A 57,671-nucleotide genomic window follows, 5' to 3' on the forward strand; every position below is an offset into this window, starting at 1 on the left:
GCTCAAAGCAGCGGCGCGTTTAAGAGTCCGCCTGACTTTGCTTGTTATGCGATTTTGGTTTGTGATCACGATACAATTGATAACCTAGAATAAGTATCACTAAAAAGCAGATAAATATAACTGCATTATCAAAGTTGTTGCTAATCACCTTCCAAGCTCGCTTAACTTTCAGGTAAGACACCTTTTCTGCTAGCCCCTCAGAATGAGTTAAATATATTGAATCAACGTCTTCGTCAGATAGGTTTTTGGTTGACCAGCCAACAATATAAATACTCTCTGTTGGCTGCAAATCAGGAATTGTAATTATGTCTTTATACTGTTCTTCGATTAGATCATGCCCATCTCTTGAAAGCTGATATGAGTATGTGTATGGCAATTTTAGTTTCAGTCTATTTGCCTCTTTATCTCCATTATTGTGGATCCCAATGCTCCAAGAAGACTGAATCTTTGAGTGTTTCTTTATGTTATTCAGTGACTCTAGTTCTGAGTCTGATAGAAGGTCGTACTTGTTATCTATTATTCTTGGCCAAGTGAAACTGTTGTATCCCACTGCAACTAAAACATCAGCTTTTTTCTTACTCATTGAGTCATAAGCAGCAAGAGCACCAAAAACTACGGATAACACCATAGCCAACTTACCGAATGTTTCCCAAAATTTATTCATAACTTCCTAGTTTTTACTATGTACTAATCGCATAACAATTTAATAGAAGGGTTTCTGCCCGCAAGTCGAACATTTTTCTCCCTTCTTTCCTGATTTCTACTCATACCAAATTAACGTTGATATATCTCTATTTCAACAGGTTTTTCTGAAATCAGTAAAATTATGGCCGACAAAATCCAGACAGACTGTACGCTAGTTGCGTGGATTTTTTACTCAGGCTAAATAACTTTGAATTTAACCAGCACAGGTAATATCAGTGTCAGGTCTTACCCTTTGTCCTGAGAAACAAATTAACGCCTGAACCGGCACAGCTCTTCAACAACAGCTTTAGTCTCGGCAGAAAACAACTCCATCTGCGCATCAGATAACACACCATAATGCTTAAGCGCTGCAATTTTAAAGAGAGCGCTGTTTCGTGACAGACCATCAAACATTTCAGCTATAGCCTCATCTTCTTTTTTGATCAGATTGTAAAGTTCAAGATAACTCTTGTGCTGCTGCCCTGCTCTGTCTGCTGAAAGTTTTTCAATGCGCTGGAAAATTTGTTCACAAGCGACGTTGAGTAATTCGTCTTTTAAATCCCTGATCCTTTTCCAGTCTCGTTCAGGTATGGACGTCATTTGGCGATCTCCTACATGCAATAAGGCAAAAGAAAGGAATCTTTGACCAAAGCCTTATTTTTATCCGTTTTGTTTGTACCAAATTAGCGCTGATGTACCTGTATTTCAATAATTTTTCGGTTGGCTCTGCAATGGTGGCGATAAAAATCGCAGGTGATGGAGATTTAGCACTTAACCCAAACGGGCGACCATAAAGGTCGCACCCTACACAGCAGGGTATCAAATCATCGATGGATTTTAAGCAGGTTGTCGGGGGAAGTAATGCAGAAAATATAGATGCATAAAATCTACAAATAATAAGGGCGGGTATAAAGCCCGCCCTTATGGCAACTGGTTAATCAGGAGGACTGATCCCCCGAATTAATTACCAGCCAGTCAGTTCTTTCAGTGCTTTACCGATATCGGCTAAGCTTTTCACGGTTTTCACGCCTGCGTCTTCCAGTGCAGCGAACTTCTCGTCAGCTGTACCTTTACCACCAGAGATGATGGCGCCTGCGTGGCCCATGCGCTTACCAGCTGGTGCAGTTACACCGGCGATGTAAGACACAACTGGCTTAGTCACGTGTTGCTTGATGTAAGCAGCAGCTTCTTCTTCAGCTGAACCACCGATTTCACCGATCATGACGATGGCTTCAGTTTGTGGATCGTCCTGGAATAATTTCAGGATATCGATGAAGTTAGAACCTGGGATTGGGTCACCACCAATACCTACACAAGTAGACTGGCCGAAACCGTAATCCGTAGTTTGTTTTACTGCTTCATAAGTCAGAGTACCTGAACGTGAAACAATACCTACTTTACCTGGTAAGTGAATGTGGCCTGGCATGATACCAATTTTACATTCGCCTGGAGTGATCACGCCTGGGCAGTTAGGGCCAATTAAGCGTACGCCTAATTCGTCACAACGTACTTTAGCGTCCAGCATATCCAGTGTAGGAATGCCTTCAGTGATACAAACGATCAGCTTGATGCCACCGTTTGCAGCTTCCAGGATAGAATCTTTACAGAAAGCAGCTGGTACGTAAATTACTGATGCTTCTGCACCAGTCGCTTCTACTGCTTCTTTAACTGTATTGAATACTGGTAAACCTAAGTGAGTTTGACCACCTTTACCAGGAGTCACACCACCAACCATTTTAGTGCCGTAAGCAATGGCTTGTTCAGAGTGGAAAGTACCCTGAGCACCAGTGAAGCCCTGACAAATTACTTTGGTATCTTTATTAATTAAAACGCTCATGGATTACCCCTTATGCCTTAGCCGCTGCAGCAGCAACTACTTGCTTGGCAGCACTAGTCAGGTCTGTGTCAGCGATAATATTCAGGCCGCTTTCAGACAGCACTTTAGCACCCAGTTCTGCATTGTTACCTTGCAGACGAACAACAACTGGTACTTTCACGCCGACTTCTTTCACTGCGCCGATCACACCTTCAGCAATCATATCGCAACGAACGATACCGCCGAAAATGTTGATGAATACCGCTTTAACAGCGTCATCAGACAGGATAATTTTGAAGGCTTCAACAACACGTTCTTTAGTCGCACCGCCGCCAACGTCCAGGAAGTTAGCTGGTTGGCCACCGTGTAATTTCACGATGTCCATAGTACCCATAGCTAAACCGGCACCGTTTACCATACAGCCGATGTCGCCACCTAAAGCTACGTAGTTCAGTTCCCATGAAGCAGCATGTGCTTCACGTGGATCTTCCTGTGAAGGATCCTGCATAGCTTTTAAATCAGGGTGACGGTACAGAGCGTTGCCGTCGATCACCAGTTTGGCATCTAAACAGTGCAGATCGCCAGCAGGAGTGATAACCAGGGGGTTCACTTCCAGCAGAGCTAAATCTTTGTCTTTAAACAGTTGAGCCAGACCCATGAAGATTTTCACGAACTGGTTCACTTGCTTGCCTTCCAGGCCTAATTTGAATGCTAATTCACGACCCTGGAATGGCTGAGCGCCTACCAGTGGATCGATTGCAGCTTTCAGAATTTTTTCCGGAGTTTCGTGGGCTACGGTCTCAATTTCCACGCCGCCTTCAGTAGACGCCATAAACACGATACGACGTGAAGAACGGTCTACTACTGCACCTAAATACAGTTCTTTAGCGATGTCAGTACAAGGTTCAACCAGGATACGGCTTACAGGCTGACCTTTTTCGTCTGTCTGATAAGTAACCAGTTGCTTACCAAGCCATTTTTCAGCAAAAGCTCTGATGTCTTCTTTGCTCTTAACCAGTTTAACGCCGCCCGCTTTACCGCGACCACCAGCGTGAACCTGAGCCTTGACAACAAACATGTCGCCGCCGATTTTATCTGCAGCTTCTACCGCTTCTTCAACAGTTGCTGCGGCGATGCCTTTCGATACAGGCAAACCATATTGGGCAAACAGTTGTTTACCCTGATACTCGTGCAAATTCATGGCTATTTTCCGTTCATTTTGACATTGAAGGCCACACCGGAGGTGCAACCTGACCTTTAGATCGGCGCGTATTATAGTGCCAATCAGTCTGATAAAAAATGCTGTTGCTATAAAACAACAGCATTTTTAGTTACTTTTTCCAGATATTAGATATCCAGCAGAATACGGGTTGGATCTTCCAGCAATTCTTTGATAGTCACCAGGAAGCCTACTGACTCTTTACCATCGATGATACGGTGGTCGTATGACAGCGCTAAGTACATCATTGGCAGAATTTCCATCTTGCCGTCAACAACCATGACGCGGTCCTGGATTTTGTGCATACCCAGAATAGCGGATTGTGGCGGGTTGATGATTGGAGTAGACATCAGAGAACCGAACACACCACCGTTAGTGATAGTGAAGTTACCGCCGGTTAAGTCGTCCATAGACAGCTTACCGTCACGGCCTTTTAAGGCTAAGTCTTTGATTGCTTTTTCGATTTCAGCCAGGTTCATTTTGTCACAGTCACGCAGTACTGGGGTAACCAGACCACGAGGTGTAGACACAGCGATGCTGACGTCGAAGTAGTTGTGGTACACGATGTCATCGCCATCAATAGCAGCGTTCACTTCTGGGAAACGTTTCAGCGCTTCTGTTACGGCTTTCACGTAGAAAGACATAAAACCTAAACGGATACCGTGACGCTTTTCAAACACGTCCTGGTACTGCTTACGCAGTTCCATAATGGGTTTCATGTTCACTTCGTTGAAGGTCGTTAACATGGCTGTAGAGTTTTTCGCTTCTAACAGACGGTTCGCGATGGTTTTACGTAAACGTGTCATAGGCACACGTTTTTGTGAACGATCACCTTGTACCGGAGCAGGAGCTGCAACAGCAGCAGCTTTAGCAGGAGCAGCTGGTGCACCGGCTAAGAACTTTTCTACGTCTTCTTTAGTGACACGGCCATTTTTACCAGAACCCTGGATCTTAGCAGCGTCTAAGCCTTTTTCAGCAATGAGGCGACGAACAGATGGAGTTAATACGTCATCTGACTCTGTTGCAGGAGCAGCAGCGGCCGGGGCAGCGTCAGCTTTAGCAGCAGGTGCGGCGGCAGGAGCTGCAGCGCCAGCGTTCATATGACCAATCACTTGTTCAGCCAATACAGTTGCACCTTCAGCGTGAACGATTTCACCCATGACGCCATCGGCCTGAGCCACGACTTCAAGTACAACTTTATCTGTTTCAATGTCAACCAGGACTTGATCACGGCTAACGGCTTCACCTGTTTTTACATGCCAGGTGGCGATTGTTGCGTCTGCAACTGATTCTGGTAGTACCGGGACTTTAATTTCCACTTTGTCACCTTTTTTTAAAAAATTTGGGTTCTGAATCGTTACTTAAACTAAAGTCAGAGCGCCTTGCGGCAGCACTGACTGAATACAAAAACGGCACAACCAAAGTTGTGCCAAATTATTAAGCAATAGTTAAAGCTGCGTTGACTAAAGCCTGCTGCTGTTTGTTGTGCACAGACAAGTAACCTACAGCAGGTGAAGACGAAGCTTCACGGCCAGCGTACGTCAGTTTTCCACCAGCTGGGATTGAAGCCCAGAAATGGTGTTGACTGCAGTACCAGGCGCCCTGGTTTTGAGGCTCTTCCTGACACCAGACAAAATCTTTTACGTGTTGGTAGTCTTTCATGATAGTAGCCATCTCTTCCGCTGGGAAAGGATACAACTGTTCAATACGGACAATAGCAATGTCAGTCAGATTGCGTTTACGGCGTTCTTCCAACAGATCGTAGTACACCTTACCGCTACACATCACCACACGTTTCACATCAGCTGGCTTGATTGGATCAATTTCAGCAATGGCGTTCTGGAATACACCAGAAGCAATTTCTTCTAAGCTAGAAGTTGCTAACGGGTGACGTAATAAAGATTTAGGTGACATCACAATCAGAGGACGACGCATTGGGCGAACCATCTGACGGCGGATCATGGCATACACCTGAGCCGGAGTGGTTGGAACCACAACCTGCATATTGTGATCAGCACAAAGTTGCAGGAAACGCTCTAAACGGGCTGAGGAGTGCTCCGGACCCTGACCTTCGTAGCCATGAGGCAACAATAATGTCAGACCACACAAACGGCCCCACTTCTGCTCACCTGAGCTTAAGAACTGGTCAATCACCACCTGAGCGCCGTTTGCGAAGTCGCCAAACTGGCCTTCCCAAATGACTAAAGCACGAGGTTCAGCTGTGGCATAACCGTATTCAAACGCCAATACCGCTTCTTCAGACAAGGCGGAGTCGAACACCTGGAATGGACCTTGTGAGTCGCTGATATGTTCCAGTGGTGTATAGGTGGTCGCATCGTTCTGATTGTGCAGTACCGCATGGCGGTGGAAGAAAGTACCACGGCCTGAATCCTGACCTACGATACGAATACGATTTCCTGCACCGACGATAGAAGCGTACGCCAGAATTTCAGCGAAACCCCAGTCGATCTTTTTCTCGCCTTTGAGCATTAAAGCGCGGTCTTCGTATACTTTGCCAACCTGACGTTGCAAGGTATGAGTTTCAGGCACAGAAATCGCTTTTTCACCTAAGGTGACCAAATCAGGCACCGTCATGCTGGCATCGTAAGCCGTATTCCAGTCATGGCCAATGTATGGAGTCCAGTCCACTGACACTTCAGTCATAGGACGCCATTCTTCAACCACGCAGTCGCCTTTATCTAAGGCGTCACGGTAACCATCGACCATTTGCTGCACTTGTTCAGCAGTCACCACGCCTTCAGCAATCAGCTTCTGAGCGTATAACTCACGTGGAGTTGGGTGTTTTTTGATTTTCTGGTACATCAGCGGCTGAGTTGCATTTGGCTCATCCGCTTCGTTGTGACCGTTACGACGGTAACAAACTAAGTCAATCACCACATCACGTTTGAAGGTGTTGCGGTAGTCTACAGCCAGCTGAGCAACAAAAATCACAGCTTCCGGATCATCACCGTTGACGTGGAAAATTGGGGCCTGAACCATCTTGGCGATGTCAGTACAGTATGGCGTAGAACGAGTGTCTTCAGGGTTCGATGTAGTGAAACCCACCTGGTTGTTAATAACCAGACGGATAGAACCACCCACTTTGAAAGCACGGGTTTGAGAGATGTTAAAGGTTTCAGCCACCACGCCCTGGCCAGCAAAAGCTGAGTCACCGTGAATGGTGATAGGCAGAGCCAAAGAACCATCTGTGCAACCGCGACGGTCTAAACGGGCACGTACTGAACCTATAACCACTGGGTTAACAATTTCAAGGTGAGAAGGGTTAAAGGCTAACGCCAGGTGAACATTGCCACCTTTGGTTTCGAAGTCAGACGAGAAACCCATATGGTATTTCACATCGCCTGCGCCAACCACTTCATATTTACCGGCGAATTCGTCAAACAACTTGCCCGGGTTTTTACCCAGCACGTTGATCAGCGTATTTAAACGACCACGGTGCGCCATACCGATAATACAGTCTTTTGCGCCCTGCTCGCCTGCACGGTGGATCATGGCTTTGAGCATTGGCACCATGGCGTCACCGCCTTCTAAACCAAAGCGCTTAGCACCTGGGAATTTAGAGGCCAGGTATTTTTCCAGACCATCAGCAGCCACTAAGCCTTGCAACAGTTTGGTTTTTTCTTCTTTTCCGAACGCACGTGAAGCCTGTTGGCTTTCTAAACGTTGTTGGATCCAACGTTTTTCGTCCGTCGAAACAATGTGCATATACTCAGCACCAATAGAACCACAGTAAGTAGCTTCCAGGGCTTTGTACAAATCGCCTAACTTCATACTGGTGTCGCCACCAGCAAAAGAGCCGACATTAAATTCGGTGTCAAAATCTGCCTGAGTCAGGTCGTGATAGGATAATTCTAAATCACGTACACGAGGCTGCTTCCACAGGTTCAGCGGGTCGAGGTTAGCCTGCTGATGACCACGGAAACGGAAGGCATTGATTAATTGCAGAACTTTCACCTGGCGCTGATCTGAACCACCTGCATTCACCGTAATGACTTCACGGTGTTTGTTCTTGGCGAGTTCAGCAAATTGCTGGCGAATGTCACTGTGACGGGATTCGAGTTCTACGCCGTCAATTTTGGGCAGACTGGCAAAAAACTCACGCCATTCATCACTGACGCTGGTCGATTCAGCTAAGTAGGATTCATAGAGCTCATCTACGTAGGCCATGTTGCCACCGCCTAAATGAGAAGACTCTAACCACGCCTTCATTACACCTTCGTGCATTTAGTTTCCCTTATTCGAAGCACCTGGAAAAAATTCGCAAAAAGCGCCCCAGGTTTTGGGCGCGCTTCATTTTATACCAATCAGACCAATTAAGCTCTGACAAAGGGCGCTTAAAGCGCCCGGTTTAACAGCATAGATTTGATCTGACCTATAGCTTTGGTCGGGTTCAAACCTTTTGGACATACGTTGACACAGTTCATGATGCCATGGCAGCGGAACACGCTGAACGCATCATCTAAATCGTTTAAACGTTGTTCAGTGGCAGTATCACGGCTGTCTGCTAAAAAGCGGTAAGCGTGTAATAAACCAGCTGGTCCGATAAATTTATCTGGATTCCACCAGAAAGACGGGCAAGAAGTTGAACAGCAAGCACATAAAATACATTCATACAGGCCGTCTAACTTTTCACGATCTTCAGGTGACTGCAGGTATTCGCCTGCAGGTGGTAACTCGTCATTGATCAGGTAAGGTTTCACCTTTTCATACTGAGTGTAGAACTGAGTCATATCCACAACTAAGTCACGCACTACAGGTAAACCTGGTAATGGACGGATCACCAGTTTGCCGCCTTTACCTTTGCCTAAAGCAGACAATGGAGTAATACAGGCTAAACCGTTTTTACCGTTCATATTCAGACCGTCTGAACCACAGACACCTTCACGGCAGCTGCGACGGAATGATAAGGTTGGGTCTTGTTCTTTTAATTTCAACAGTGCGTCTAACACCATCATGTCACGACCCTCTGGATTATCCAGAGTATAGTCCTGCATACGTGGTGCTTTATCTACGTCAGGGTTGTAACGATAGACAGAGAATTCTAACTTCTTCATTCTGCATCCCTCTTAGTACGTACGTGCTTTAGGCGGGAAAGCTTCACGGAACTTAGGTTCCATATTCACTTTACGCTTAAACATTGATTCAGTATCTGGCGTGTAGACGCTGTGGCATAACCAGTTTTCGTCATCACGATCAGGGAAGTCAAAACGAGCATGGGCGCCACGGCTTTCTGTTCTGTAGTTGGCAGCAACTGCAGTAGAAAACGCGGTTTCCATCAGGTTGTCCAGTTCTAAACATTCAATACGCATGGTATTGAAGTCTGAGCTCTTGTCATCCAGACGTGCATATTTCAGACGTTCACGGATTTCTTTCAGCTCTGCTAAACCTTCAGCCATAGCAGCACCTTCACGGAATACCGAGAAGTTCAGTTGCATACATTGCTGTAAGTCTTTTTTGATCTGAACCGGATCTTCACCCTGACCTGGCTTGCTGTCTTCCCAACGTTGAGTACGGGATAAAGCAGCTTGCAGATCGGAATCAGAGGCAGCACGGTATTCAGACGTTGCAGCCAGTGCTTCACCCAGGTGTAAACCTGTAGCGCGACCGAATACAACTAAGTCTAACAAGGAATTACCACCTAAGCGGTTAGCGCCATGTACAGACACACAAGCAATTTCACCACAAGCGAATAAACCTGGTACTACCACTTCAGAACCGTCGGCTTTCGGGTGTATCACCTGACCATGCACGTTGGTTGGAATACCACCCATCATATAGTGACAAGTTGGGATTACAGGAATTGGCTCTTTCACCGGGTCAACGTGAGCGAATGTCTTCGACAATTCACAAACACCTGGTAAACGGCTTTCTAAAACTTCAGCACCTAAGTGGTCCAGTTTCAGTTTGATGTGTGGACCCCAAGGACCATCACAACCACGGCCTTCACGGATTTCAGTCATCATAGAACGAGCTACAACGTCACGACCCGCTAAGTCTTTGGCGTTTGGCGCATAACGCTCCATGAAACGCTCGCCGTCTTTATTTAATAAGTATCCACCTTCACCACGACAACCTTCGGTCACCAGCGTACCGGCACCTGCAATACCTGTCGGGTGGAATTGCCACATTTCCATATCCTGCAGCGGCACACCGGCACGTAAGGCCATACCTACACCGTCACCAGTGTTGATGTGCGCGTTGGTAGTAGAGGCATAGATACGGCCTGCACCACCAGTAGCTAACACTACGGCACGGGATTTGAAGTAAACAATTTCACCGGTTTCAATTTCAATGGCAGTACAACCTACCACTGCGCCGTCCTGGTTTTTCACCAGATCCAGTGCATACCACTCAGAAAATACCTGAGTTTTGTTTTTTACGTTTTGTTGGTACAGCAGGTGCAATAAAGCATGACCAGTACGGTCTGCAGCAGCTGCGGTACGGGCGGCTTGTTCGCCACCAAAGTTTTTCGACTGGCCGCCAAAAGGACGCTGATAAACACGGCCGTTCTCAAAACGAGAGAAAGGTAAGCCCATGTTTTCCAGTTCAGTAATGGCTTCAGGGCCAGTTTTACACATGTATTCGATAGCGTCCTGGTCACCGATATAATCAGAACCTTTGACGGTATCAAACATGTGCCATTCCCAGTTGTCCGGGTGAGAGTTACCTAACGCAACAGTGATACCACCTTGCGCAGATACAGTGTGAGAACGGGTTGGGAATACTTTGGATAACAAAGCACAAGATAAACCTGATTCAGTAATTTGCAGAGCGGCGCGCATACCCGCACCACCTGCGCCTATTACCACGGCATCAAATTCGCGTACTGGAATATTCACTTAAACACCCCACAGAACAAAGAGACCAACAGCCACATAGCCAAAAGCTAAGGTGTACAACAGGAACTGTAAAACGCCACGCAAAACTGCGTTTGTCACGTAGTCAGTTAATACCTGCCACAAACCAATTTTGGTGTGAACTGCGATACAAGCTAAGGTTAATAAAGTGAAAGCTTTCATCAGCAGACCGGAAAACAGTGCTTTCCAGACGTCATAAGTTACTTCAGGAGTAACCAGAAAAAATCCCAGAATAAACAGAGTGTACAGCGTTAAAATAACTGCTGTGGCACGTAACGAGACATAGTCTTTGACACCGTCACGTCTTAAACTGGCTTGATTCAGAACCATAACCAAACTCCTGCTAAAACAGCTAATACAACCCACAGTACGATAGTGATGACTGCGCTCAGGTTACCGGACTTCAGTTCTTCCCAGTGGCCCATGTCCATAATCAAGTGACGGATGCCACCAATCATGTGATAGAGCAATACTGTGATAGTACCCCAGGCGATAAACTTGGCGATGAAGGATTGTAATACCAGTTTCACTTGCTCAAAGCCTTCCGGAGAAGACAAAGAGACTGCCCAAGCCCAGATCACAAACACCAGTGCGAAAAACATGGCGACGCCAGTTACGCGGTGCAGGATCGACGCTATCGCAGGAGCAGGAAAAGATATTGTTGTAAGGTCGAGATTTACAGGTCTTTGCTTTTTCACAGTTTCTTGCCCATCGACGCTCTTTATAGAGCTTTGTTGTCATTATTTGTTGCTGAATAATCAGTCAACGCCCAATGGATATACAGGCTACAGCTCAGTGTGGTTCAGCCTGTTTTTTTATCTATCAAACGCTGAACAGGTTTAAAACCCGCGACAGTATATAATTCACCACTTCGGATTACAATTTATGTTTGATTTGGTTATCGAATTTCTGCGTACTCTACCCTACAGCATTCAACTTTGATGGCAATACGACCAGAGTCGAATACTTATTATCCAATCGCGCATTAAAATTGACTTTTAGGCAGCACTTGAAGTTAGAATAGGTGCGAAAAGGTTTAACCCAATTAAAACAACAGGAGAAATCCAATGGCAGATAAAAAAGCTGTCGTGCAGATCGAAGGACAGGCACCATTTGAACTTCCTATCTATTCTGGCACTGCAGGCACTGATGTTATTGATGTTCGTGCTTTAGGTCAGCAAGGATACTTCACCTTCGATCCGGGCTTTATGGCCACGGGTTCATGCGAATCAAAAATCACCTATATCGATGGTGACAATGGCGTGTTGTTACACCGGGGTTACCCAATAGAGCAATTAGCAGAACATTCAGATTATCTGGAAACCTGTTACCTGCTGTTGGAAGGCGAATTGCCTACTAAAGCTAAATACGATGAATTTGTGCATACCATCACGCGCCACACTATGGTGCATGAAAAAATTGCCTCATTTTTCCAAGGCTTCCGTGTTGACGCTCACCCTATGGCCATGCTCTGTGGTGTAGTTGGCGCTCTGTCTTCTTTTTATCACTCAGACCTGGATATTAACGACCCTGAGCAGCGTAAACGCAGCGCTCATCGCTTAATTGCCAAGTTACCAACTATCTCTGCCATGGCGTATAAGTACACTGTAGGTCAGCCTTTTGTGTACCCACGCAATGACTTAACTTATGCAGAAAACTTCCTGCATATGATGTTCTCTGTACCAGCTGAAGACTACAAAGTCAGTCCTATTGTTGCCAAAGCAATGGACCGTATTTTTATGCTGCATGCAGACCATGAACAAAACGCTTCAACGTCCACAGTACGTTTAGCCGGTTCTTCAGGCGCAAACCCATACGCTTGTATCGCTGCTGGCGTAGCATCTTTGTGGGGCCCTGCACACGGCGGCGCCAACGAAGCTTGCTTAAAAATGTTGCAGGAAATCGGCTCTGTAGAGCGTATTCCTGAGTTCGTTGCTCGTGCTAAAGACAAAAACGACAGTTTCCGTCTGATGGGCTTTGGTCACCGCGTTTACAAAAACTTTGACCCTCGTGCCAAGGTGATGCGTGAAACTTGCCACGATGTATTAAAAGAGCTGAACATCAAGGATCCTCTGCTGGATGTTGCGATGGAACTGGAGCGTATTGCGCTGTCAGACCCGTACTTCATCGAGAAGAAACTCTATCCAAACGTTGATTTCTACTCAGGCATCATTTTAAAAGCCATTGGTATTCCAACCAGCATGTTTACTGTGATTTTCGCTATGTCACGTACTGTAGGCTGGATCTCTCACTGGGACGAAATGTTGTCCGACAAAGGCCACAAAATTGGTCGTCCGCGTCAGCTGTACACCGGCTACACCAAGCGCGACTACAAAAAAGCCTAACCTGCTGATGGGGCCGGATGTTATGATCCGGCCTCGTTTTTTATAGCTTTAGGTTGCCAATCTTGAATTTCAATCTCCCCGCTTTACGGCAACAATTCCCGTTTTTTACTGCTCATCCGGACTGGATTTATCTGGATAACGCAGCAACTCTGCACAAGCCGCAAGTAGTGCTTGATGCGATGCATCAGTTTTACAGCCAGCAAAACAGCAATGTACACCGTTCTGCCCATGGCTTAAGCCAACAGGCTACAGCGGCATTTGAAGCGGCCAGAAGCACTGTTGCACAGTTTCTAAATGCGCGTTGTTCCCATGAAATTATCTGGACCAGCGGCACCACAGCAGGCTTTAATCAGCTGGTTTATGGCCTGATGGGGCCAGTATTGCAGTCAGGCGATCGGGTATTAATTTCATCTATGGAACATCACGCCAATATTGTGCCCTGGCATATTCATGCTCTGCCTTTTGGGGTGGAACTGGACGTGGTGCCTTTAACGGCAGACTATCGATTTGATCTGGCTGCCTTTACAGAATTATTAAAACTCAAACCCAAAGTGGTTAGTATTAGCCATGTCTCCAATGCTTTGGGCCATATTCAGCCAATAGCGCAGATAGTGCGTCTGGCCAAGGCTGCAGGTGCTATTGTGGTGCTGGACGGTGCTCAGGGCATTGTCTGGGAGAAAGTTGATGTACAAGCCCTGGATGTAGATTTTTATCTGTTTTCAGGCCATAAGCTCTATGGTCCAACAGGCATTGGTGTTTTGTATGGAAAAACAGAGTATTTAGCACTGCTGCGCCCGCTGCTGGGTGGCGGAGAAATGATTAAAACGGTGAGCTTTTTACGGAGCAGCTGGAACGATTTACCCTACAGATTAGAAGCTGGCACGCCCAATATGGCAGGTGCTATTGGCCTCGGCGCTGCTATTTTATGGCTGCGACAGCAGGATTTAGTCGCGATACAGCAGCATAAACAAGGCTTGGTACAACGCTTTTATGAGGGTTGTAAGCAAATTCCGGCTTTAGAGCTGCTATCTGGTCAGACAACTAACGCAGGAATAGTGGCGCTCAACCTGAAAAATGAGCACCCTGCCGACCTCGCAACCTTGTTAGACCAACAAAAAATCGCCGTTCGGGCCGGAACTCACTGTGCTATGCCGCTATTTCAGGCCATAAATAGCAAAGGTTCAGTACGTTTCTCTTTTGCTTGTTATAACAGTTTCGACGAAATTGACCGCACTTTAGCTGCTTTAACTACTGCAGTGGAGTTACTTACTGAATGATCCGACCAGATATCTTTACAGAAACCGCTACTGCGCTAAAAAATATTTACGAGACACAGCTGCCTGAATTACGACAGCTGAAAGACTGGCAAAGTAAATACCGTATTTTAATGACGCTGGGCAAAGCATTACCTGCTTTTGACAGTGAGTGGCACAGAGATGAGTTTTTAGTTCAGGGCTGCGAAAGTAAAGCCTGGCTGCTGCATTACCAAGACCCTGTGACAACCCAGCACTTTTGGGCTTTTGACAGCGATGCTCGTATTGTTAAAGGCTTGATTATTCTACTGTTAGTGCAGCTGAATGGCCTGACATCGGAAGAATTGGCGCATGCAAAACCGGAGTTATTGCTGAACGAATTACAGCTACAACAAAACATCAGCCAGTCACGCAGCAATGGCTTGCTGGCTGTGCTAAATAAAATAAAAGCTGTGATTTAAAGCTATAGTCAGGCTTTATTAGCTTTTTCGGCAAGCTTTTTCAGCACTCTGGAGACAGCCACAAAAGCAAAAGCGCCTGTCACTACAGTCACAGCGCCAAAACCACCGCTGCAGTCTAAACGCATAGGGCCATCCAGTTCTGGTTTGGTCTGACAGACAGTGCCATCGCCTTTTGGATAGACCAATTGCTCAGTCGAATACACAGCATCTATACCAAAACGTCGTTTGGGGTTGCGACTATAGTTGTAGTCGCGGCGCAAGGTATTACGCACTTTGGATAACAAAGGGTCGTACACAGTCTGGCTTAAATCGGCCAGCTGAATTTGGGTAGGATCGACCTGCCCGCCAGCCCCACCTACCGTCACTATGGCAATTTTATTACGTTTGCAGTGCGCTATCAGCGCGACTTTAGCTTTGATCGAATCGATGCAATCCACCACATAGTCAAAATCGGTGCTCATCAACTCGAATAAATTGTCGAGTGTGACAAAGTCTTCCACCTGATGCACAACACAATCCGGATTAATAGCTTTAATCCGCTCTGCCATCACCGCCACTTTGTCTTTGCCTATGCTATCGGATAATGCATGCAACTGGCGATTAGTATTGCTGATGCAAATATCATCCAAATCAATCAGGGTAATTTCGCCTATGCCTGAGCGCGCCAAAGCTTCAGCAGCCCAGCTGCCAACCCCACCAATGCCAACCACACAGACATGCGCCTTTTGAAACGCTTCCAGCGCTTTGGTGCCATACAAACGGCCTATGCCGGCAAAACGTAATAAATAATCGGACACGTAAATTACTCTTTTACTCAACAACTTTAGATGTTGTTGGTTTTTGATAAGATGGCCAATCCAGCACTGCTGGTTCTGCCCAATGCTGATTCAGGTGTTGCAACAAGGATTCTGATAAAAACTCTGTGCCATCAGATGGAGGCAACACCAGCTTAATTTCAGTGCCAGACCAGCTAAAATACAGCGCATAAGCATGCAGATAGAGACGATCTGCTGCAGTGCCCTGATACAACTCGTCACCCAAAATAGCTGCGCTGACACTTTTTAAAGCCACCCGCACCTGATGAGTTTTACCGGTAAAAGGTTTCACCAAAAAAGCTCTGCGCCCTTCCACCTCGTAAAACGCCGAGACAAAATAACTGACAGCAGGGTTAGTTAAGCTACTGGTGAGCTTCCAGGCTGAGCGGCGCGCCTGCACCATATCGCCTTTGACCCAGCCTTGTTTTTTCTTTGGTTTTTGATCCGTCAGCGCTAAATAAAACTTTTGGATTTGTTGCTGTTGGAAAAGTTGCGACAAGTCCGCTGCTGCTTCGCTACTTTTTGCCAGCAGCAATAAACCTGAGGTGCCTTTATCCAGCCGATGAACGGCATACAACTTCAGCCCAAATTGGGCTTCAGCCAAAGCCACTACACCGGGTTCAAACTCAGAATGAAAACTGACACCGGACGGCTTGTCCAGCACCAGAAAATCAGCATGCTCATACACCAGCTTCAAAAGCACTGTCATTTATAAAGCGGCCATTTATAAAGCCGCCGCAACCAAACGGGCTCGTTCTAAATCTTCAGGCGTATCTACACCCACTGCAGGCGTTTCCAGCGCAGTCGCTACATGAATAGCTTCGCCTTGCCACAAGACTCTAAGCTGCTCTAAACATTCAATTTGTTCCAGCGTTGAGGCTGGCCAACTGACATAATCTTTAATAAAACCAGCACGATAAGCATAAATACCTATATGACGACGGTAGATATCAGTCAGCGCGGAACTAAAGGTTTTGTCGCGGTCAAAAGGGATCACAGAGCGGCTGAAATACAATGCATAGCCATTTTTATCGCTTTGTACTTTCACCACATTCGGGTTTTGCACTTCATCCTGATGTTCAATAGGCACAGACAAAGTGGCCATACGAGCTTTGCTTTGACTGGCTAAATTCTCTGCCACCTGCCGGATAATAGCAGGCGGAATAAAAGGCTCGTCGCCTTGCACATTCACGACTACCGTATCATCGGCCAAACCTAATAAAGACACTACTTCTGCCAGACGCTCAGTGCCTGAATTATGTGCTGGGCTGGTCATACAGACTTCGGCACCAAAGGTTTCACACACCTGCTGCACACGAGCATCGTCTGTGGCTATCACCACACGTTCTGCGCCACTTTTAATAGCCTGACGGTACACCCTTTCAATCATACTTTGGCCGGCAATATCCGCCAAAGGTTTACCAGGTAAACGGCTGCTGGCGTACCGGGCCGGAATAACGACCAGAAACTTGCAAGTGATCAGCGCCATTTCTCTGTCTCATCCAGACTTAAAGTGCGGGCTTCAGAAGTTAATAGCACAGGAATATGTTGTTTTACCGGATAAGCCAGACGATCCGCAGTACAAATCAGCTCCTGCTTTTCTTTGTCCAGCTTTAGTTTATTTTTGCACAGTGGACAAGCAATGATGTCCAGTAAGGCGATATTTAAGGCCATTAGTTATCTCTCCATTGGCGCAGCTGTTGCTGCAACCAGAATTTAAATTCGTCCGACAGGTCGGCTTCGACCGGCAGGTAATACCAATTGGGTTTGGCAAAAGCCCGGCATTTGACCGCATCTTTTTCAGTCATCAAAAGTGGCCCTTCAATGCCCGCCAAGCTTTGTTCATCAAAGGCATAATGATCGCGGAAAAACTCTGTGGCTTTAATCTCAATACCAAAGCTTTTTACCGTATCGACAAAACGTTGTGGATTACCTATAGCTGCCACTAAAGTCACTGCCTGCTGTTGCCATGCCGTTTGACCATCTAAAGCAACAGGAGCAACAGGTTTTAACGCCATTTTATACTGTGCAGACTGGAAATCGCCGCTATTTACAATGACCGCATCGACGCTTTGTAAACGTGATACTGGCTCACGTAAAGGCCCAGCTGGCAATAACTGCTGATTACCCAGTCCGCGCTGACCATCAATTAACACTAACTCCAAATCGCGTTTTAATCTGTAGTGCTGTAAACCATCATCGCTAATGACAATATCGCAGTCCGTGGTTTCCAGCAGATACTGTGCCGCTGCCACTCTGTCGGGACACACCACCACAGGGCAGTGACTTTTGCTGGCCAACAGCAAAGGCTCATCGCCCACATCAGCGGCTAAATGCAAAGAGGTAACGCGCACAGGTTCAGTGACCCGGGCACCATAACCACGGCTGACAATTCCAGGGGTAAAACCCTGCTCTGTTAAACACTGACAGAGCCAAAGTGTAAAAGGCGTTTTACCTGTACCACCAACTGAAATATTACCCACAATAATAACGGGTTTATCCACCGCAAAAGATTGAAACCAGCCACGCTGATAACCAACTCGGCGAATAGCAGCCACCCAGCGATACAGCAAACTCAGCGGCCAGAAGATCAAAGTAAAAGGATGCTGTTTATACCAGCCGCGCTCCCACCAGTTCATCAGGCTTCACTGAATTGCATTTTATACAGCTGAGCATAATAGCCATTTTGTGCCAGCAAAGACTGATGAGTGCCCTGCTCTACAATCTGGCCTTGATCCATCACTAAAATCTGATCGGCATTTTCAATAGTGGATAAACGGTGCGCTATAACAATACTAGTACGGCCTTTAAATAACTCTTCTAAAGCCCCCTGTATTTTACGTTCTGACTCCGTATCTAAAGCTGAAGTGGCTTCATCCAGAATAAGTACAGGAGCCTGACGCAACAAAGCACGCGCTATGGCAATACGCTGGCGCTGACCACCGGATAATGTCACACCGTTTTCGCCTATTTCAGTATCCAGCCCTTGCGGCATCTGACTAACAAATTCCATCACATGAGCTTTTTCAGCCACGTTAATTAAATGCTCGCGGCTTAATTCACCACGATAACCATAAGCGATATTATTGGCGATGGTATCGTTAAACAGCACCACTTGCTGCGAGACCACAGCCATTTGTCCGCGCAGTGAGTCCAGCGTGCAGTCTTTAGCATTGATGCCATCGAGCAGAATTTCGCCTTGTTCGATTTCATAAAAGCGCGGCAGTAAGTTGGAAATAGTAGTTTTACCGCTGCCGGAGCGACCCACTAAAGCCACAGTCTGGCCAGGTTCCACTTTGATATTGATTTGTTTTAACACCTGTTTTTCATGACCAGGATAGTTAAAGCTTAAGTTATTTATTTCAATAGCGCCTTTTACCTGCCCAAGCTCAATAGTGCCGGTGTCTTGCTCTGGCTTTTCATCCAACACTAAAAACACATTGGTTGCAGCAGCCATACCACGCTGGAAATCACTGTTCACTGTTGTCAGCTGTTTAAGCGGTTTTAACAGCAACATCATGGCGGCCAGAATTTCACTGAAAGTACCAGGGGTTAAGGTGTCGAGCATGGCCGGGAAGCTGGCCAGATAAATCACAAAAGCCAAAGCAAAAGAAGCGATCAGCTGCACCAGGGATACACTGATGGAACGGGTCGCTTCCATTTTCACATCCAACTGGCGGTTGCGATTATTCACTGCTTTAAATCTGGCGTTTTCCAGTTCGGCAGAACCAAAGGATAAAATCACTTTATGACCATTCAGCATTTGCTCTGAACTGGTGGTGACATCCCCCATGGCATTTTGCATATTGCTGCTGATTTTGCGAAAGCGTTTTGACACTTGAGTCACGATCACGGCGATCACTGGCGCTATCACCAGAAAAATAAGCGACAGCTGCCAGCTGTTATAAAACATCAGGCCCAGACAACCTAAAACAAAAACACCTTCGTGAATAAGCACCATCAGCGCTTTACTGGAGGCTTGTTTAATTTGCTCGGCATCGTAAGTAATTTTGGAAATCAGCTCGCCGGTCGAATGTTTATCATGATAACTGACAGGTAAGGCGATCATCTGACGGAACAATTGCTGGCGTAAATCTTTGACTATATGAGTGCCAGCCCAGGTTAAGCAGTAGCTGGAAATAAAATGAAACACCCCTCGCAGAAAAAACATCCCGACCACAAAAACAGGTGCCCAGGCCAGATAACTCATATCTTTCTGAGTAATGCCTCTGTCGATAAAACTGGAAAACTGGGAAATAAAATATACGTCCACGCAGGCATAGCCAGCCATACCCAACATAGCCAGTGCAAAGCCGGCTTTATAGGGCTTTAAATACTGCAGCAGGCGTTTAAAAGTGCTGATTGAACCTGTTGTTTGTGAAGACAAATTTAACCCCAAAGAATATTAAAACCGCCGCCATTCTACCTTGTTGTTTCAGCTCTTTCAGCAATTGTTCACTGCTTTTGCAGCCAAAATGGCAAAGGCTGCTGCCGGTAAGGCCAGATATGTAGCTGCTGATCCGTTATTTCAATACGAATAGCGCCTTGGTCTGCAGTGTTGAGCAGCGGAATTTGCAGCAAAGACAACCGTGCCCGCACCTCTTTACTCGGGTGGCCATAGGAATTGTTCGCTGCAGCGCTATTGAGGGCTAACAAAGGTTGAACTTGCGCTAAAAAGCTCAGGTGACTAGAGCTCTTGCTGCCATGATGGCCTAACAGCAACAGATCTGTCTTCAAATCAGGCTGAACACTGAGTAGCTCAGTTTCCACTTTGCTGCTGATATCCCCCGTTAATAAAGTACGCCATCCAGCAGCTTCTATCGCAAGCACGCAGGAAGAGTCATTGCCTTCAGGCTTTGCATAAGCACTTTGAAACGACCCTAACCGGGCATCCAGGTAAACAGCAGGCAAAGCTGAACAAGGCTGCTGTGGATAACCTGTCTGAAAATCAGCGATTAACTGTACCTTGGGGTAAGCCTTTAAGACTTCAGAAAAAGCACCGGTATGATCGCTGTCAGCATGGCTTAAAACTAAATAGTCCAGCTGACGTATGCCCTGATAATGCAGATAAGGCAATACATAAGCTTCGGTGGCATTAAAACTGCCATACACAGGACCCACATCGTAAAGCAGCCCTCTGTCGCCTTGTTGCAACAACACTGCTGTACCTTGCCCGACATCAATCATATGCAATTGCCACTGCGACCCTTTGGGCCATAACAAAAAAACAAAAGGCAACAGCAATAAACTCAAGCGAAATCTGGGGGCAGAACCAGGCAGGATGAACACAGCCACTAACAGCAACGCCACCAAAAGCGCAGAAAAAACCGTCTGAGCAGGCAATAACCACCAATAGTCCATAGCGGCACCGTACAGCAGCCAATGATAAAGCGGCGCTAAAACCAGATCCGCCAATCGCCAGTGCCATACCAGATGCGCAGGCAACACCAGCTCCAACAGCAAGGCAATCAGTAAATAAGGAATAACCAGCAAAGAACACCAGGGCACAAAAATCAGATTGGATAACAAAGCTAAAGGCGCTATGCCATGGAAAAATAATAAAGTAGGCGCACTCATCAACAGCGTCATCAGCGCCTGAAACTTAACAGCGTGGCGGATCTTCCCCCTGAAGCTATGGTCCAGCAATGGATAACGCCAGACAAACAGAAAAATTAGCGCCACCGCATAGACCGTTAGCCAAAAGCTGATACTCATCACCCACAAAGGATTCAGCAGTAACAACAAACCGCAGACCAACAACCAGCTTTGGCTATAACTTAAACGCCTGTGCTGCTGCATCAGATACACAGCTAAAACCAGCGCCACCAAAGCACGTAAAGTAGGAATAGCAAAACCTGCCAGCAAGCTGTAATACCAGGCCGCTGTTAAAGCAATAAAAGGAGCCAACTGGCGGCAGACTAATAGCCTTAGATGGATTTTTGCCAGCAACAGCATCAAGCCATAGACCCAGCCAAACAACAAACCAATATGAAAACCAGATATCGAAATTAAATGCCCAAGCGCCGTCGCCTGCAAACCTAACCACAACTCATCGCTAAAAGGCCGTTCGCCCAAAGTCAAAGCGGTGATCAGAGAAAAAGACGGTAAATCACCAATTTTTAATTTTAAACGCTGATACAACAGCTGACGGTGATCCCATCCCGGCTCCAGCAAGACTGCATCTTTTACAATGCAGTTGGCAATAAGGCCGAGTACATAGGCATTGGCCTCTACATAAGCAGAACCTGGATTAGCCGGAGAGCGAATAGCTTTGCAACGTAACTTCAGCCACAAGTTTTGCCCCTGTCCCAATAGCTCCGGCGCATTCTGCCAGCGCAGTCGTATTAAGTAACCCTGGTGTGGCCCTTCATTGATTTGCCATAAAAATCTGCTGAAGTCTTCATCTTGTTGTCTGATACTCACCACCTGCCCTTTTAGCCAGGGATCGGACAGGCTAAGTAACTGCTGCGTATGCAGCTGATGCTGTTGTACTTGCCACAACCAGAGACTTAAAGCACAACAAAATCCAGTAAAAAACAGCAAACGGTAGTACAGACAAATCAGGATCAAAGATAACAGGAAAATAAGCCACAAAAGGGCTGGCACTATTGGTAAAAATAATGACAATAGACATCCGCTGATCACGCCGATGAAAAAACGGTTCACGTTAATTTTTCATTAATGAGTTGTAATGGCAAAGAATCTAATTAAGAAATATCTACCAGATACAGAAAAAATCAAGCAACACCCGTCGCTAAAAATTTTTGGTGCTTTGTTGCATGACAACAATTTGTGGCACTTTAATCGCCGTTCAGCCCGCGGAGCTTTTGCGGTGGGTTTGTTTGTCGCCTTGATCCCTATGCCATTTCAGATGGTATTAGCCGCTGCTTTAGCTATTTTATTCAGAGTAAACTTACCTTTGTCAGCCGCTTTGGTTTGGTTAACCAACCCTGTGACTATGGGACCGGTGTTTTTCATCTGCTATCAGTTAGGTGCATTGATCCTAGGACATCCGGGCCACCATGTGGAACCTGAAGCGAGTTTCAGCTGGCTGATAGACAGCCTGGATACCATAGGAAAACCTTTCCTGTTAGGCAGTCTGATTATTGGCTGCACCCTGTCGGCTTTGGGATATACGCTGGTGGATTATTTCTGGTGTTTATCGGCAAAAAAAGCATGGCAAAGCCGTATTAAAAAACGTCAGGCCGAAACCGACTCAGTCTGACGTTTTCTTATCTTTGCCTAAAAACCTATCTTTGTCCTAAAACAAAAGCAGGCTGTACTTTACTGGCACTTAAGGCCGGATAAATAGTCGCCAATAAGCTCATGATAAGAGCTATGCCTATGGTCATCACCACCTGTATGGGTTCGATATGAGAAGGCACGTAATCAACAAAGTAAATACTAGAATCCAGCAAGCTAAAACCTGTCAGGCTGGTAATTAAACGAAACAAGGGTTCTATTTGCCAGGCCAATAGCAACCCTACCAGGCCACCTACTAAAGTACCTGTCAAACCATTCAGCCAGCCGAGCCACATAAAAGCTTTCACTATGCGGCTTCTGGGCATGCCCATGGTCAGTAAAATGGCGATATCCCCTTGTTTTTCCCGCACTGCCATCACTAGTGTGGCGACAATATTAAAACAGGCCACAGCCAACACTAGTACTAACACCAGATACAAAATACTGCGCACCATCTGAATATCGTTATACAAATGGCCCTGAGTGCGAAACCAGTCGAGCATATAGACAACATCAGTCGCCATACTGCCTAAGGCTCTGGACAACAAAGGTGCAGCAAAAATATCGTCAATTTTAAAGGCAAACCCCTGAACTGCGTCCTGCGGATAGTTCAGCCACGAACCTAAAGCCGCAATATCCACCCAAGCCTGCTGATAGTCGAGCTGACCGCCAATACTGACGATGGCAACCACTGTTAAACTAACATGCTTATGACTGGCCAGCTTGCCGTCTGCAGTGACTTGCGGCAGCATCAGCTGCACTTCATCCCCCACTTTGGCCTGCACTTCATCGGCTATGCCTTTGCCAAGTACAATCTGATGTTCGCTGATGTGGGCGAGATCCCCAGCGACAACAAAAGAGCCTAAAGCACTGATGCCTTGTTCCAGCTGCAAATCAATACCCCTTAAGCTGGCGGCTTTGACTTTAGCGCCACTGCGGATCATGGTATTGGTTTTGATATAAGGCGCACCCGCTACAACACCTGGATGCTGTTGCAGTGGCTTAATTTTTTTCTGCCAGTTTTGAATAGGGTCCGACACCGCCTGTAGTTCGACATGAGGAATAACAGACAAAAGTTTGTCTTTTAATGCCAGCTCAAAGCCGTTCATTACAGACAAAGCCAGAATGAGAATAGCCACACCAAGGCCAATGCCTATAGTGGACGACGCCGCAATAAAACGGATAAAAGCGTTGCTGTTACGGCTTTTGCGATACCGCTGCGCCAGTTGCCAGGACAAACTAGCCATGACTTAAGCCATCCATCGTTTTGCCTAAATGGCCATCACGCATCCAGTATTGTTGATCCAACTTTTTCGCCAGCGCCAAATCATGGGTCACCACAATAAAGCTGGTTTTCAACTCACGGTTTAATTCACGTAATAACTTATAAATACTTTCTGCAGTTTGATGATCCAGATTACCGGTAGGCTCATCGGCCAAAACTAACGCAGGCTCACCCACCAGAGCCCTGGCTATAGCAACACGCTGACGCTCACCGCCGCTCAATTCAGCAGGTCTGTGAGCCACTCTGTGTCCTAAGCCCACACGCTGCAGCATAGCGGCTGCTTTTTGCTCCGCATCTTCGTTGCTCTCTCCACGAATAAGCAGCGGCATCGCTACATTTTCAAGTGCAGTAAAATCCATCAGCAGATGATGAAACTGGTAAATAAAGCCCAGTTTTTCATTACGGAGTTTTGCTTTGGCATTGGCCGATAACTTAGCCACAGCTTTGCCTAACAAGGTCAGTTCACCACTGTCTGGCTGATCTAAAGTGCCTAAAATATGCAACAACGTGCTTTTGCCTGAACCAGAACTGCCGACTATGGCCAGCATTTCTCCGGCTTTGACGTCAAGGCTGACCTGATGCAACACCGGAGTGACATTTGCTCCATCCGTGTAGCTTTTACTGATTTGACGGGCCGTTAAAATACTGGTCATTAAACTCTACCCAAAGTAATTGATGTTGCGGAGCGAGAGCGCCCGGTAAACAAAACTGCGATCTCTGTTTCCTCTAAGTAATTGGAGTTGCAGCGCGGCGACAAGAGATAGAGACCCCAGGAGCATAGTAGTCCTATGTGACTGGGGCGAAAGCGTGCAGTCAACAAAGCTGCGGCGCCAAGAACGACGAGGAAACTACTCATCTCTTAAAATCTCTGCAGGTTGTACTTGCACTGCCCGCCAGGCTGGATAAACCACTGCCAAGGCCGTCAGCACCAAAGCTGATACCACTATAAAAAAGATTTGCACGGGCTGAATATCCACAGGCAAAGCCACCCCGGCCACCACACTAATACCCAAGAGTGACAAAATACTGTTAAGCTGCCATGCGATCACAATACCGGCCACAGCACCACTAAGGGTGCCAAGCAGGCCATTATTCATGCCTTGTACGGCAAAGACAGTAAAAAGCTGAGCATCTGTCATGCCCTGAGTTTTTAAAATGGCTACTTCTCGTTGTTTTTCTGTCACCATCATCACCAGTGCAGACACTATATTAAAAGCCGCTACGGCCACTATCAGCAGCAACATCAGCCACATCATGGCTTTTTCCATCGCCACAGCCGCAAATAATTTGCCATGACTGTCACGCCAGTCTGTCACTTTGGCGACAGCAGGAAACTCAATAAGCTCGTCGGCTAATGCTGGAGCAACAAAAGGCTCAGTTAAACTTAAACGCCACTGTGGGGCATCCTGTTGCTTGCTGCCCAGTCGTTTTAAATCAGGTAAATGCACTAAAGCCACGCCGTTATCTACTTCAGAGCCGGTATTAATTAGGCCAGCGACCGTAAACAAACGCTGGCGCGGCAACCAGCCCATAGGCGTAAAACTTCCGCCCTCTGCCAATAACAAACGAATTTGTTGACCAGGGCCGACCTTTAATTCATTAGCAAGACCAGCACCCAAAATCACAGAATAAGGCTGAGCTGTTAAAGCAAACCAGTCACCAGCGACCAAAGATTGCTGTAAAAAAGACGGTATTTGATCAGGCTCTATGCCTTGCAATAACACAGCAGTAAGTTGACCAGGGCTTTGTGCCAAAGCCTCCAGTTGCAAATAAGGCGTTGCCTGCTGAATTTGTGGGTACTGTTGTTGCAAAGATGCGATATCAAGCTGTGGTTCTGGCGTACTCTGCACTATTAAATGCGGGATCACCCCTAAAATACGTTTTTTAAGTTCAGCTTCAAAACCATTCATTACCGAGCTGACAATAGTCAGCGCCATCACACCTAAAAAAATACCTGTGACGGAAAACAGCGTAATAAAAGATAAAAACCCATGGCCTTTCCGGCTCTGGCTGTAACGCAAACCAATACGGACACTCAGGGGGAATTGCAGGCTTTTCACAGACTTCCACTTGGGTTGGTGAAGAAATTGCTGCGATAATAGTGATTATCCGTTAAGGTTACAAGCTTGCTACCCGAGGTATTCTTATGCAACAACCAGGCAATACAGAATTAGCTGCAGAATTTGCTGACTACTTTCAGATAGAGCACCAAACGACTGTCAATTTAGTGCCTTTTTCCGAGCCTCTGCCGGATCAGGATGGCTTTTTACGCCTTATTCCTGACGCTTTTAAAATGACTAGCGAGCTCAGTCTGCTGAACAATTCATCCATTCGTACCTTTAATGCAGTGAAAGATTTGTCCGTTGATTTGGCACATTATTTACAACAACAAGCCCGTAAACTGGATGCCTTAACGCATTATGTGCTGCGCTCGCAGGACGATCCGGCCTGCCGTTTTTTTACCTTTAGCTACGGCGGCTCTGGTGTGCAGGTCTGGATGGATAATGCTGTGGCTTTAGACCAACTCTATGAAGTGAAACTGTTTTTAGATAATAATGATGGTGCTTTATTTTGTTTAGGCCAGGTGCTGGAAGTGACAGAACAAGCAAGTACAGAACCGGAACAAAAAACTGGTTATCTGGTTAAAATACTGTTTCGCCGTATTCGGGATGAAGACAGAGATATGGTGGTCAGAGCCAGTTTGCATGAACAATCCAGACAACTAAAACGTAAAGCGGAACAACGCCAGCAGCAAGCACAGCAGGCTCAACAGTAGTAAACAGTGACTTGTGTTGAAACTAAATAAACCAACAGACCGTATTAACCAACGGTCTTTTTATAACGAGTAAAGAATTTCCCTGATGATCCGCATTGAAGCATTACCAGCGCCCACCTCCAGCACCGATCAAAAACAATGGGGCCGCCTGTCCGGCGCTGCCTTGCCATGGGCCATTTATCAGCTGTATCAGCGCCAGAAAGGCCTTTATGTGGTTGTAGTGCCAGACACCACAACGGCCCTTCGTTTAGAGCAGGAACTGACGGTATTTTTCCATGAAAACGCTGCAGATGTCTGGACTTTCCCTGACTGGGAAACCTTGCCTTATGACGTATTTTCACCCCATCAGGACATTATTTCCCAGCGTATAAAAACCTTGTACAGCCTGCCTCGTTTGCAGCATGGCATAGTCATAGTGCCATTAAATACCGCCTTGCTGCGTTTAACTGACGCCAGCTATTTACAGCAGTACAGTCTGGTACTGAAAAAAGGCCAGCAACTGGATTTAACAGCGCTGCGTCAGCAATTGGCCGCAGTGGGTTACCGCGCCGTGGATCAGGTGATGGAGCATGGCGAGTTTTCAGTGCGTGGCTCCTTACTCGATTTATATCCTATGGGCAGTACCCTGCCTTATCGCATTGACTTTTTAGACGATGAAATTGACGGCATTCGCCTGTTTGACCCGGATAATCAACGCACAGTGCAGCAAGTCAATGAAATTGAACTCTTGCCTGCTCACGAATTCCCGCAGGATAAAGCCGCGATAGAACGCTTCCGTATTCGCTATCGTGAACGTTTCCCAGCGCGCAGCGAAAAAGAATCGCTCTATATGCAGGTCAGTCAGGGCCTGATGCCTGCTGGTATTGAGTATTATCTGCCGCTCTTTGCTGAGCACTCTGCACCTTTGTTTTCGATGTTACCCAAACAGACCGTGATGCTGGCGGTTGGCGATTTGGAGGCTGCGGCTGAGCGTTTCTGGCACGACTTGCAACGTCGTTATCAAGACAGAGCCATAGATTTACTTAAACCCATTTTAAAACCGCAGGAATTGTACTTAGCAGTCGATGAGTTTTTCGCTCAGTTAAAGCAATGGCCACGCTTACGGTTAAGCCGTGCTGAATTGCCGGAACGTGCCGGACAATCTAATGCGGCTGTGGCTGATTTGCCTGAGCTTACCGTCAATCATCAGCTGAAAAACCCACTGGAAAAGCTACAGCAATTTATTGTTGAGATTAAAAAGCAGCAAGGCCGTGTGCTGTTTTTCGTAGAATCAGAAGGCCGGCGCGAAAGCTTGTTGCAACTGATGCAGCGTAATCAAATTCGCTTGCAGCAATTTGCCTCGGTCGAAGAGTTTTTAACAGATCAGGTTGATTTAGGCATAGTGATAGGGTCTTTGGAGCAAGGCTGTTTACTCAAAGCCAGCTCCGGCAAAGCCAAGGCTAAAGCTGGTGAAGAGCCTTTAGCCTTAGTCAGTGAAAACGAGCTGTTTGGCCACAAAGTAACCCAACGCCGCAAACGTAAACACAGCCAGCAAATCTCCGGTGATACCATAATCCGCAATCTGGCTGAGCTCTCTGTTGGCCAGCCTGTAGTGCATTTACAGCATGGTATAGGCCGTTATCAGGGCTTGCAGGTGCTGGATGCTGCGGGCATCAGTGCTGAATTTGTCACCATTGAATACGCGGGTGCCAGCAAGTTGTATGTGCCTGTATCGTCCTTGCATTTAATTAGCCGTTACACAGGTTCTGATCAGGATCATGCGCCACTGCATAAGCTTGGCAACGACACTTGGGAAAAAGCCCGGCGTAAAGCGGCAGAGAAAGTACGGGATGTGGCAGCAGAACTTTTGGATGTTTATGCGCAGCGTGCCGCCCAGACGGGTTATGGCTTTAAACTGGAAGCCGACCAATACGAGCTGTTTGCCGATGGTTTCCCTTATAAAGAAACCGTTGATCAGCTCGATGCCATAGCTGCAGTGCTTGCCGATATGCAGGCCGAACGCGCTATGGACAGGCTGGTGTGTGGTGATGTAGGTTTTGGTAAAACAGAAGTCGCAATGCGGGCGGCTTTTGTTGCAGTCAATGACAACAAACAAGTGGCAGTTTTAGTGCCAACCACGCTTTTGGCACAACAGCACTTTGAAAACTTCCGCGACCGCTTTGCCAACTGGCCGGTCAAAGTAGCAGTGTTGTCGCGTTTTATTAGTGCCAAAGAGCAAAAGCAGATACTGGAAGAAACCGAACAAGGCAAAGTCGATATTCTGATAGGCACCCACAAATTATTGCAGGACGATATTCGTTTTAAAGATCTGGGCCTTTTGATTGTTGATGAAGAGCACCGTTTTGGCGTGCGACAAAAAGATAAAATCAAAGCCCTGCGAGCCAATATCGATATTCTGACGCTTACAGCAACGCCAATTCCACGCACCTTAAATATGTCGATGTCTGGCATGCGTGATTTATCTATTATCGCTACTCCTCCGGCCAAACGTTTGCCGGTCAAAACTTTTGTACGTGAACATGAAGAAGGCCTGATCCGTGAAGCTGTGCTTCGGGAGATATCCCGTGGTGGTCAGGTGTATTTTCTGCACAACGATGTCGCCAGTATTGAAAAAGCCGCTGCTGATTTAGCCCTGCTGTTGCCGGAAGCTTTAATTGGCATAGCCCATGGTCAGATGCGTGAGCGGGATCTGGAAAACATCATGGCTGATTTTTACCATCAGCGTTTTAACCTGCTACTGTGTTCGACCATTATCGAAACCGGTATAGACGTGCCAACTGCCAATACTATTATTATCAACAGAGCCGATAACTTTGGTCTGGCACAGTTGCACCAGTTGCGTGGCCGGGTTGGCCGTTCGCATCACCAGGCTTATGCGTATTTACTTACACCTCCGCCAAAACGCTTAACCAAAGACGCTGAAAAACGCCTTGAAGCCATTTCCGCTTTAGAAGATTTAGGTGCAGGTTTTGCACTCGCCAGTCAGGATATGGAAATTCGCGGCGCAGGCGAGTTGTTGGGTGACGAGCAAAGTGGTCAGATTGAATCTGTAGGTTTTAGTTTGTATATGGAAATGCTGGAACAAGCTGTTGAAGCGCTAAAAGCCGGTAAAGAGCCAAGCCTGGATGCACTTTTAACTCAACAAACCGAACTGGATATGAAGTTGCCTGCTCTGCTGCCGGATTCTTATATTCCTGATGTCAGCTTACGTTTATCCTTTTACAAACGTTTAGCCTCCTGTCGCGACGAGCAAGAACTGGATGACGTACAGGTAGAATTGATTGACCGTTTTGGCTTATTACCGGATGCGGCAAAAAACTTAGTCAAAATCACAGAGTTAAAAATGCAGGCGCAGACACTTGGAATTAAACGACTGGAAGCCAACAGCAAAGGTGGTGTGCTAGAATTCGCCGAACGGACTTCAGTGAACCCGTCTTACATTATTCAACTGATCCAGACTCAGTCGAAAGTATTTAAATTGGAAGGCGGTAGTAAACTGAAATTTATCAAAGATTTACCTGATACTAATAGCAGATTCGCCTTCGTCAGCTTTATGCTGGATGACTTTGCTAAACATCAGACAGGAGCATCATGAAACATCTGCGTTTAACATCGCTGGGACTGGCTTTTGTGGGTTTATTCGCCACAACCACAGTCTTTGCCAACAGCTGGTATGAAATTGAACTGATAGCTTTTAGCCGAAGCTCCAATAACAGTTTAAAAGAGCAATTTGAAGCTCCTACAGCGGCGCTTAAAACCAGCAATGCGATGGATTTGATGCGTCCTTTAGTGCAACCTGCACTAGCTGATTTAATTAAAGCTATACCAGCCTGCACACCAGCACAGGCTGATCCGACTTTGTCAGCCCCTGCTCCGGCACAGCCAGTTTCTGCCACTGTACAGCAGCAAATTCAGCAACTATTAACCGAACATCAGCAGAATAAACAGGAGCAGCAAAGCCTGGTTGCAGAAGATTCTCTCGATGTGCAGTTGGAACCAGAGCCAGTAACGGCGTCGTTATTTCAGCTGAATATGCAGAATTGCCAGATGGAACAATGGGATTTGGATGGTCAGTTAATAAGCCGGCCATTAAGTGCTGAAGAGTTGGCATTGCAGTTGCCTGCCCCAGCGCAAATTCCTGCTACCTTTACCGGGGACGGAATTGCCAAAGATACGGCTTACTTAGTAGGGCCAAATGACTTACAGCTGAAAAATCTGGCGTATCAATTACAACGTGAAGCCGGCAAGCAATTGTTGCTGCATACAGCCTGGCGTCAGCCTCTGGTCTCAGGCCGTAACAGCCGCAGCCACTGGTATGCAGGCTCTTACCATGCGGATGAGAATACAGACGCAGGGCAAACTGTTGATTTAATGCAGCAAGTGCAACAACAACTGGCCGCAGTGCAACAAGGTCAGAGCAGCTTGCAACTCTGGTTCAGTCCGTGGCAATTTGATTCTTTAGTTCAGTTACGTTTAGGTCGCTTTATTCAGTTTGATGGCACTTTTTACTTGCGCCAGAATGAGGATAACAACCAACCGGCGCAACTTGCGATTAAACAAAGTGCCCGCTTAACCTTAGGTCAGATCCATTACTTGGATCACCCGCGATTAGGCGTGATTATCCAGGTAAAACGTTTTACACCGCCAGAGTCAGCTGTGGCGACAACCCTTTAGACACTAAAATAACACAAGGAATCTGTTATGAAAAAAATCGTAGTTTTGTTCACGGCTCTGCTGTTCGTCGGAGCTTGTAGCAAACTGACTCAAGACAATTATGATCAGGTGAAAGCCGGTATGACGTACCAGGAAGTAACCGGTATTTTAGGTACTGCCACTCATTGTGACGAAGCAGTGGGCACCAAAAGTTGCCGCTGGGGTGATGATGAAAAAAACATCAAAATCACCTTTTTAGCTGACCGCGCCACTGTTTTTTCTAATCAGGGCATTCAGTAATCATTGGTCGTCATCCTCCTCAAGGGGCGTTTTTATCGCCCCTTCTTCTTGCGTAAATCGCTCTGATGTTTCAACTTCGGTCTTACCAACAACAAGCTGTGCAGTCTGTTCTTGTGCATTTTCGCCAAAAGCAGGATGCTGCAGTGCTGGTATTACCTACAGGCGCTGGGAAGAGCTTAGTCATAGCAGAACTGGCGCGCTTGGCCCGTGGCCGGGTGCTGGTACTGGCTCATGTCAAAGAGCTGGTGGAGCAAAATCATGCCAAATACCAGAGTTATGGCTTAGAGGCCGCTATTTTTTCAGCCAGTCTAGGCCGTAAAGAAACGGCGGCTAAAGTGGTGTTTGCCTCTGTGCAGTCGGTAGCTCGTAATCTGGATGAATTTACTGAGCACTACAGCTTATTGGTCATTGACGAATGCCATCGTGTCGGCGATGACGAAGACAGCAGCTACTTAAAAGTCATTCGCGCTTTACAGACCCAAAATCCGGATTTAAAAGTGCTAGGCTTAACGGCAACACCCTACCGCTTAGGTTCTGGCTGGATTTATCAGTATCACAGTCGTGGACTTATCCGCACTACCGAACCACGTTTCTTTAAATACTGTATTTTCGATTTACCTATCCGCTTTTTATTGGGGGAAGGTTATTTAACGCCTGCCGTGCTGATGGATGCTCCAGTGCTGAGCTATGACTTCGCTGGTTTAAAACCCACAGCCAGTGGCTACTTTAAAGAAGCAGATCTGGATTTACGCATCAACCAGCAACAACGTGCCACGCCCCAAATTATTCAGCAAGTGATACAACAAGCCCAAAGTCGGCAGGGCGTGATGATTTTTGCCGCAACCACAGCCCATGCCCGCGAAATTTTGGGTTATTTACCTGCCAGCCACACTGCACTGATTTTAGGCGATACCCCACAAAAAGAACGGGATGCGCTGATCCATAGTTTTAAACAAAAGCAGCTGAAGTATCTGGTCAATGTGGCGGTATTAACCACAGGTTTTGATGCCCCTCATATCGATTTAATTGCTATTTTGCGCCCCACAGAATCAGTTACCTTGTATCAGCAAATTGTTGGCCGTGGCCTGCGCTTAAGCCCGGGTAAAACCGATTGTCTGGTACTGGATTATGCCGGTAACAGATTTAATCTGGAGCAACCTGATATAGGTGAATTGCGGCCTGAACCTGGCACTGAACTGGTCACTGTGCCCTGCCCTTTGTGTGGTTTTTTTAATAACTTCTGGGGCAAAACTGACGACAGAGGTTTAGTGCTGGAGCATTATGGCCGCCGCTGTCAGGGCTATAAAGAGGATGAACAAGGAAAGCCCCATGCCTGCGGTTATCGTTTCAAAGCCAAGTTTTGCCCGGACTGTGGTGCTGAAAATGACATAGCAGCCCGAAACTGCGGTGACTGTGGTTTGGTATTGGTCGATCCGGATAAAAAGCTAAAAGAAGCCTTAAGTTTAAAAGATGCGCTGGTGCTTTATGTCACCCGGATGCAACTGCAAAGTCATCAGAGTAAAGAAGGGAAAAGCTCACTTAAAGTCAGCTATTTTTCGGCTGATGGCGCAGAAATAGCTGAATACTGGAGCTTGCAAACCAAAGCTCAAAAACAAAAGTTTTTAAATTTATTTGTGCCACCTCATCTGGTAGACAGGCACAGGCCATTTGTTGACGCGACAGTGCATAAAGTGCTGCAACAGACACACAGATTTCAGCCTCCTGCGGCCATCATAGCCCGTAAAGACGGTCGTTTTTGGCAAATCCGTGACAAATTGTTTCAAATTCAGGACAAAGACGCTGAATAATTCCCACTATCTGGACAAAATGAAAAATTCTTTTGTTTTGCTACTGGGCAAAGGCAATGGAATTCGCTAATAATCAGAGCGTCCGTCTATGAATTAAATAACAAGACAGCACAAACAGATAGTTGTCCTTTATTGTCACAAGGTTGCAGTTTATGTCAAACGAAAACGCGTTATTAAGCTTGCTGGTCGAAAAAATTCAAAATGATACCTTGGTGCTGCCAAGTCTTCCCGAAATTGCTTTACGTATCCGCAAAATGGCGGAAGACCCAAATGTAAATTTAAATCAGATGGCGGATATTATTTCTCACGATCCGGCCATGTCCGCTCGTATGATGAAAATTGCCAACAGCGCCTTTTTAGGCCGTTCAGTGCATGTAAGCTCTTTACACCAGGCCGTTACCCGCATTGGCCTGCGTTATATCAAAAACATTGCGACAGCTATGGCGGTGGAACAGTTATTTGTCTCTCACTCCAGCCTGATTAAAGACATGATGGGTAAAGTATGGCAAGACACGCTGGAAGTGGCCGCAGTGGCTCTGGCGGCGATGCAGTTGTATAACAGTAATTTAAAATCCAGCCCTGTGAATTTTGACACCATGACTTTGGCTGGTTTAATTCATAATATTGGTGCTTTGCCTATTCTGACTGAAGCAGAAAAACATCTGGAACAGTTTGGTGACAAAGACTTTATCGCAGGCTGTATCACGGATTTAGCCGGTGGCATAGGTGGTAGCATTTTACGTAAATGGGAATTTCCGGATGAGTTGGTCGAAGTGGCTGAACTGTGGAATACCAAATTAGCTCACACAGATAAAGCCAATTATCTGGATTTTATTCGTATCGCCACTATTCAAAAAGGTTTTACTAAAGATAAAACCGAAGCTCGTATTGCGTTAAAACCTTTTGCAGACAGAGGGTTAATTACAGGTATAGATTTCTATCGCTCTCCTGAGTTTGTGGTTATTTATCAGGACATGAAACAGCTTTTTGTCTGATTGAAACTGGTGTCAGAGCCTGAAGCTCTGACACCAGCTTTTTAATTAAATAACTTCTGGTGCAGCTCTTTCACCACAGCAGCAGCTGACGCATCCTGAACTAAAAAGCACAGGTTGTGGCGCGAAGCCCCATGGCATATCAGTCGCATATTAATTTGCTCCAAAGCGCTAAACAACTCACCTGTCACCCCTTTGGTGCTGTGCAGATGATTGCCTATCACAGCAACTAAACTTAAGCCCTGCTCGACTGACACTTCACAGAAAGTTTTCAGCTCGTCAATCGCTGGTTCTATCGCCGAATTAAAGGCGCTGCCTGCAGATTCGTCCAACGTTAAAGCTACTGAAATTTCTGAGGTAGTGACTAAATCCACTGATATTTGATGACGACTCAGAATGTCAAAAACCCGTGCTAAAAAACCTGCGGCATGTAACATGGCTGGGCTTTTCACCGTGATCAGAGTTTGGGATTTACGCAAAGCAATGGCACGATAAGCAGGTTTATGCTCGACCGTTTTGGCAATCCAGGTACCGCCCGCTTCTGGCTCGCGGCTTGAACCGACAAAAACTTTGATATTGCGGCGCATCGCCGGAATTAAGGTGGCAGGGTGCAATACTTTAGCGCCAAAAGTAGCCATTTCAGCCGCTTCATCAAAGCTGATTTCATTGATACAACGGGCATCAGAAGTCAAACGTGGGTCTGTGGTGAAAATACCCACTACATCTGTCCAAATTTGCACAGTAGCGGCATTTAAAGCTTCACCCAATAAAGCAGCACTGTAATCTGAACCACCCCGGCCTAAGGTCGTGGTTTGTCCGGCTTCGTCTGCACCAATAAAACCTTGAGTGACAACAATATTTTCACGCAGCAAAGGCAATAAATGAGTCTGCGCCAAATCAGCAATAACATCGATTTGTGGTTCACCTTTACCAAAACGGCTGTCGGTGCGAAGCACGCGACGCACATCAAAACACTCTGCCGCAGCACCACGTTCCACTAACACCTGAGTAAATAACACTGAACTTAAACGTTCACCAAAAGACTGGATCAAATCTTTATGAGCGCCGGAATAAACAGCCCCCCCAGTTTCAATCAGGTTACGTAAATCAGCAAGCAAGGTGTTGATTTGAGCGGCTACAGCTTCAGGCTGTTGCAGAGCATTCAGCACAGCCAAAGTAATACGCTCTATGCCTTCAAAGGATGCATAACGGGCCTGTACTTCAGTTTGTTTGGTGATATCGACCAATAAATTGGTCACGCCTGAACTAGCACTGACAGCGACCAGACGGATACTAGGATCGGCTAACACAATATCAGCACAACGGGACATAGCCGGAAAATCGGCCACTGAGGTTCCGCCAAATTTGGCGACAATAAGTTGATTAGACATTCGAGTCTCTCCTTATCAATAAGTCATAAGGCAGAGCATGGCATTTGCAGGCAGTAAATAAAGTTGTGGTGCAGGCATGATGCTGCATACAACTGATCACAGACACACAAAGGCCAGAAGCTCTCCACCACAAAAAACAGGTGACAGTCGTAAGGATTCAGCCTTAACAACCGGACCATCTGCCGCTACAGCATCTGATCCTCGGCGTTAATCCCCCTCAAACATCCTGCGGCTTGTAGCAGCCTGAGATGTTCTACCTGGTTAACGCTCCTCTTCTGGTCTATACCCGTCGTACTTGAAGCTGCAGCTTTGTTGACTGCGTGCCCTCGCCCCAGTCACATAGGACTACTATGCTCCTGGGGACTCACGCACTTGTCGTCGCGCTGCAACTCCAATTACTTAGGGTAGACAACCGTCGTACTTGAAGCTGCAGCTTTGTTGATGTCGTGCCTTCGCTTGACATCAACTTGTTGGCGAGACGGGCGGAGTAAACCCCGCCCCTACCTTATCGCCATGTCACAGTTCCAAATACGTCGGGTATCTCATAATCACGTATGATTGACGGCGCAGAGCTTAAGTGACTTTTTTACAAAAGGCAACAGCCGTTTAGCCGTCTTTTCAGAAAAACTGTAATTTAGTTACAGTTTTTTATCCTTAAGCCAAAGCAAACTGGCCAACAAAATAGACGCCAACATAACCAAGGCTGTAACAACCCAGCAGGTAACCTGCCATTTTAAAGTAAGTGCCAAAGGTCAGTTCTTTGACTTTACTCATGGCAATAATACCGGCCGCTGAACCTATGATCAAAATAGAACCGCCTACTCCTGTGGCGTAAGTTAAAGTCAGCCATTCCGCTGCCGTCATGGTTAAATCTGCTTTTAACAAAGCCGCAGTTAAAGGCACGTTGTCGATCATCGCAGACAAAATACCCATCAGGTAGTTAGCTTGCACTGGCTCTAAATACTGATACAAATGCGTAATGTTGGTCAGCACACCAATTTCTTTCAGAATGCCAACAAGCAGCAGAACCCCTAAGAAAAACAACAAGGTATCAAACTCCACCTCACGGATGTAATGCAGAATATTTACCCCTGTCTTTTTACGCAGCAGGTACTGAGCCGCTAAGAACATCACGCCTAAACCAAACAGGAATGTGAGTACAGGCGGGATCTGGAACAGAATATTAAACAACAGTGTAGAGCCTATGGTCGCTGCAAAAATACTGGCAATAATGACATCGGCTTTTTCTATTGGCTTAGGAGACTTCTCCAGCACAATACGGCCGGTCATTTTGCGTGACAACAGAATAGCCAATACGGCAACGGCAAATAACGAAGGAAGAATTAACAGCAGCAGATTAGCAATAGTGACTTTGCCCGCTAAAAATAACATCAGGGTGGTCACATCACCTGTGATTAACGACACACCACCGCTATTGACAGCAAAAATAATCAAGGTGGCATATTGAATACGTTTTTTCGCTTCCAGTTTAATGCTGCTAATAACAGCAATAGCCACCAGCGTAGCAGTGACGTTGTCGGCAAATGACGAGAAAATAAAAGCAAAGACTGCAATGATAAACATCAAACGGCGTTCAGACAGCTCGGCAGGCAATAAGCGCTGCACAATTTGAGAAATAAAGCCTTTGCTGTTGAGATAAGCGACAAAAGTCATAGTTGACATCAAAAACAACCACAAAGTAGCTATTTCTAATAAGTTATGATTCAGCTGCTCACTGATTTCGCTACTTGTAGCGCCGTGCATTGGAAAAATAAAAGCGAGGATCCAGCAAAGAGTACCGAAAAAAAGTGTCGTTTTTGCCTTGTTTACGTGGATAATATCCTCTATAACGATCATCACAAAGGCTATTGCCACCAGAGCCAAAATTACTGCGCTTACCATGATGTAGTACCAGCTTAATTGTTGTGGAAAAGGAAGGAATTTGCGGGGCGGTATTGTACCAGCCCCAACAAGATGCCACTACCCTACCAAAGTCACATTTGTGAAATATTTATGATACGTATGAAAAGAAAGGACAAATGATAGCGCCACGTAAAATTATCCGCTGCTTAGATGAGCACTGGACTGTCATTGAGCAGTTGGTCGAACGAAGTGCCAGCGGTAACTTCAGTTTTCAGGATGTACAACATCTGATCTTGCGCCATAACAATGGCATGAGCAGTGAACAGGTGTTCCGTGAAGCTCAGCGTTTTTTGCAACTTGAAATTCTGATCCCACTGGCTAAATCCAGCCAGTTGGAACTGAATCGTTCTGTGCTGGAATTTGCCCAGCAGTTAATGCAGGAACAGCAGCTTGGGTTAGCGACCGATATTGAAAGTCGTATTCTGGAATTAAGACGTTTATCAGAACGTATGCAAGAGGCTGCACAAAGCCGCGATAGCAGCGAACTGCGTCGTTTCTCGCGGGTAATGGACGAACGTATCCGTGAAGTACTGAAGCACTTTGGTCAGAACGAAAGCGCCATCCTCTCTTTAGTCGAGCGGGCCAAAGCCGATGAAGGCAAACTCAGTCTGGCACGCCGTTATGCGGCGGTGATGGATGCCTTTGATGACTACATCGACCCGGTTTTAGCACTGGTGGATATCAACGGCCCTTTCCAGAAAACAGTGTCCGATGTGGAGGCGATGCTCAGCGAGTTGCTACAAGTGATTGAAGTAACAGGCACACTGAATACCGAAAAAGAAACGCTTATTCAGCTGCGCACCCGTTTGATCGAAATGAATCAGGTCGGTCGTGAAAGTTTAAGTCGCTGTGCTGATTTACTAATGCCACTCAGGGATGAGCTGCGTCGCAATACCTTGTTATCGCGCAACGCCAGCTTCCTATTGGGTCAGATGCGTAAAAAAGGCATAGATCTGACGTTAGAACCTTTAGTTCCAGCTATCAGCTCTGACAGCCAGCGGTTCTCCTTAGGCTCGGCCAATCAAATCACTAGTTATATGGCAGAGCTGTGTCAGTACGAACATGATGCCTATCAGTTACCGGAAGAAATACTCAGCAATCACAGCATGCTGATGCAGGTGCCTGAACTCAAAGATGTAGTACATAAGGCCAAAGCGCTGAAAAAACTGCCGGATTTAAGCCGCTGGCTAGCCGACAGTTATCCTGAATTACCAGTAGATGAGTTGCTGTTTTTATATCAGGAATTGTCACGCTCGGATGAGCTGACATTGCAGCACAGCGAACACAACACAGAATTGACACTCAATGGCTATAAGCTGACCTTACACCCTTTTCAAAGCAGCGAAGCCGGGACTTTATAAATGCAATTAAACTTAGATGAACTGACCCAACTGGCTGAAATCAGCAAAAAGCTATCGAACGGTTACCATATCAGCGAACAGGATTTTGCCTTATGGCAGGAACTGGATCTGCAGGAAGACTCCTACACAGCTTTGTTTGGTGCCTTAGGCAATACATTAAAACGCGACAGCCGTGGTTTCTTTTATTTTGAAGTGGATGATGCCACCGCCAGCATGGGCAAAATTTCCAGGCTTTTTGCGTTAACTTTATTTGCCTTGGTGGAGTTTTATGCCGACAAAGGCCAGGACCCGCTGCGCGCTTTGTTTGAACATGAAATTACCACAGAAATCTGGGGCCAGTTGCTGCAGCAGCAATACCACTTATTTGAGCAATTGGAAATTTTCTCAGTGACAGATATGAAACGTGAAATTGCCAACAGGTTATTACGTTATGGACTGGCGCGGCCTAGTGGCGATCAGATCAAGTTATTATCCCCTGTGTATCGTTATTTAGACGCGCTGATGGATGTGGATCACAGTGCTGTGACAGAGGAGAAAGCAGATGTCTGAGCAACTTAATTCAACAAAATCAGAGCTGTATGGTTTAACTAAGCTGGCACTGCTGAACACAGCTGGCTACGCCAAATGTGTGATCCCGCTGGATGATTCTTCCTCTATTTGCGCGCCCAATAATACGGGTAAAAGTTCGGTGATCAACGCCCTGCAGTTCCCGCTGATTAACGATTTGCGCTTAACTGAATGGGATGGTCACGACTTAGACGAAACCCGTAAGTTTTACTTCGGCACAGACCAAAGCTACATACTACTGGAAGCCAATTTGCCAGACGGCCCTGTGGTGATTGGGGTAGCTGGCCGAGGTAAAATTGCAGGTTACGCTTTCCAGTATTTTTGCTACAAAGGCAAGCTGGATTTAAATCATTATTTAGATGGCAAAAGTTATGTGCGTTACAACAAGCTGGACCATCATTTACGTAGTTTAGGTTTTGATCCTATTGAATTAAAACAGTCTGAACTGAATGCCATGCTGACGGGGGGCGCAACGCCTTTTGACAGCCGAATTAACCTTCGGATGATCCCACTGGCGAACGTCTCTGATGCGCCTGTGTACAAAGATATTTTCCGCCGTATTCTGAACCTGCACCGTTTAACAGCTCAGGATGTAAAACGTCTGTTATTGCCTGTATTTGCCCGGCATTTAGGCGACCCTAAGGTCGATTTTTATCAGGTTTGGCATAACGCCTTTGAAAAGGTCAATAAAGACAGACGTGAGCTAAAAGCTTTGGAAAACCAACAGGAAGCTGTCACAGCCCTTGAAAGCCTGTTGGAAAACCGCTCTGTACTCAAAGGCCGTTTAGCGACGTATGCCCCTAAGCTGGATGTAGCTTTAACTGAATTTCATAGCTATTTTGACGACCAGCAAGAGCTTTTAAACGAGCAGCTTACCGGTCTTTTGGCAGAGAAAAGCCAGCTGGAAGAACGTCAACGTTTGTATGTTGGCCAAATTAAAGAATTGTCCGGCCGTCAGCAGCAGTTACAGCAATGGTTTGGCGAATTTGATGCTCTGTCGCAAAAATTCAGTTTAAGTAACGAAGCCACCCTGCAGACGAACTTAAGCAATATCCGCGCAGCTTACGAGCAGTTAAGCCACAGTTTACAAGGTGCCAGTCAGGTGAATGCCACTACGTTGGCGCATCAAAAAAGCCAAAGTGCTAAGCAACTGCAAAGCTTAAAGCTGCAACTGAAAAACCTCGAATTTAACCTTTACTCTCGCTTACGCGAAGATTTAAGCCTGCCGGAAGTACAGCAAATCACCCGCATTCTGAATCCGGATTTATTGTCGCTTTCTACGACTGGTGGCGGTGATATTGAAATTCTGGACGACGCTTTATTTTCAGAGCAACTAGAAAAAATTGCTGATTGCTTTAAACAAGGCAAATTGCATTTACCTGGTGTTGTCATTGACGTGCATCACCTGCAGCCGGTAGAGCAAAATAGCCTCGAGAACAAAATCCAGCTGAAAGAGCAAATTGATGCTCTGCAGCAAACCTTACATACGCTGGAGCAACAACTGGCAGTTGCTGGTGATTTAGCCGGTAAAACCCGCGAAAAAGACCGCTTGTATCAGGACTTGTTACAAGCCGAAGAAGACATTAAAAAGTTTGGCCGCTACCAGCAAATGCTGGAGTTCAGTGACGAACAACAGGCGCTTCAGTCCGAACTTGAAATCGAAGAAGACAAGCTGCAGGAACAACTGGCTGAAGTGCAGCACAAAGCCTCTACCCTGTCTGATCGCCGCAACTTAGTCGGCAATAAGCAGGAACAAATTAAACGTCAGGCCGAACGTATTGAGCAGGAGAAAAAAGAGCGTATCGATTTCCAGCTCGATTTTTACTCCGGCAAAGTCACACCTTATCCTATTGAAGTGACCTTAGATTTTGACAACTTAGCCGACGTATTACGCGACTTTAATAAGCAGTGTAATGAGTTGAAGCTTATCGACGTTAATATCAAAAATACCTACCTGTTTATTTTTAACGCTGGTATTACCAAGTTTGAAGTCGAATCGGATGAAGAGCTGAAGTTCCAGAAACTAATCAGCGCCTTCCATCACCTGGACAAAGAACGTGAAGCCATTGAACGTCGTGCCCGCGTCGCTTTGACAGAAGTAGCCTCCACGCTCAAAGGCTTACGCGATGACTTAAACCGTCTGCACCGCGAGCTAAATAGCTTTAACCGTGGTATTTGGCGTCATCAGATCTCCAACCTGCAGGATTTTAAAATTGAAATTGTTGACCGTGCTTTATTGGTTGGCCATATCGATACTATTCTGACGACATCAGAAGCTTATCAACAAGGCGATACGCTGGACTTATTGGCACCCAATGCCAGTAGCAATGAGCGTGAAGTACAGGCAGCGAAAGACTATTTAATTCAGGCTGCCAGCGAAAAAGGTGGTTTAACTTTATCTGACTTATTTGATATTCGTTTTAAAGTGGTGAATCGGGCCGGTGAAATAGAGTTCTTCGACAAAATTGATTCAGCTGGCTCCAACGGGACACGTATTACCATTAAGTTATTGTGCGGTATGTTATTTATCCGCCAGTTATTGTCCGAGCGCGAACGCGGTAAATACCGTATTCCAATTTATATCGACGAAGCAGCAGATATTGACCCGCATAACCAACAGGCTCTGATTGAAACCGCGCTGAACTTTGGTTTTGTGCCAATTTTTGCGTCGGTGAAACCTCAGACCTCGTGCCGTTACATAGTGCCAATTCGCACTGTAGCCGGTGGTGCGCAAAACTGGGTGGATGAAAAAGACTGGATTTTATGTGAAAAAATTCCGGTAGCTAGTGAATTTGAAGAACAAGTTTCGACAGAAACAGAACCTGCCTGATCCTAAACACAACATCAGCTCAGCCGTTTTAACATAGAAAGCGGTTGAGCTGATGGTCAGATGACGTCAGCTTTCGTCTGATAAATAGTACCCTATGCCTCTTAACGTTCTGATGTAACTCTGGCCAAACGGCTCATCGACTTTTTTTCGTAAACGCCTGACATAAACATCGACCACGTTAGTCAACGGATCTTCATTAATACCCCACACCGTTGCCAGCACCCGCTCACGACTAAATACTTTTTGTGGGCTGGACATCAGTAGCTCAAGCACCGCCAGCTCTTTGGCGGTCAGCTGCAGCAGTTGACCTTGTCGTCTGGCCTGCATACTGTCCAAATCTAATTCCAAATCACCTACTGTCAGTTGGCGCCGCACCGCAGCAAAAGGATTACGTTTAGATAACGCCTCAATCCTTGCTAATAACTCTTCAAAAGCAAAAGGCTTCACCAGGTAGTCATCAGCACCAGCTTTTAAACCATCCACCCTGTCAGAGACTTCAGCCAAAGCCGATAACATCAGTACCTTTACCGGCAACTGTTGGGAACGTATTAACCGGCATATTTGTAAACCATCCATTTTGGGCAGCATCCTGTCCAGAATCACCAACTGTGGTTTTTGCGCCAGTAATGCAGGTAAAGCCTCACTGCCATCGCCGATCCAATCGACAAAATAGCCTTCGGCTTTCAGTCCCCTGATCAGAAAGTCTGCCACCTTTTTTTCATCTTCAACGATCAGGATATGCATGCGTTGTCCTCTTCAACTAAAGGTAAAATAACTCTGACACAAGTACCTTGTTGATCATCGCTGCTCACTGTCAGCTCTGCATGCTGGCTTTGTACTAAGGTCTGACACAATGATAAACCTATCCCCAGTCCGTCAGGCCTGAGCTGGCGGGCATTATCTGCTCTGAAATAGCGGTCAAATACATGAGGTAAATCACCAGGCAAAATACCTATACCATGGTCCTGCACCCGAATAACACACTGCTCTGCCACTGCAACACTTAATTCAACCCGCTGCCCTGTACTACTGTAACGCACTGCATTATCGAGGATAATTTGTAATGCCTGCAGCAACTTATCCAGATCAAGCCACAACAACTCTGTAGCTGCGTTATCAGGCAGTTCTGCACACTGGATTTGCACTGATTGACTGGCAGACAACTGCCGGGCTAATGCAGTGATCTGTTGCCATAACTCGCCAAGGGTCAGAGTCCGAGGCCGCAACTGTAGTTGTTGTGCACCTCGCACCAGCATCAGTAGATCATCAATACGACTGGACAACTGCACACTGGTTTGAGCTATCCGCAGCAAGCTGTCCTTATAAAAATCAGCGGTTTTGTCTGCTCCACGCAGACTGATTTCGGCTTCCCCCCGAATCGCTGTCGCAGGAGTGCGCAACTCATGGCTAACATCAGCCAAAAAACGTTGCTGTTGCTGTTCTGCGTGCTGTAGCTGTTCAACCGCATGTCGCAATTGACGAGTGCGCTCTGCGACCTCAAGCTCAACTCTGCGGGTATGATCTTCTTCTTGTTGTCTGGCCCGCTCCAAACCTGTAGCCATCAGATTAAAGCTACGGGCAAGCATGCTGAACTCAGCCGGCCCTTGCTCTGGCAAACGGTAATTCAGCTGGCCATCAGCCAGGGCTGAAGTGCCTGTCAGTAACTGCTGCACAGGCTGATACAAAGCTCTGGATAACACAAGTGCAAGACTGACAGCACAAGCCACGCCAAATAAAGACACAACCACAACCAGAACTTTGACCTGTTGCAATGCTGTTGCCGCTTTTTCTTCGGCTTGCTCTGAGCGCTGGCGTTGTAATTCAATAGAGTCAGCAATCAGATGCTTCAAGTCCAGTCCTTCCAGATTATCGAAAGTTTGGATCAGCAACCGCCATATTTGCGCTTCATGCTCGGGTCTGACTTGCTTATTCTTTAAACTTTGCTCCAAAGCTGCGACGTTCGTCTCAAGAATAGACAGGGACTTTAGCTGCTGGCTGATAGCAGCAAAGTCATCCGGATGTTCCGACAACCGCTGATCATGCTGCAACAAGGTATTTAAATCAGCCAGACTTTGCTGCATTTGCCCAAGGTATTGATCCCGTTGCTCTACAGTGCTGTCTTTGGTCAACAACGACTGGGCAAGCCAGACTTTAAGCCGCTGCTTATCAGCTCCAAGTGTAATAAATTCAGCCAGCATCTGATTGGCAACTCGACTGCGCTCTACATGATAACTGGCCACACCGGAAGCCCATATCGCAAGGCCAGCCTGCACCAAGGTGATTGCCAGCAACAAAAAAAACGCAAGATACAGTTTACTTCGAAACACAACCCCTCCGGTTCCATGCTCATTTATGCAAACAGAGTAATGCAAGTTATAGCTAAAGGCTGCTTTGTTCATCTGTTTTTAATCTTCAGTGCAGACAAACTTCATGTTAGATGCAGCTAATTGCTCAGTTGACTGGCCGATACTGAACCCAGACCAATGATTGAATAGAGCAAGGAAAAAACATGAACCTTAAAATGACCCGCATACTTGGACTGACTTTTGTAGCCTGGTACGCTCCACTGGCCTATGCCAACACAGCCATCACGGAAGCCGAGTTAAAAGCGGCTCAGGACGCCTGGGGGCAAGCACTGATCCAGATCAGCTCTGATTACGAAAAGTCCGGGCTTGAAAAAGCAAAAGCTACAGCAAAAACTGCACTGGACACGGCTTATGGTTACAACATCACTCCTGTGTTATTTAAGCCAACCCTGGCCACAGGTGCACAAACTTTTCGTACCAGCTATCAGGGAGCCTTAGCCTATTTTGTTGGCGATGACAAAAACTTTCCTGCAGACACAGGTTTTGCACTCAAAGGCTGGACAGCCTATGACTATAAAAACGCCGCTGTTTATATCAATGGTGATATGGCGTTAACCACGGGTCATGTGATGCTGACGGATAAAAATGGCAAAATCACCACTGTAGATAAAAGCTGGGGCTTTAAAAAAGATGCTGATGGTAAATTACGCATAGTACTGCACCACTCGTCTTTGCCTTATCAACCTCAGTAGCACGAGCAGGTTAGAACGGTATCAACTCCAGAGCTTGCCCACTGGAGTTGATACCGAAAAATGTTGAGCGACCTGAGCCTGAAATAACTCTGCACAGGCAATGGCGTCTGTCACCGCATGATGAGGTTGATAAGCCGGTAGCTGGTAACGCTGCCGGCAATCGGCAAGGCGTAATGATGGCTTAGCTTGTGCTGTCATACGTCGCCACCATCCCTGTAAACCTGACTGAGTAAAACTCCGCTCTAACGCCAAAGTATCAATCATTGGAAATACAACACCTTCACCTAAACGACTCATCGAACCATGATATAAAAAGGCGCGCTCGATAGGCAGATGATGCACCAGCACCACTTTTCCTGCCAAAGCCTGCAACAAAGGCTCAATATAGAGTTCTAAATCAGCAGCCTGCGCTATGGCGCTGTCGGTAATACCATGCACTATCACTGAACTTTCGTTGAGCTGTACTCTGGGTTTTACCAAATAACTTTGAGCCTTGCTGCTGTGAATTCGATTCAACGTCAGCGGCACCAGCCCTATGCTGACGATGCCATCGCGTACAGGATCTAAGCCTGTGGTTTCAAAATCTAAAGCGACAAAAGAGACCTCTTGCAAAGCCGTATGAGCAGCTACTGCTCCGGCCTGATAAAAAGCCTTTAACCTAGGGTCTTTGGCAGATAACTCCAACTGCTGCATGGTGTTTTGCCAGTTTTTGCTCAGCAGTTGCAGTGGATCTGTTTTTAATTCCTGCTTTTTCAGATAAAACATAACACCTCTGTTACTGTCGCCCACCTGGGTAACGAAACTTCAGAAATTTCTGCGCGAAGCTGAGAATTTGAAAGGCTTCTTTTAAGGTTTTACGTTCAAAGGCTGAGAGTTCTTCAGGTTTGACTTTGTTATCAGCCGCTCTACCCGCTTGTAAGGATTTGGCTTGCTGACGAATTCGCACCATAGCTATCACTTCCAGTGCATCAATCAAATCATCCGCCCTGCCCTTGGGTAAAATTCCGGCCGCTTTGACTGCCAATAAACGCTCATAGGTATTGGTCGCAGCGCAGCCAATAGATAAAGCATGCACCCTGACCAGGTCTGCCAATGGCGCTGTACCTCTGCGTTTAATATCCAGTGAATTATTTTGCTGACCATCATTTTCCAGCACAAAATCTTTAAAGAAACCTAAAGGTGGCGTCCGGCTGATGGCATTGCGCGCCATACAGGCTAAAAAATCCGCATTGGCTTTGACCTGACGCCTGATTTGTTGATTCAGTTGATCGGCCCATTGCAGCTGGCCCCACACCCCTTCTAAATCAAAAAATATACCGCTGTTGAGCAATCGCTGCGCATCAGGCTTTTCAATCCAGTCCGTGAAATACTGCTGCCAGACTCGTAGCGGCTGTCGCCACTGACTGTTGGTGGCCATAATATCGCCACTGCAATAGCTGTAACCACAAAGTGCCAGACCATCACAAACAAACTGAGCCAGCGCAGCAAAATAATCCTGATGCAAAACAGGATCATAGTCATTATGCAGCACCAACGCATTGTCCTGATCCGTCACTATCAGTTGTTCATCCCGCGCCATAGAACCCAAGGCCAAAAAACAATAAGGCACAGGCGGTGGCCCCAGTTGCTGCTCTGCCAGCTCTAGTAAACGCTGCTTAAAACTACGGCCAGTCACCGCCATAGCAGCACCAATCATTCTGGAGTTGGCATCTTCATTCACCATGCGGACAAAACAAGAGGCTAATTCAGTGCTCAGGCTTTGCAGCTCAGCCACAGTCTGCTGGCGGAAAATGCTGCTGACAATGTACAGGCTGTTTTGCGATTCATAACGGATCACATCGGCAATAGAGATTATGCCAAGCACCTTGCCTTCTTCCAGTACAGGCAAATGGTGCACATTGTGACGCAGCATCACTAACATGGCTTCAAACACAAACTGGTGTTGCTCTATACACACCAGTTCAGTGGTCATCACCACTGAAACTTTTTGCTGATAATCTAATCCTGCTGCTATTAGTCTGTTACGTAGATCCCGATCAGTGACTATGCCGACCAAAGCAGCGTCTTTTGACTGGTCCGCCACAATCAGTAAAGAAGACACAGACTCTTGTTGCATCAATTGCGCTGCCTGCTGCACTGTGGCATCTGCGGCTAAAGTCACAACAGCTCTGCCAATCAACTGACGAACTTCTGAACTCATTAAATCATTGCTACTTTTGTCGGCAAGAACCCCACTCTTTTTGCGTTGGGTATCACCTATCTCGACATAATCGGCAAAGACTTCATCGGATTGATACAGCAATTCAAAACAGGCCGCAGGAATAAAGTAGATCAAACTGTCTTCTATCGCTGTTGCAGGAAAAATAACAGTTTTATCGCGCAACAAACCTTGCTCAGCAAAAATGCCGCCTTCGCTAAGTCTGTTGTACAACACGCCGTTGCGCCTGTAGGTTTCGACTGCACCGCTGCGAACCAGATGCAAAGCCTGTAACGACTCACCAAAACGCAATATCGGCGTACCGGCTTTAAAATAACCAATATCTACCTGCATCGCCGTCTGGTGCAATAAGTCATCCGGCAGCTCTTTAAAAGGGCTGTAGCGCTTTAAGAAATTCAGAATTTCTATTTGTTCTATCTGCATTCGCTTGCCATCTCCATGAAAGCAGGAGGAGTGATATCCTCCCACTTTGATCATCCTGTGGTTAACTACGAGGCTCTGATCTCAGCCCTATCACAACAGACACACAAGAGGCCAATAACACCAGAGCAAAAGGAAAGCCGGTCGAAACTGCCATGGTTTGTAATGCCACCAAGCCACCGCCCAGTACCAACGCTATAGCAACCAAGCCTTCGAAGGTACACCAAAATACCCGCTGCGCCACTGGCACATTCACTTTACCTCCAGCCGCTATGGTATCGATCACCAGTGAGCCTGAATCAGAGGAGGTAACAAAAAACACCACCACCAGCACTATGGCAATAAAGGAGGTGATATTGGCCAGTGGTAAGGCCTGCAGCATTTGAAATAACTGCAGTGGCAATTCTGCAGAGACCGCGGCCTGATAACTATCCTGCACTAATTGATGAATAGCAGTAGAACCAAAGACGGTCATCCACAATACACAAGCGAAAGAAGGCACTAGCAGTACTGAAATTAAAAACTCACGCACAGTGCGACCTCTGGATACACGGGCGATAAACATGCCGACAAAAGGCGACCAACTGATCCACCAGGCCCAATAAAAGGCCGTCCAGCCTTGCAGGAAATTACTGTCTTCGCGTCCAACAGGATTGGCTAGATCAGGTAAATACTGCAAATAAGCCCCAAGGTTATCCAACACGCCCGTTAAAATCACCAGCGTTGGTCCAAGCACAATCACAGATAACAACAATAGTGCCGCCAGTGCCATATTGATTTCAGATAAACGTTTTACGCCCGCATCCAGGCCAGCCACGACCGAAACCAAAGCAATCAGCGTAATCACCACCACTAATACGATTTGGGTCGTCTGACCTTCAGGCACACCAAACAGCAGGTGCAAACCCGCAGCGGCCTGAGCAGACCCCAGCCCAAGCGACGTAGCCAGACCAAATAAGGTGGCAAATACCGCAAGAATATCAATGCAATGCCCTGGCCAGCCCCACACCCGTTCTCCCAACAAGGGATAAAACACCGAACGTATCGTCAGCGGCAAACCTTTGTTAAATGAAAACAGCGCCAAGCCCAGCGCTAAAATGGCGTAAATAGCCCAGGGATGCAGTGCCCAATGATAAATAGTGGCTGCCATACCCAAACGTGCGGCTTCAACAGGATCGCCGACAGCACCAGCAAGTGGTGCCCAGTCTGTACGACTGCCATTCTCCAGCACAGGCCCGCTTAAAGCACTGCTGAAATGGGATAAAGGTTCTGACACACCATAAAACATCAGCCCTATGCCCATACCGGCGGCAAATAACATCGAAAACCAGCCCAAATAGCTGTAATCGGGTGTGGCCTCTGTGCCGCCCAGCCGCACTTTACCCAGAGGCGATACAATCAGCGCCAGGCAAAGCAGCACAAAAATATTGGCGACACTGATAAAAAACCAGTCCAGATTACTGGTCAGCCAACCACGCATAGCAGAAAACACCGGCGCGGTTTGGCTCTGGAATACCAAGGTAATAATCACAAAAGCCACAATACTCAAGCCTGAAATCAAAAATACTCTGTTATGAATATCCAGACCAAAAGGGCCAAGTTTCACCAGAATATTGTCTTGCCCGACCTGATAGTCGGTGTCGATAGCATTGACCCTGCCATCAGGGATCATCGGATCTTTTTGTTCGTTCATTCTGTACCTGCTGTAGTTTTAATGTGCGCCTACACTGGTCACCAGCCTGAGTGACCAGTTAGTGCGGATCACGCGGTTAAAAATGTCGGGAAAAAAGACCGGCTAAAAGTAATAGCCAATATTGATATTAAAGCGCTGCTCTTCTTCCGCACTGTTTCCGGCCATACTGCCACCGACAAAAGGCTGGTTACGGGCGTGCACATAATCCACATAGGTAAAGAGTGAACCTGCAGCAATAGAAAAACCTGTGACATTCATCAAAGTGCTGCGACTTTGATCGGATTTGTCATACACCAGACTGTAGTTGTTATAAAACTGCAAATCAGTGACAGGGCCCCATTGCACGGGCAAATCATAAGCCAGATTGACTGTAGCTGACTTTGCTTCGGCTGCTATCGAGTCATAAAAACCATAAGCCCCAACAGCGATACGCTCTATATCATCCAGATCATAGTGATACTGGCTATGTTGCAGCTGTAACTGCCAGCGCTGATAACGGCTATTCAGGTGCAAAGCAAAAGCCTGATAATCGCCAGCATTACGCACACCATCGTGCAACTTGCCGGAAAGCGCAGAAAAACCAAGTTCGGTATTGAACTGGCCTTGCGTTAAGTGATAACCAAAACGGCTGACAAAAGTATTGGTTTCTGCAAGCGCCTGAATAGGTTCGCCATAAATATCTTCGGTCGCACCGCGAGTGCCGACTATATCGTAGGAATAGCGGTCGGTTTTATCTCCAACATAACCATCTATGCCACCGAGTTCATCGTTTTTGAAAAAGCCGATATCCACTTGCCACTGATCAGAAATCTGCCGTTTAAACAGCAAACCCAAATCGTGGTCATCTTCTAAACCCAGGTAATAATTACTGCTGAAAAAGTAGTTATTTGAGTTGTAAGGCCAATTGCCAAAAGGCACCTGAGTGATACCCAACTGGGCTTGCCACAACTCATCCAACTGATAAGCCACATAGGCTTTTTTTACCGCAGTCATGTAATCAAAAAAACGAATCTCGGCATTTAAACTGACATCCCCAACTGTGCCGCGAAAATCCAGTCGCAGCAGGTCGAAGTCAAAATCACCACCGCGATTTTTATTGCCTTCATCATAAGAGGTATGACTGAAATTTGTCCGCACAGCACCGCCGACTTCGATGCCATCTGCCGGTTTTTCAGCGGCCGGCTTTTCAACTGCGGCTGCTGTAGTGTGTTGTTGATTTTCCGCTGCAGTTTGTTGTTTAGACTGCTCTGCTAAACGGCTTTCCAAAGCCTCAACCTGAAGTTTAAGTTGCTGTAGCTGTGTCGCTAAATCCTGCTGAGCATCCTTTGCATACACAATAGAAGGACAGGCCGCTGCGATAGACAGAGCCAGAAATGTGGGCTTGACCATTGAATAACCTTTGGTAAGTAGTGAGAAGAAATACCCAAGTACATAAACAGCTGAGTCGACCCGGCTATTGTTGTTTGTTTGCGACAAACATTACTTTGAGCATAGAACGCTTTTATAGGGTAACGCAGCACCAAGCTCAGACCAAATTTCAAGCGGGAAAACGGGATAAATGGGGAGCTCAGCAGGATAGATGGCTAATTAGAGGATTATTGTTTATGTAAATTACCCGCTAAATTTCAAAAAATTTAGCTTTATTGATGCTATTCGTTACAGATAGAACAGAGGGTCAGAGCCTAAGCTCTGACCCAATAACTTACAAACCCAACACAGCTTTACCTTGATTAAAGATAATATCCACCGGGATATTGGCGCTGGTTAAACGGGCTAAATCATCAGCCAACTGAGCTTTGATCACACCTTTGTCGGCCATCAATGACGCCACACCTTCGTAGTTACCGTCACCTTGTAAAGTCAGGATCAATTGCGATAACGAGGTCATGGCTTGTTTCATTTTGACGTAATCGACCTGATAGGTGCCGTCATCATTACGGACAAAAGCGCCCTGCTCGGCAAAATAGTTAAAACAGACCATATTGGCTTTGCCGTGTGCGCTGGACGCACCAAAACGTACTGAGCGGAAAATACCGGCCATAAAGGTGGTATAAAAGTCTTCCATTTTGGCATCAGGCAATAAACCCTGCTCCGACAACTGGGAAATCATATACAAACCTAAAATATCGGCTTTGCCTTCTTCAAGACCACCCGACAGCTCTTTTAAGCTTTGACGCACTGTACCTTTGTTATTGATGGTGTTTTTAATACCTAAGCCATGCGCCACTTCGTGGAACATCACGTTGTTAAAAAAGGCATCAAAAGTCACATGCTGGCGCTGTGAAGGTGCGATCAGTAAATCGGCAATAGGCGACATAATATGTTCAAACTTCGCCTGCATCGCATTTTTTAACTGCAAACGGCGGGTGCCTTTTTCCAGCTGCACCTGCTCATCATTGGGCAGGTTAATGGCGATAGTTTTGCCACCTGAGTTGGAATGACCGGCGTAATAAATCACGTCATAAGCATTTAAGTCCGCATCGGAGCCAGGGCTTTCAGTTTTATATTGTTCTGGCACCGGCAGGCCTTTTTGCAATGCCGGTAACGTAGCAGCGTATTTAGCTAAACGTTCACTCCAGGCTAAATCTTTCACCAGTACATAAGCTTCAAAAGCTGCGCGGTAACCAAATAACTGATCTTCATAGGTTTCAATAGGACCAATCACCAGATCAATAGGGTTGGTTTTCATCGCCATCCAGGCAAAATCAGACGGCTGATAGTTGTCAGTTAAAAAGGCTTCAGCGCGCATTGTCAGGTAATTGGCAAAGTCTTTATCTTCCGATAAAGCAGCCGCCTCTTTTAATAAGGCTGCAGCTGCGGTTAGTTCAGTTTTGTACAACTGCGAATAAGGCACAGCCACCAACTTGCCATCTTTGTCTCGTTGTACTATTGAATAAAGCCCGGTTTTATCGGCAAAGTCGGCTTTTTCAAATTCTTCTTTGGTCATATCAGATGGATAAAACTGAGCGCCCAGAGGCTTAGCCGCATATCCTGTTAAAAAGGCATCATCGCCCTGTAATCTGTCCCAGGGTCCATAGTTTACATCGGCAAAAGCTTTGGTTTTGGCGTCAGTTATTTTGCCTAAAAAGCTTTGTTTATCTTCTGAAAAAGCCTGCTTCCAAAACAACTGATCCATAATTTCTGAGGCATCGATCAGTTTGGCCAGCATGTGTTTATGTTGTGCTGATACGCCAGATAAATCTGCCGTTAAATCCACAGTGCGGTAGATATTCAGTCGTTTTTCAAAGCCTGCGATCAGTGAGCTGGCTGAGGTATCGCTTGTTGGTGCCGCTTGCTCCGCTACTGGCGCAGTAGTTTGTTGTTCTGTTTTTTGCTCTTCAGCAGGTTTGCAAGCCGTTAAAGCTAAAGCGCCGCCGAGGCTTAATGCCAGCATAATTTTGTTGAGGTGCATCCTATTGTTCCTTCTATTTTTTTAGTTATGTCTTGGTTCTGTTTTGGACCTGTTTGGCCTGAGGTTTGAATCTTTTTAATCCGCAATATCATACTCCAGAGTGAGCCACCTTGCCGCTTCAGCATCTTAGTTTTACGCAAAATTTATACTTTTTGGTAAAACATCCATAGTCAAAATTTCCTATAAAAAACCCAAAAAGATAAAACCTGCAAAATAAATGTCTATCGCTGTCATTTTGATCGGTTACAAAATATAATTATTTATCTTTAAATTTCATGCACATAAACAAATATAATTAAATTATCATAAATTTATAACCAAACTGAAATGATCAATAATTGACAGCGGTGTCATCTAAGCTAATTTTTAATCCGCTGGTAACACACTGGGAGAAGGATGATCCGTGGTCAGTGTCCTCATCGGCATACAGAAGCATATTATTGCTATAAACACAGACCGGAGATTTCATGTTAACAACATCTTTCACTCAGGCGGATCAGAGATCGCGCCGTAAAATTTTGCCGACCCGCTTACATCATCCTGTTTTTTTATTAGCATTATCCAGCCTGTTATGTTGCACGCAGTTGAGTGCAGCACCAGCAGCTCCTGGCAAGCCTCAGATCGCATGGCAGGAAAGCAATGTCAGTCTGGTCAATGGCCAGTTTAGCATCCCAGTGCAATGGGATATGTGGTGGGGTACCAACGGCAACGAGTGGAGCCTAACCCGCAATGGAACAGTAGTTTACAACTCCACCCTAACGCCAAATGGTCAGAATGCACAAAGTGGCAGCACCAGTTCGCTGGTCACCAGTGCAGGCAGTTATGAGTTTGTTGTGCAACTGTGCAATCAGCAAGGGGCCGAAAAAACCTGTACCGCCAGCGATAAACGAGTGATCACAGTGACAGGCTCCGGAGGTGGTGACACAGGCGGTGGTGATACCGGAGGCGGTGGTGATACCGGAGGCGGTGACGACGGTTTTGATCCCTGGACTGATATCAATGTTGGCGCCTACCCTCACCCCTTAAAACAAAACAATGTCGCTCATAGCAACAGCACAGGAAAAATGGTCGGTGGTTATTTTGTTGAATGGGGTATTTATGGTCGCAATTACCATGTGGCTGATATTCCTGCCAAAAACCTGACGCACCTGTTTTATGGTTTTATCCCGGTTTGTGGCCCCAATAGCTCACTGAATGATGCCAATCCACAAGGTTACGCCGCTTTGATGGCGCAATGCGCTGGAAAACCGGATTACACAGTGGTGGTGCATGACAAATTTGCTGCTTTAGAAAAATCTTATCCGGGCGACACTTGGGATCAGCCGATACGGGGTATTTTTGCCGAGCTGTACCGGTTGAAAAAAACACATCCAAATCTGAAAATCTTACCTTCAGTCGGTGGCTGGACCTTGTCTGATCCGCTGTACACCATAGGTGTGAATGCTCAGGCCCGCGCCACTTTTGTTGAGTCCATTGTCGATATGATCCAAACCTACGACTTCTTTGATGGCGTGGATATCGACTGGGAATTCCCTGGCGGCGGTGGTGCCCACCCTACTCTTGGTTCTCCTCAGGACGGTGCTGGTTTTGCGTTATTGATGCGTGACTTACGTCAGGCGCTGGATGCGTTAAGTGTGGAAACAGGCCGTACTTATGAGATCACGGCAGCCATGAGTGGTGGAGTACAAAAACTGCAACTGGTCGACTGGGAAGCAGCTCATCCGTACATGGACTACATCAACCTGATGACCTACGACTATTACGGAGCCTGGAACGGTGTGTTAGGCCATCAGGCTACTTTATACCCCAATCCAAACTCTCCATTGCCAGGTTTTAGTGCAGACGAAGCCGTACAGCATTTGCTGTCACGTCAGGTACCTGCAGGCAAAATCACCTTAGGCGCAGCTATGTATGGTCGCGGCTGGAAAAATGTCAGTAACGTCAGCGGTAATAATCCATTTACCGGCACTGGCGGTGCGGGCATCAGCGGTAGCTGGGAAGCTGGTATTGAAGACTATAAAAAAATCGAAACCGACTATATGGGTGGCGTGAATGGCACCGGAGCCAATGGCTTTAGTCTGCTGTGGGACGACACGGCCAAAGCCAGCTATGTCTGGAATTCCGCTGTCGGCACCTTAATCAGCTTCGACACTAAACGTTCTGTGCAAGCCAAAGGCAACTATGTATTGCAGCACCAACTGGGCGGCATTTTTGCCTGGGAACTGGATGCAGACAACGGCCATATCCTCAACGCTATGCATGAAGGTTTAGGCCATCCGGCGCAATAACCATCTCAAAGCAACGGGCCACAGTCAAAAATGGCCCGTTTTTTTATCTGCCACACAACAACTAAGAGAATAGCTTTATGCAACAGGTACAAAAACTTTATCTGTGTGGGCTACTGAGCCTGAGCAGTTTCAGCAGTCTTGCACTAGACTGCACCCCGCTGGCTTCATGGGATGCAGGCGGCACTTATGTCACCAATAATCAGGTGAAACATCAAAACAAGGCTTACAAGGCCAACTGGTGGAACCAAAACCGTGATCCAGCTCTGTATTCCAACCCTTATCAGGAATGGAGCTTACTCGGCAATTGCGATGGCGTTACCCAAAATCAATTGCCTGTTGCAAGTATCACCAGCCCTGCTGCCAATACCAGCTTTGACACTGGTACTGTGATTAGCTTCAGTGCCAATGCCACAGATCCGGATGGCAGTATCAGCAAAGTCGATTTTTATCTGAATAATCAGCTGTTAAGCTCAGACAGCAGCAGCCCTTATCAGGCCCCATGGACTGCAGTTGCAGGCAACCATCAGCTTTATGCAGTGGCTTTTGATAATGAAAATGCCAGCACTCAAAGCAGCACTATTGCCTTTACCGTGACCAGCGCACCGGGCAATCAACCGCCACAAGTCAGCCTCTCCTCTCCTGCCAATAACAGTCAGTACAGAACAGGCGAAACGATTTTAATCAGTGCCGCAGCCAGTGATAGCGATGGTACCGTGGCCAAAGTGCAGTTTTATCTCGGCACCAGCTTATTGGCAGAACAAACCGCAGCGCCTTATACCACCAGCTGGACAGCAGTTGCGGGGCAGCAGCAACTCAGAGTGGTGGCAACAGACAATCTGGGTGCAAGCAGCGAAGTCTCGGTTTTGGTTAATGTGACGGATGAGCAAAGTGGTCATGCCGCTTGTCGTCCTGATGGTTTGTATGCCACGCCAAACCTGGATATACCTTATTGCACAGTGTACGACAGCAATGGCCGTGAGCTGATGGGCGCCGATCATAAACGCCGTATCATTGGTTACTTCACCAGTTGGCGCAATGGCGCCAATGGCCAACCCACTTATTTAGTGCCTAATATTCCGTGGAGTAAAATCAGTCACATCAACTATGCCTTCGCCCATGTAAATGCCAGCAATCAGGTAGGCATAGGCAACACCCAAAGCGCCGCCAATGCGGCTACAGGTATGGAATGGCCAGGAGTGACAGGTGCAGAAATGGACCCGGAATTTAACTACAAAGGCCACTTTAATCTGCTGAATAAATACAAAAAACAGTACCCGCATGTCAAAACCCTGATCTCCATTGGTGGCTGGGCTGAAACAGGTGGTTTCTTTAATGATACAGGTGAACGTGTGGCCAGCGGTGGTTTTTACAGCATGACCACCAATGCGGACAACAGCATTAACTACAACGGCATCAATACCTTTGCCGACTCAGTCGTCAGTTTCCTGCGTACTTATGGTTTTGATGGCGCCGATATTGACTACGAGTACCCTTCCAGCATGAAAGACTCAGGCAACCCGGATGATTTCATCATAGCCAATGCCCGCCGTGGCGGCTTAATGGCTTCTTATGTGGTGTTGATGAAAACCTTAAGAGAAAAACTGGATGCGGCTTCAGTTGCGGATGGCAAACATTATCTGCTGACCATAGCCTCCCCTTCTTCGGGTTATCTGCTGCGTGGTATGGAAGCTTTTCCTGTCACCCAGTATCTGGATTACGTCAACATTATGACCTACGACCTGCATGGCGCGTGGAATCAGTATGTTGGGCCTAATGCAGCGCTGTTTGATGATGGACAAGACAACGAACTGGCGACCTGGAACTACTACAATTCGGCGCAGTACCAAAATATTGGTTACTTAAATACCGACTGGGCTTACCACTATTTCCGTGGCGCTATGCAAGCGGGCCGCATCAATATTGGTGTGCCTTATTACAGTCGCGGCTGGAACAATGTCACAGGCGGAACCAATGGTTTATGGG

General features: G+C 46.6%; 45 protein-coding genes and 1 riboswitch (1 of these 46 running past the window's edge). Of the genes, 16 read left to right on the forward strand and 29 right to left on the reverse strand.

Annotation, left to right across the window (positions count from 1 at the left end; all coding sequences use genetic code 11):
- Window positions 1-19: 19 nt before the first annotated feature.
- The 10 genes from LSG37_RS14750 to sdhC form a co-directional block, all read right to left on the reverse strand.
- On the reverse strand, window positions 20-664 hold the full coding sequence (locus LSG37_RS14750; RefSeq protein ID WP_233080615.1) for a hypothetical protein: 645 nt from the start codon (window positions 662-664) through the stop codon (window positions 20-22).
- Between the two features lie 290 nt (window positions 665-954).
- Window positions 955-1,284 carry a hypothetical protein gene (locus LSG37_RS14755; RefSeq protein ID WP_233080616.1) on the reverse strand — a complete coding sequence of 110 codons (330 nt, stop codon included), beginning with the start codon at window positions 1,282-1,284 and terminating at the stop codon, window positions 955-957.
- 364 nt (window positions 1,285-1,648) lie between these two features.
- Complete coding sequence (gene sucD, locus LSG37_RS14760; protein ID WP_008899439.1) at window positions 1,649-2,521, reverse strand: succinate--CoA ligase subunit alpha; 873 nt, start codon at window positions 2,519-2,521, stop codon at window positions 1,649-1,651.
- 10 nt (window positions 2,522-2,531) lie between these two features.
- On the reverse strand, window positions 2,532-3,701 hold the full coding sequence (gene sucC / locus LSG37_RS14765) for an ADP-forming succinate--CoA ligase subunit beta (RefSeq protein WP_233006945.1): 1,170 nt from the start codon (window positions 3,699-3,701) through the stop codon (window positions 2,532-2,534).
- Window positions 3,702-3,847: 146 nt separating this feature from the next.
- Window positions 3,848-5,038, reverse strand: coding sequence for a 2-oxoglutarate dehydrogenase complex dihydrolipoyllysine-residue succinyltransferase (gene odhB, locus LSG37_RS14770; protein WP_233080617.1), 1,191 nt, complete (start codon window positions 5,036-5,038; stop codon window positions 3,848-3,850).
- A gap of 118 nt (window positions 5,039-5,156) precedes the next feature.
- Complete coding sequence (locus LSG37_RS14775) at window positions 5,157-7,964, reverse strand: 2-oxoglutarate dehydrogenase E1 component (RefSeq protein WP_233080618.1); 2,808 nt, start codon at window positions 7,962-7,964, stop codon at window positions 5,157-5,159.
- Between the two features lie 110 nt (window positions 7,965-8,074).
- Entirely contained in the window at window positions 8,075-8,794 is a 720-nt protein-coding gene (locus LSG37_RS14780; RefSeq protein WP_233080619.1) for a succinate dehydrogenase iron-sulfur subunit, read from the reverse strand.
- 12 nt (window positions 8,795-8,806) lie between these two features.
- Window positions 8,807-10,579 (reverse strand): succinate dehydrogenase flavoprotein subunit, encoded by a 1,773-nt coding sequence (gene sdhA / locus LSG37_RS14785; RefSeq protein WP_233080620.1) that lies wholly within the window; start codon window positions 10,577-10,579, stop codon window positions 8,807-8,809.
- The gene (gene sdhD / locus LSG37_RS14790; protein ID WP_233080621.1) at window positions 10,580-10,927 is read right to left on the reverse strand and encodes a succinate dehydrogenase, hydrophobic membrane anchor protein; all 348 of its coding nucleotides are present in this window, start codon (window positions 10,925-10,927) and stop codon (window positions 10,580-10,582) included.
- Window positions 10,918-11,295, reverse strand: a complete 378-nt coding sequence (sdhC, locus tag LSG37_RS14795) for a succinate dehydrogenase, cytochrome b556 subunit (RefSeq protein ID WP_366515563.1) — start codon at window positions 11,293-11,295, stop codon at window positions 10,918-10,920. Before sdhC ends, sdhD begins: the two co-directional genes overlap by 10 nt.
- Window positions 11,296-11,664: 369 nt before the next feature.
- On the opposite strand from sdhC, the gene LSG37_RS14800 reads away from it, so the two are divergent.
- The 3 genes from LSG37_RS14800 (at window position 11,665) to LSG37_RS14810 (ending at window position 14,656) form a co-directional block, all read left to right on the forward strand.
- A complete protein-coding gene (locus LSG37_RS14800) occupies window positions 11,665-12,942 on the forward strand; it encodes a citrate synthase (RefSeq protein ID WP_233080622.1) in 1,278 nt (425 codons plus the stop codon).
- A 62-nt stretch (window positions 12,943-13,004) separates the two neighbouring features.
- Window positions 13,005-14,219, forward strand: coding sequence for an aminotransferase class V-fold PLP-dependent enzyme (locus LSG37_RS14805; protein WP_233080623.1), 1,215 nt, complete (start codon window positions 13,005-13,007; stop codon window positions 14,217-14,219).
- Window positions 14,216-14,656 (forward strand): SufE family protein, encoded by a 441-nt coding sequence (locus LSG37_RS14810; protein ID WP_233080624.1) that lies wholly within the window; start codon window positions 14,216-14,218, stop codon window positions 14,654-14,656. The genes LSG37_RS14805 and LSG37_RS14810 overlap by 4 nt, the downstream gene beginning before the upstream one ends.
- Window positions 14,657-14,664: 8 nt before the next feature.
- Here LSG37_RS14810 and tcdA read toward each other — a convergent pair whose 3' ends face one another.
- The 7 genes from tcdA to LSG37_RS14845 all read right to left on the reverse strand — a co-directional run bounded on the left by tcdA (window position 14,665) and on the right by LSG37_RS14845 (window position 22,098).
- The gene (tcdA, locus tag LSG37_RS14815; RefSeq protein ID WP_233080625.1) at window positions 14,665-15,453 is read right to left on the reverse strand and encodes a tRNA cyclic N6-threonylcarbamoyladenosine(37) synthase TcdA; all 789 of its coding nucleotides are present in this window, start codon (window positions 15,451-15,453) and stop codon (window positions 14,665-14,667) included.
- A 13-nt stretch (window positions 15,454-15,466) separates the two neighbouring features.
- On the reverse strand, window positions 15,467-16,180 hold the full coding sequence (locus LSG37_RS14820) for a TIGR01621 family pseudouridine synthase (RefSeq protein WP_233080626.1): 714 nt from the start codon (window positions 16,178-16,180) through the stop codon (window positions 15,467-15,469).
- Window positions 16,181-16,195: 15 nt separating this feature from the next.
- Window positions 16,196-16,960: a 3-deoxy-manno-octulosonate cytidylyltransferase gene (gene kdsB / locus LSG37_RS14825; RefSeq protein WP_233080627.1), complete on the reverse strand. Its 765-nt coding sequence runs from the start codon at window positions 16,958-16,960 to the stop codon at window positions 16,196-16,198.
- The gene (locus LSG37_RS14830; protein ID WP_233080628.1) at window positions 16,951-17,145 is read right to left on the reverse strand and encodes a Trm112 family protein; all 195 of its coding nucleotides are present in this window, start codon (window positions 17,143-17,145) and stop codon (window positions 16,951-16,953) included. The genes kdsB and LSG37_RS14830 overlap by 10 nt, the downstream gene beginning before the upstream one ends.
- Window positions 17,145-18,110 carry a tetraacyldisaccharide 4'-kinase gene (gene lpxK, locus LSG37_RS14835; protein ID WP_233080629.1) on the reverse strand — a complete coding sequence of 322 codons (966 nt, stop codon included), beginning with the start codon at window positions 18,108-18,110 and terminating at the stop codon, window positions 17,145-17,147. Before lpxK ends, LSG37_RS14830 begins: the two co-directional genes overlap by 1 nt.
- The gene (gene msbA, locus LSG37_RS14840; RefSeq protein WP_233080630.1) at window positions 18,110-19,858 is read right to left on the reverse strand and encodes a lipid A export permease/ATP-binding protein MsbA; all 1,749 of its coding nucleotides are present in this window, start codon (window positions 19,856-19,858) and stop codon (window positions 18,110-18,112) included. Before msbA ends, lpxK begins: the two co-directional genes overlap by 1 nt.
- A 68-nt stretch (window positions 19,859-19,926) precedes the next feature.
- On the reverse strand, window positions 19,927-22,098 hold the full coding sequence (locus LSG37_RS14845) for a DNA internalization-related competence protein ComEC/Rec2 (protein ID WP_233080631.1): 2,172 nt from the start codon (window positions 22,096-22,098) through the stop codon (window positions 19,927-19,929).
- A gap of 64 nt (window positions 22,099-22,162) precedes the next feature.
- On the opposite strand from LSG37_RS14845, the gene LSG37_RS14850 reads away from it, so the two are divergent.
- Window positions 22,163-22,696, forward strand: a complete 534-nt coding sequence (locus LSG37_RS14850) for a DUF2062 domain-containing protein (protein ID WP_233080632.1) — start codon at window positions 22,163-22,165, stop codon at window positions 22,694-22,696.
- Window positions 22,697-22,721: 25 nt separating this feature from the next.
- Here the strand turns inward: LSG37_RS14850 and LSG37_RS14855 are convergent, their stop codons facing one another.
- The 3 genes from LSG37_RS14855 to LSG37_RS14865 form a co-directional block, all read right to left on the reverse strand.
- The gene (locus tag LSG37_RS14855; RefSeq protein WP_233080633.1) at window positions 22,722-23,960 is read right to left on the reverse strand and encodes a lipoprotein-releasing ABC transporter permease subunit; all 1,239 of its coding nucleotides are present in this window, start codon (window positions 23,958-23,960) and stop codon (window positions 22,722-22,724) included.
- Window positions 23,953-24,651: a lipoprotein-releasing ABC transporter ATP-binding protein LolD gene (gene lolD, locus LSG37_RS14860; protein ID WP_233080634.1), complete on the reverse strand. Its 699-nt coding sequence runs from the start codon at window positions 24,649-24,651 to the stop codon at window positions 23,953-23,955. The genes LSG37_RS14855 and lolD overlap by 8 nt, the downstream gene beginning before the upstream one ends.
- A gap of 195 nt (window positions 24,652-24,846) precedes the next feature.
- Entirely contained in the window at window positions 24,847-26,058 is a 1,212-nt protein-coding gene (locus tag LSG37_RS14865) for a lipoprotein-releasing ABC transporter permease subunit (protein ID WP_233080635.1), read from the reverse strand.
- Window positions 26,059-26,144: 86 nt separating this feature from the next.
- On the opposite strand from LSG37_RS14865, the gene LSG37_RS14870 reads away from it, so the two are divergent.
- The 6 genes from LSG37_RS14870 to LSG37_RS14895 all read left to right on the forward strand — a co-directional run bounded on the left by LSG37_RS14870 (window position 26,145) and on the right by LSG37_RS14895 (window position 34,530).
- Window positions 26,145-26,774, forward strand: a complete 630-nt coding sequence (locus tag LSG37_RS14870; protein ID WP_233080636.1) for a PilZ domain-containing protein — start codon at window positions 26,145-26,147, stop codon at window positions 26,772-26,774.
- A gap of 85 nt (window positions 26,775-26,859) precedes the next feature.
- Window positions 26,860-30,369, forward strand: coding sequence for a transcription-repair coupling factor (mfd, locus tag LSG37_RS14875; RefSeq protein WP_233080637.1), 3,510 nt, complete (start codon window positions 26,860-26,862; stop codon window positions 30,367-30,369).
- Complete coding sequence (locus LSG37_RS14880) at window positions 30,366-31,448, forward strand: CsiV family protein (protein ID WP_233080638.1); 1,083 nt, start codon at window positions 30,366-30,368, stop codon at window positions 31,446-31,448. Before mfd ends, LSG37_RS14880 begins: the two co-directional genes overlap by 4 nt.
- Window positions 31,449-31,475: 27 nt before the next feature.
- Window positions 31,476-31,727 carry an outer membrane protein assembly factor BamE gene (locus LSG37_RS14885; RefSeq protein WP_233080639.1) on the forward strand — a complete coding sequence of 84 codons (252 nt, stop codon included), beginning with the start codon at window positions 31,476-31,478 and terminating at the stop codon, window positions 31,725-31,727.
- Between the two features lie 65 nt (window positions 31,728-31,792).
- A complete protein-coding gene (radD, locus tag LSG37_RS14890; protein WP_233080640.1) occupies window positions 31,793-33,535 on the forward strand; it encodes a DNA repair helicase RadD in 1,743 nt (580 codons plus the stop codon).
- Between the two features lie 152 nt (window positions 33,536-33,687).
- Entirely contained in the window at window positions 33,688-34,530 is an 843-nt protein-coding gene (locus tag LSG37_RS14895; RefSeq protein WP_233080641.1) for an HDOD domain-containing protein, read from the forward strand.
- A gap of 41 nt (window positions 34,531-34,571) precedes the next feature.
- Here LSG37_RS14895 and lysC read toward each other — a convergent pair whose 3' ends face one another.
- Window positions 34,572-35,918 (reverse strand): lysine-sensitive aspartokinase 3, encoded by a 1,347-nt coding sequence (gene lysC / locus LSG37_RS14900; protein ID WP_233080642.1) that lies wholly within the window; start codon window positions 35,916-35,918, stop codon window positions 34,572-34,574.
- A 109-nt stretch (window positions 35,919-36,027) separates the two neighbouring features.
- Window positions 36,028-36,201: riboswitch (Lysine riboswitch) on the reverse strand.
- Window positions 36,202-36,572: 371 nt separating this feature from the next.
- The gene (nhaD, locus tag LSG37_RS14905) at window positions 36,573-37,820 is read right to left on the reverse strand and encodes a sodium:proton antiporter NhaD (RefSeq protein ID WP_233080643.1); all 1,248 of its coding nucleotides are present in this window, start codon (window positions 37,818-37,820) and stop codon (window positions 36,573-36,575) included.
- A 137-nt stretch (window positions 37,821-37,957) separates the two neighbouring features.
- On the opposite strand from nhaD, the gene LSG37_RS14910 reads away from it, so the two are divergent.
- Genes LSG37_RS14910 through LSG37_RS14920 form a run of 3 tightly spaced genes read left to right on the forward strand, consistent with a single transcriptional unit; the run spans window position 37,958 to window position 42,599 of the window.
- Entirely contained in the window at window positions 37,958-39,202 is a 1,245-nt protein-coding gene (locus LSG37_RS14910) for an MksB family condensin complex protein (RefSeq protein WP_233080644.1), read from the forward strand.
- The gene (locus tag LSG37_RS14915; protein ID WP_233080645.1) at window positions 39,203-39,751 is read left to right on the forward strand and encodes a condensin complex protein MksE; all 549 of its coding nucleotides are present in this window, start codon (window positions 39,203-39,205) and stop codon (window positions 39,749-39,751) included. It abuts the gene before it with no gap.
- Window positions 39,744-42,599 carry an Mks condensin complex protein MksF gene (locus LSG37_RS14920; protein ID WP_233080646.1) on the forward strand — a complete coding sequence of 952 codons (2,856 nt, stop codon included), beginning with the start codon at window positions 39,744-39,746 and terminating at the stop codon, window positions 42,597-42,599. The genes LSG37_RS14915 and LSG37_RS14920 overlap by 8 nt, the downstream gene beginning before the upstream one ends.
- Before the next feature lie 66 nt (window positions 42,600-42,665).
- Here the strand turns inward: LSG37_RS14920 and LSG37_RS14925 are convergent, their stop codons facing one another.
- Both LSG37_RS14925 and LSG37_RS14930 read right to left on the reverse strand, forming a co-directional pair.
- The gene (locus tag LSG37_RS14925; protein ID WP_233080647.1) at window positions 42,666-43,343 is read right to left on the reverse strand and encodes a response regulator transcription factor; all 678 of its coding nucleotides are present in this window, start codon (window positions 43,341-43,343) and stop codon (window positions 42,666-42,668) included.
- Window positions 43,331-44,926 carry a sensor histidine kinase gene (locus LSG37_RS14930; protein WP_233080648.1) on the reverse strand — a complete coding sequence of 532 codons (1,596 nt, stop codon included), beginning with the start codon at window positions 44,924-44,926 and terminating at the stop codon, window positions 43,331-43,333. Before LSG37_RS14930 ends, LSG37_RS14925 begins: the two co-directional genes overlap by 13 nt.
- 182 nt (window positions 44,927-45,108) lie before the next feature.
- Between LSG37_RS14930 and LSG37_RS14935 the strand changes: the two genes are divergently transcribed.
- On the forward strand, window positions 45,109-45,657 hold the full coding sequence (locus LSG37_RS14935) for a metal-independent carbonic anhydrase family protein (RefSeq protein ID WP_233080649.1): 549 nt from the start codon (window positions 45,109-45,111) through the stop codon (window positions 45,655-45,657).
- Between the two features lie 21 nt (window positions 45,658-45,678).
- On the opposite strand, the gene LSG37_RS14940 is transcribed toward LSG37_RS14935, so the two are convergent.
- From LSG37_RS14940 to LSG37_RS14960, 5 genes are all read right to left on the reverse strand, one after another.
- Window positions 45,679-46,422, reverse strand: a complete 744-nt coding sequence (locus LSG37_RS14940; RefSeq protein ID WP_233080650.1) for a 3'-5' exonuclease — start codon at window positions 46,420-46,422, stop codon at window positions 45,679-45,681.
- Between the two features lie 10 nt (window positions 46,423-46,432).
- Window positions 46,433-48,298, reverse strand: a complete 1,866-nt coding sequence (locus tag LSG37_RS14945) for a DUF294 nucleotidyltransferase-like domain-containing protein (protein WP_233080651.1) — start codon at window positions 48,296-48,298, stop codon at window positions 46,433-46,435.
- A 61-nt stretch (window positions 48,299-48,359) separates the two neighbouring features.
- Complete coding sequence (locus tag LSG37_RS14950; RefSeq protein ID WP_233080652.1) at window positions 48,360-49,988, reverse strand: BCCT family transporter; 1,629 nt, start codon at window positions 49,986-49,988, stop codon at window positions 48,360-48,362.
- A gap of 102 nt (window positions 49,989-50,090) precedes the next feature.
- A complete protein-coding gene (locus tag LSG37_RS14955) occupies window positions 50,091-51,377 on the reverse strand; it encodes a putative porin (RefSeq protein WP_233080653.1) in 1,287 nt (428 codons plus the stop codon).
- Window positions 51,378-51,690: 313 nt separating this feature from the next.
- A complete protein-coding gene (locus LSG37_RS14960; protein WP_233080654.1) occupies window positions 51,691-53,400 on the reverse strand; it encodes a dipeptidyl-peptidase 3 family protein in 1,710 nt (569 codons plus the stop codon).
- 467 nt (window positions 53,401-53,867) lie between these two features.
- Here LSG37_RS14960 and LSG37_RS14965 point away from each other — a divergent pair, with 467 nt between their 5' ends.
- Both LSG37_RS14965 and LSG37_RS14970 read left to right on the forward strand, forming a co-directional pair.
- Window positions 53,868-55,688: a glycosyl hydrolase family 18 protein gene (locus LSG37_RS14965; protein WP_233080655.1), complete on the forward strand. Its 1,821-nt coding sequence runs from the start codon at window positions 53,868-53,870 to the stop codon at window positions 55,686-55,688.
- 77 nt (window positions 55,689-55,765) lie between these two features.
- On the forward strand, window positions 55,766-57,671 hold the 5' portion of the coding sequence (locus LSG37_RS14970) for a chitinase C-terminal domain-containing protein (RefSeq protein WP_233080656.1). 1,169 nt of this gene lie beyond the right edge of the window; 1,906 of the gene's 3,075 nt are visible here — the first part of the coding sequence; the start codon lies at window positions 55,766-55,768; the stop codon falls past the right edge of the window.

Origin of the sequence: Rheinheimera soli (assembly GCF_021290985.1) — a bacterium.
GTDB classification, from domain to species: domain Bacteria; phylum Pseudomonadota; class Gammaproteobacteria; order Enterobacterales; family Alteromonadaceae; genus Pararheinheimera; species Pararheinheimera soli.

Excerpts from the sequence above, each read along its gene's own strand:
- LSG37_RS14820 (WP_233080626.1), bottom strand. The coding sequence starts at position 16,180 with ATGACAGTGCTTTTGAAGCTGGTGTATGAGCATGCTGATTTTCTGGTG.
- LSG37_RS14800 (WP_233080622.1), top strand. The coding sequence starts at position 11,665 with ATGGCAGATAAAAAAGCTGTCGTGCAGATCGAAGGACAGGCACCATTT.
- LSG37_RS14895 (WP_233080641.1), top strand. The coding sequence starts at position 33,688 with ATGTCAAACGAAAACGCGTTATTAAGCTTGCTGGTCGAAAAAATTCAA.
- LSG37_RS14855 (WP_233080633.1), bottom strand. The coding sequence starts at position 23,960 with ATGGCTAGTTTGTCCTGGCAACTGGCGCAGCGGTATCGCAAAAGCCGT.
- lysC (WP_233080642.1), bottom strand. The coding sequence starts at position 35,918 with ATGTCTAATCAACTTATTGTCGCCAAATTTGGCGGAACCTCAGTGGCC.
- LSG37_RS14755 (WP_233080616.1), bottom strand. The coding sequence starts at position 1,284 with ATGACGTCCATACCTGAACGAGACTGGAAAAGGATCAGGGATTTAAAA.
- LSG37_RS14925 (WP_233080647.1), bottom strand. The coding sequence starts at position 43,343 with ATGCATATCCTGATCGTTGAAGATGAAAAAAAGGTGGCAGACTTTCTG.
- LSG37_RS14945 (WP_233080651.1), bottom strand. The coding sequence starts at position 48,298 with ATGCAGATAGAACAAATAGAAATTCTGAATTTCTTAAAGCGCTACAGC.
- LSG37_RS14910 (WP_233080644.1), top strand. The coding sequence starts at position 37,958 with ATGATAGCGCCACGTAAAATTATCCGCTGCTTAGATGAGCACTGGACT.
- LSG37_RS14830 (WP_233080628.1), bottom strand. The coding sequence starts at position 17,145 with ATGGCCTTAAATATCGCCTTACTGGACATCATTGCTTGTCCACTGTGC.
- sucD (WP_008899439.1), bottom strand. The coding sequence starts at position 2,521 with ATGAGCGTTTTAATTAATAAAGATACCAAAGTAATTTGTCAGGGCTTC.
- LSG37_RS14940 (WP_233080650.1), bottom strand. The coding sequence starts at position 46,422 with ATGTTTTATCTGAAAAAGCAGGAATTAAAAACAGATCCACTGCAACTG.
- sucC (WP_233006945.1), bottom strand. The coding sequence starts at position 3,701 with ATGAATTTGCACGAGTATCAGGGTAAACAACTGTTTGCCCAATATGGT.
- mfd (WP_233080637.1), top strand. The coding sequence starts at position 26,860 with ATGATCCGCATTGAAGCATTACCAGCGCCCACCTCCAGCACCGATCAA.
- sdhD (WP_233080621.1), bottom strand. The coding sequence starts at position 10,927 with ATGGTTCTGAATCAAGCCAGTTTAAGACGTGACGGTGTCAAAGACTAT.
- LSG37_RS14810 (WP_233080624.1), top strand. The coding sequence starts at position 14,216 with ATGATCCGACCAGATATCTTTACAGAAACCGCTACTGCGCTAAAAAAT.
- LSG37_RS14750 (WP_233080615.1), bottom strand. The coding sequence starts at position 664 with ATGAATAAATTTTGGGAAACATTCGGTAAGTTGGCTATGGTGTTATCC.
- LSG37_RS14880 (WP_233080638.1), top strand. The coding sequence starts at position 30,366 with ATGAAACATCTGCGTTTAACATCGCTGGGACTGGCTTTTGTGGGTTTA.
- lolD (WP_233080634.1), bottom strand. The coding sequence starts at position 24,651 with ATGACCAGTATTTTAACGGCCCGTCAAATCAGTAAAAGCTACACGGAT.
- nhaD (WP_233080643.1), bottom strand. The coding sequence starts at position 37,820 with ATGGTAAGCGCAGTAATTTTGGCTCTGGTGGCAATAGCCTTTGTGATG.
- LSG37_RS14870 (WP_233080636.1), top strand. The coding sequence starts at position 26,145 with ATGCAACAACCAGGCAATACAGAATTAGCTGCAGAATTTGCTGACTAC.
- LSG37_RS14920 (WP_233080646.1), top strand. The coding sequence starts at position 39,744 with ATGTCTGAGCAACTTAATTCAACAAAATCAGAGCTGTATGGTTTAACT.
- LSG37_RS14955 (WP_233080653.1), bottom strand. The coding sequence starts at position 51,377 with ATGGTCAAGCCCACATTTCTGGCTCTGTCTATCGCAGCGGCCTGTCCT.
- LSG37_RS14885 (WP_233080639.1), top strand. The coding sequence starts at position 31,476 with ATGAAAAAAATCGTAGTTTTGTTCACGGCTCTGCTGTTCGTCGGAGCT.
- kdsB (WP_233080627.1), bottom strand. The coding sequence starts at position 16,960 with ATGGCGCTGATCACTTGCAAGTTTCTGGTCGTTATTCCGGCCCGGTAC.
- LSG37_RS14780 (WP_233080619.1), bottom strand. The coding sequence starts at position 8,794 with ATGAAGAAGTTAGAATTCTCTGTCTATCGTTACAACCCTGACGTAGAT.
- radD (WP_233080640.1), top strand. The coding sequence starts at position 31,793 with ATGTTTCAACTTCGGTCTTACCAACAACAAGCTGTGCAGTCTGTTCTT.
- LSG37_RS14915 (WP_233080645.1), top strand. The coding sequence starts at position 39,203 with ATGCAATTAAACTTAGATGAACTGACCCAACTGGCTGAAATCAGCAAA.
- LSG37_RS14935 (WP_233080649.1), top strand. The coding sequence starts at position 45,109 with ATGAACCTTAAAATGACCCGCATACTTGGACTGACTTTTGTAGCCTGG.
- LSG37_RS14960 (WP_233080654.1), bottom strand. The coding sequence starts at position 53,400 with ATGCACCTCAACAAAATTATGCTGGCATTAAGCCTCGGCGGCGCTTTA.
- lpxK (WP_233080629.1), bottom strand. The coding sequence starts at position 18,110 with ATGAACTGGTGGGAGCGCGGCTGGTATAAACAGCATCCTTTTACTTTG.
- LSG37_RS14965 (WP_233080655.1), top strand. The coding sequence starts at position 53,868 with ATGTTAACAACATCTTTCACTCAGGCGGATCAGAGATCGCGCCGTAAA.
- LSG37_RS14850 (WP_233080632.1), top strand. The coding sequence starts at position 22,163 with ATGGCAAAGAATCTAATTAAGAAATATCTACCAGATACAGAAAAAATC.
- LSG37_RS14775 (WP_233080618.1), bottom strand. The coding sequence starts at position 7,964 with ATGCACGAAGGTGTAATGAAGGCGTGGTTAGAGTCTTCTCATTTAGGC.
- LSG37_RS14950 (WP_233080652.1), bottom strand. The coding sequence starts at position 49,988 with ATGAACGAACAAAAAGATCCGATGATCCCTGATGGCAGGGTCAATGCT.